The 57,671-nt window shown below is 58.6% G+C and carries 49 protein-coding genes, 1 tRNA gene and 1 pseudogene (1 of these 51 cut by a window edge); 25 read left to right on the top strand and 26 right to left on the bottom strand.

The genetic code is table 11. The features are described from left to right. Positions 1 to 79: 79 nt before the first annotated feature. Complete coding sequence (locus tag OYW20_RS24015; protein WP_268798349.1) at positions 80 to 988, bottom strand: acyltransferase; 909 nt, start codon at positions 986 to 988, stop codon at positions 80 to 82. Positions 989 to 1,181: 193 nt separating this feature from the next. Between OYW20_RS24015 and rloA2 the strand changes: the two genes are divergently transcribed. After that, positions 1,182 to 1,682: a retropepsin-like aspartic peptidase RloA2 gene (rloA2, locus tag OYW20_RS24010; RefSeq protein ID WP_268798348.1), complete on the top strand. Its 501-nt coding sequence runs from the start codon at positions 1,182 to 1,184 to the stop codon at positions 1,680 to 1,682. Between the two features lie 37 nt (positions 1,683 to 1,719). On the opposite strand, the gene OYW20_RS24005 is transcribed toward rloA2, so the two are convergent. The 4 genes from OYW20_RS24005 to OYW20_RS23990 all read right to left on the bottom strand — a co-directional run bounded on the left by OYW20_RS24005 (position 1,720) and on the right by OYW20_RS23990 (position 6,791). Next, positions 1,720 to 2,349, bottom strand: a complete 630-nt coding sequence (locus OYW20_RS24005; RefSeq protein ID WP_268798347.1) for a glutathione S-transferase — start codon at positions 2,347 to 2,349, stop codon at positions 1,720 to 1,722. A 106-nt stretch (positions 2,350 to 2,455) separates the two neighbouring features. Beyond that, the gene (locus tag OYW20_RS24000; protein WP_268798346.1) at positions 2,456 to 3,769 is read right to left on the bottom strand and encodes an MFS transporter; all 1,314 of its coding nucleotides are present in this window, start codon (positions 3,767 to 3,769) and stop codon (positions 2,456 to 2,458) included. Positions 3,770 to 4,124: 355 nt separating this feature from the next. Continuing rightward, the gene (locus tag OYW20_RS23995) at positions 4,125 to 4,844 is read right to left on the bottom strand and encodes a 3'-5' exonuclease (protein WP_268798345.1); all 720 of its coding nucleotides are present in this window, start codon (positions 4,842 to 4,844) and stop codon (positions 4,125 to 4,127) included. A gap of 12 nt (positions 4,845 to 4,856) precedes the next feature. Then, a complete protein-coding gene (locus OYW20_RS23990; RefSeq protein ID WP_268798344.1) occupies positions 4,857 to 6,791 on the bottom strand; it encodes a putative nucleotidyltransferase substrate binding domain-containing protein in 1,935 nt (644 codons plus the stop codon). Positions 6,792 to 7,016: 225 nt separating this feature from the next. Between OYW20_RS23990 and OYW20_RS23985 the strand changes: the two genes are divergently transcribed. Then, positions 7,017 to 7,463 carry a response regulator gene (locus tag OYW20_RS23985; RefSeq protein WP_268798343.1) on the top strand — a complete coding sequence of 149 codons (447 nt, stop codon included), beginning with the start codon at positions 7,017 to 7,019 and terminating at the stop codon, positions 7,461 to 7,463. 199 nt (positions 7,464 to 7,662) lie between these two features. Here the strand turns inward: OYW20_RS23985 and OYW20_RS23980 are convergent, their stop codons facing one another. Next, positions 7,663 to 9,840: a malate synthase G gene (locus tag OYW20_RS23980; protein WP_268798342.1), complete on the bottom strand. Its 2,178-nt coding sequence runs from the start codon at positions 9,838 to 9,840 to the stop codon at positions 7,663 to 7,665. A gap of 445 nt (positions 9,841 to 10,285) precedes the next feature. Between OYW20_RS23980 and OYW20_RS23975 the strand changes: the two genes are divergently transcribed. Further along, positions 10,286 to 10,804 (top strand): glycine cleavage system protein R, encoded by a 519-nt coding sequence (locus tag OYW20_RS23975; protein ID WP_268798341.1) that lies wholly within the window; start codon positions 10,286 to 10,288, stop codon positions 10,802 to 10,804. A gap of 113 nt (positions 10,805 to 10,917) precedes the next feature. On the opposite strand, the gene rarD is transcribed toward OYW20_RS23975, so the two are convergent. From rarD to OYW20_RS23950, 5 genes are all read right to left on the bottom strand, one after another. Continuing rightward, complete coding sequence (rarD, locus tag OYW20_RS23970) at positions 10,918 to 11,808, bottom strand: EamA family transporter RarD (RefSeq protein WP_268798340.1); 891 nt, start codon at positions 11,806 to 11,808, stop codon at positions 10,918 to 10,920. 44 nt (positions 11,809 to 11,852) lie between these two features. Continuing rightward, positions 11,853 to 12,827: a serine/threonine protein kinase gene (locus OYW20_RS23965; RefSeq protein WP_268798339.1), complete on the bottom strand. Its 975-nt coding sequence runs from the start codon at positions 12,825 to 12,827 to the stop codon at positions 11,853 to 11,855. 181 nt (positions 12,828 to 13,008) lie between these two features. Next, a complete protein-coding gene (locus tag OYW20_RS23960) occupies positions 13,009 to 14,922 on the bottom strand; it encodes a PhoX family protein (protein WP_268798338.1) in 1,914 nt (637 codons plus the stop codon). A gap of 104 nt (positions 14,923 to 15,026) precedes the next feature. Further along, positions 15,027 to 15,791 carry a TOBE domain-containing protein gene (locus tag OYW20_RS23955; protein ID WP_268798337.1) on the bottom strand — a complete coding sequence of 255 codons (765 nt, stop codon included), beginning with the start codon at positions 15,789 to 15,791 and terminating at the stop codon, positions 15,027 to 15,029. A 111-nt stretch (positions 15,792 to 15,902) separates the two neighbouring features. Then, on the bottom strand, positions 15,903 to 16,637 hold the full coding sequence (locus tag OYW20_RS23950; protein WP_268798336.1) for a ComF family protein: 735 nt from the start codon (positions 16,635 to 16,637) through the stop codon (positions 15,903 to 15,905). A gap of 109 nt (positions 16,638 to 16,746) precedes the next feature. On the opposite strand from OYW20_RS23950, the gene bioB reads away from it, so the two are divergent. The 10 genes from bioB to OYW20_RS23900 all read left to right on the top strand — a co-directional run bounded on the left by bioB (position 16,747) and on the right by OYW20_RS23900 (position 28,309). Further along, positions 16,747 to 17,802, top strand: coding sequence for a biotin synthase BioB (gene bioB / locus OYW20_RS23945; RefSeq protein ID WP_268798335.1), 1,056 nt, complete (start codon positions 16,747 to 16,749; stop codon positions 17,800 to 17,802). A gap of 183 nt (positions 17,803 to 17,985) precedes the next feature. Continuing rightward, the gene (bioF, locus tag OYW20_RS23940; protein WP_268798334.1) at positions 17,986 to 19,176 is read left to right on the top strand and encodes an 8-amino-7-oxononanoate synthase; all 1,191 of its coding nucleotides are present in this window, start codon (positions 17,986 to 17,988) and stop codon (positions 19,174 to 19,176) included. Next, positions 19,169 to 19,900, top strand: a complete 732-nt coding sequence (locus tag OYW20_RS23935; protein ID WP_268798333.1) for an alpha/beta fold hydrolase — start codon at positions 19,169 to 19,171, stop codon at positions 19,898 to 19,900. Before bioF ends, OYW20_RS23935 begins: the two co-directional genes overlap by 8 nt. Beyond that, on the top strand, positions 19,893 to 20,744 hold the full coding sequence (bioC, locus tag OYW20_RS23930; RefSeq protein ID WP_268798332.1) for a malonyl-ACP O-methyltransferase BioC: 852 nt from the start codon (positions 19,893 to 19,895) through the stop codon (positions 20,742 to 20,744). The genes OYW20_RS23935 and bioC overlap by 8 nt, the downstream gene beginning before the upstream one ends. Before the next feature lie 72 nt (positions 20,745 to 20,816). Continuing rightward, positions 20,817 to 21,497, top strand: coding sequence for a dethiobiotin synthase (gene bioD / locus OYW20_RS23925; protein ID WP_268798331.1), 681 nt, complete (start codon positions 20,817 to 20,819; stop codon positions 21,495 to 21,497). A gap of 269 nt (positions 21,498 to 21,766) precedes the next feature. Further along, positions 21,767 to 22,063 (top strand): pyrroloquinoline quinone biosynthesis protein PqqE, encoded by a 297-nt coding sequence (locus tag OYW20_RS23920; RefSeq protein WP_268798330.1) that lies wholly within the window; start codon positions 21,767 to 21,769, stop codon positions 22,061 to 22,063. 352 nt (positions 22,064 to 22,415) lie between these two features. Next, positions 22,416 to 24,221 carry a phenylacyl-CoA dehydrogenase gene (locus OYW20_RS23915; protein ID WP_268798329.1) on the top strand — a complete coding sequence of 602 codons (1,806 nt, stop codon included), beginning with the start codon at positions 22,416 to 22,418 and terminating at the stop codon, positions 24,219 to 24,221. 190 nt (positions 24,222 to 24,411) lie between these two features. Beyond that, entirely contained in the window at positions 24,412 to 25,707 is a 1,296-nt protein-coding gene (locus OYW20_RS23910; RefSeq protein WP_268798328.1) for a GGDEF domain-containing protein, read from the top strand. Between the two features lie 223 nt (positions 25,708 to 25,930). After that, the gene (locus OYW20_RS23905; protein WP_268798327.1) at positions 25,931 to 27,709 is read left to right on the top strand and encodes an acyl-CoA dehydrogenase C-terminal domain-containing protein; all 1,779 of its coding nucleotides are present in this window, start codon (positions 25,931 to 25,933) and stop codon (positions 27,707 to 27,709) included. A 438-nt stretch (positions 27,710 to 28,147) separates the two neighbouring features. Continuing rightward, positions 28,148 to 28,309 (top strand): YqaE/Pmp3 family membrane protein, encoded by a 162-nt coding sequence (locus OYW20_RS23900; protein WP_020290879.1) that lies wholly within the window; start codon positions 28,148 to 28,150, stop codon positions 28,307 to 28,309. An 81-nt stretch (positions 28,310 to 28,390) separates the two neighbouring features. Here the strand turns inward: OYW20_RS23900 and OYW20_RS23895 are convergent, their stop codons facing one another. From OYW20_RS23895 to OYW20_RS23850, 10 genes are all read right to left on the bottom strand, one after another. After that, positions 28,391 to 30,211, bottom strand: a complete 1,821-nt coding sequence (locus tag OYW20_RS23895) for a S9 family peptidase (protein WP_268798326.1) — start codon at positions 30,209 to 30,211, stop codon at positions 28,391 to 28,393. Then, entirely contained in the window at positions 30,177 to 31,379 is a 1,203-nt protein-coding gene (gene pqqE, locus OYW20_RS23890) for a pyrroloquinoline quinone biosynthesis protein PqqE (RefSeq protein ID WP_408005436.1), read from the bottom strand. The genes OYW20_RS23895 and pqqE overlap by 35 nt, the downstream gene beginning before the upstream one ends. Further along, positions 31,351 to 31,626, bottom strand: a complete 276-nt coding sequence (pqqD, locus tag OYW20_RS23885) for a pyrroloquinoline quinone biosynthesis peptide chaperone PqqD (RefSeq protein ID WP_268798325.1) — start codon at positions 31,624 to 31,626, stop codon at positions 31,351 to 31,353. The genes pqqE and pqqD overlap by 29 nt, the downstream gene beginning before the upstream one ends. After that, on the bottom strand, positions 31,623 to 32,378 hold the full coding sequence (gene pqqC, locus OYW20_RS23880) for a pyrroloquinoline-quinone synthase PqqC (RefSeq protein WP_268798324.1): 756 nt from the start codon (positions 32,376 to 32,378) through the stop codon (positions 31,623 to 31,625). The genes pqqD and pqqC overlap by 4 nt, the downstream gene beginning before the upstream one ends. 140 nt (positions 32,379 to 32,518) lie before the next feature. Then, on the bottom strand, positions 32,519 to 33,430 hold the full coding sequence (pqqB, locus tag OYW20_RS23875; RefSeq protein ID WP_268798323.1) for a pyrroloquinoline quinone biosynthesis protein PqqB: 912 nt from the start codon (positions 33,428 to 33,430) through the stop codon (positions 32,519 to 32,521). Positions 33,431 to 33,527: 97 nt separating this feature from the next. Then, positions 33,528 to 33,599: a pyrroloquinoline quinone precursor peptide PqqA gene (gene pqqA / locus OYW20_RS23870; protein ID WP_008365141.1), complete on the bottom strand. Its 72-nt coding sequence runs from the start codon at positions 33,597 to 33,599 to the stop codon at positions 33,528 to 33,530. Positions 33,600 to 33,775: 176 nt separating this feature from the next. Then, positions 33,776 to 36,190: a pyrroloquinoline quinone biosynthesis protein PqqF gene (pqqF, locus tag OYW20_RS23865; protein ID WP_268798322.1), complete on the bottom strand. Its 2,415-nt coding sequence runs from the start codon at positions 36,188 to 36,190 to the stop codon at positions 33,776 to 33,778. A gap of 56 nt (positions 36,191 to 36,246) precedes the next feature. Beyond that, on the bottom strand, positions 36,247 to 37,059 hold the full coding sequence (locus OYW20_RS23860) for a carbon-nitrogen hydrolase family protein (protein WP_268798321.1): 813 nt from the start codon (positions 37,057 to 37,059) through the stop codon (positions 36,247 to 36,249). Positions 37,060 to 37,087: 28 nt separating this feature from the next. Further along, complete coding sequence (locus OYW20_RS23855; RefSeq protein WP_268798320.1) at positions 37,088 to 38,782, bottom strand: flavin monoamine oxidase family protein; 1,695 nt, start codon at positions 38,780 to 38,782, stop codon at positions 37,088 to 37,090. A gap of 120 nt (positions 38,783 to 38,902) precedes the next feature. After that, positions 38,903 to 39,364: an Lrp/AsnC family transcriptional regulator gene (locus OYW20_RS23850; protein ID WP_268798319.1), complete on the bottom strand. Its 462-nt coding sequence runs from the start codon at positions 39,362 to 39,364 to the stop codon at positions 38,903 to 38,905. Between the two features lie 219 nt (positions 39,365 to 39,583). Here OYW20_RS23850 and OYW20_RS23845 point away from each other — a divergent pair, with 219 nt between their 5' ends. From OYW20_RS23845 to ppk2, 5 genes are all read left to right on the top strand, one after another. Then, positions 39,584 to 40,588, top strand: coding sequence for a 2-keto-3-deoxygluconate permease (locus OYW20_RS23845; protein ID WP_328284798.1), 1,005 nt, complete (start codon positions 39,584 to 39,586; stop codon positions 40,586 to 40,588). After that, positions 40,585 to 41,880 carry a four-carbon acid sugar kinase family protein gene (locus OYW20_RS23840; protein ID WP_268798318.1) on the top strand — a complete coding sequence of 432 codons (1,296 nt, stop codon included), beginning with the start codon at positions 40,585 to 40,587 and terminating at the stop codon, positions 41,878 to 41,880. Before OYW20_RS23845 ends, OYW20_RS23840 begins: the two co-directional genes overlap by 4 nt. Beyond that, complete coding sequence (gene pdxA / locus OYW20_RS23835) at positions 41,877 to 42,878, top strand: 4-hydroxythreonine-4-phosphate dehydrogenase PdxA (protein ID WP_268798317.1); 1,002 nt, start codon at positions 41,877 to 41,879, stop codon at positions 42,876 to 42,878. Before OYW20_RS23840 ends, pdxA begins: the two co-directional genes overlap by 4 nt. Positions 42,879 to 42,932: 54 nt before the next feature. Beyond that, positions 42,933 to 43,706 (top strand): DeoR/GlpR family DNA-binding transcription regulator, encoded by a 774-nt coding sequence (locus OYW20_RS23830; protein WP_268798315.1) that lies wholly within the window; start codon positions 42,933 to 42,935, stop codon positions 43,704 to 43,706. 236 nt (positions 43,707 to 43,942) lie between these two features. Continuing rightward, a complete protein-coding gene (ppk2, locus tag OYW20_RS23825; protein WP_268798314.1) occupies positions 43,943 to 44,866 on the top strand; it encodes a polyphosphate kinase 2 in 924 nt (307 codons plus the stop codon). Between the two features lie 3 nt (positions 44,867 to 44,869). On the opposite strand, the gene OYW20_RS23820 is transcribed toward ppk2, so the two are convergent. Next, a complete protein-coding gene (locus OYW20_RS23820) occupies positions 44,870 to 45,928 on the bottom strand; it encodes an FUSC family protein (RefSeq protein ID WP_268798313.1) in 1,059 nt (352 codons plus the stop codon). Positions 45,929 to 46,149: 221 nt separating this feature from the next. Between OYW20_RS23820 and OYW20_RS23815 the strand changes: the two genes are divergently transcribed. The 7 genes from OYW20_RS23815 (at position 46,150) to OYW20_RS23785 (ending at position 51,227) form a co-directional block, all read left to right on the top strand. Beyond that, positions 46,150 to 46,770, top strand: coding sequence for a YjfI family protein (locus OYW20_RS23815; RefSeq protein WP_268798312.1), 621 nt, complete (start codon positions 46,150 to 46,152; stop codon positions 46,768 to 46,770). A 15-nt stretch (positions 46,771 to 46,785) separates the two neighbouring features. Continuing rightward, a complete protein-coding gene (locus tag OYW20_RS23810) occupies positions 46,786 to 47,493 on the top strand; it encodes a PspA/IM30 family protein (protein ID WP_268798311.1) in 708 nt (235 codons plus the stop codon). Between the two features lie 68 nt (positions 47,494 to 47,561). Then, complete coding sequence (locus tag OYW20_RS23805) at positions 47,562 to 48,122, top strand: rhomboid family intramembrane serine protease (RefSeq protein WP_268798310.1); 561 nt, start codon at positions 47,562 to 47,564, stop codon at positions 48,120 to 48,122. A gap of 78 nt (positions 48,123 to 48,200) precedes the next feature. After that, on the top strand, positions 48,201 to 48,869 hold the full coding sequence (locus OYW20_RS23800; RefSeq protein ID WP_268798309.1) for a DUF2491 family protein: 669 nt from the start codon (positions 48,201 to 48,203) through the stop codon (positions 48,867 to 48,869). Positions 48,870 to 48,882: 13 nt separating this feature from the next. Next, positions 48,883 to 49,308 (top strand): DUF350 domain-containing protein, encoded by a 426-nt coding sequence (locus OYW20_RS23795; RefSeq protein WP_268798308.1) that lies wholly within the window; start codon positions 48,883 to 48,885, stop codon positions 49,306 to 49,308. A gap of 27 nt (positions 49,309 to 49,335) precedes the next feature. Further along, positions 49,336 to 50,055: a DUF1190 domain-containing protein gene (locus tag OYW20_RS23790; RefSeq protein ID WP_268798307.1), complete on the top strand. Its 720-nt coding sequence runs from the start codon at positions 49,336 to 49,338 to the stop codon at positions 50,053 to 50,055. Between the two features lie 14 nt (positions 50,056 to 50,069). Further along, positions 50,070 to 51,227: a glutathionylspermidine synthase family protein gene (locus OYW20_RS23785; protein ID WP_268798306.1), complete on the top strand. Its 1,158-nt coding sequence runs from the start codon at positions 50,070 to 50,072 to the stop codon at positions 51,225 to 51,227. Positions 51,228 to 51,304: 77 nt separating this feature from the next. Here OYW20_RS23785 and OYW20_RS23780 read toward each other — a convergent pair. The 4 genes and pseudogenes from OYW20_RS23780 to dnaG form a co-directional block, all read right to left on the bottom strand. After that, positions 51,305 to 51,381, bottom strand: a tRNA-Ile gene (locus tag OYW20_RS23780). Between the two features lie 15 nt (positions 51,382 to 51,396). Continuing rightward, a pseudogene (locus tag OYW20_RS23775) lies at positions 51,397 to 54,342 on the bottom strand (EAL domain-containing protein); the annotation flags it as partial. A gap of 432 nt (positions 54,343 to 54,774) precedes the next feature. Then, positions 54,775 to 56,616, bottom strand: a complete 1,842-nt coding sequence (gene rpoD / locus OYW20_RS23770) for an RNA polymerase sigma factor RpoD (protein WP_268798303.1) — start codon at positions 56,614 to 56,616, stop codon at positions 54,775 to 54,777. A gap of 67 nt (positions 56,617 to 56,683) precedes the next feature. Beyond that, on the bottom strand, positions 56,684 to 57,671 hold the 3' portion of the coding sequence (gene dnaG / locus OYW20_RS23765) for a DNA primase (protein ID WP_268798302.1). It continues 980 nt past the right edge of the window; the window shows 988 of its 1,968 coding nt (coding positions 981–1,968); the start codon falls outside the window, past its right edge; its stop codon occupies positions 56,684 to 56,686.

The following is a 57,671-nucleotide window of genomic DNA, read 5'->3' as shown; positions in this document are numbered from 1 at the left end:
GAGCTTTAGCGAGGCCGCGATGCGATAGGTCAGATGTACCGCGTCTACCGCATCGCAGCCTTCATCAGCTCGTCAGCGCCTACAGGGGATCGCGCTGTATTCCCTGAATTTCGCTGCGTAACTCAACGATTTTGGCGTTCTTTTCCAGCCACAGCTGATTGACCCAGGCCTGCACCTTCTCGCGAAACACCGGATCGTTTTCGTAGTCCCCCTGCCACAAGGCGGGGTCGAGGTCGCGGGTCTGGATGTCGATGATCACGCGCGGTACGCGCCCGCAAATCAAGTCCCAAAATCCTGGAATCCTTGAACCCGGATACACCACGGTCACGTCCAGAATCGCGTCGAGCTGCTCGCCCATTGCCGCCAGTACAAACGCCACGCCGCCGGCCTTGGGCTTGAGCAAATGTGTGTAGGGCGGAACCTGCGCGGCGCTTTTTGCCTCGGTAAACCGTGTGCCTTCCAGGTAATTGACCACCGTCACCGGCTGGCGCTTGAACAGCTCGCACGCCGATTTGGTGATCTCCAGGTCCTGGCCTTTAAGCTCGGGATGGCGGGCGAGAAACGCCTTGGTGTAGCGCTTCATGAACGGATAATCCAGCGCCCACCAGGCAAGGCCCAGAAACGGCACCCAGATCAGTTCTTTCTTGAGGAAGAATTTGAAAAACGGCGTGCGCCGGTTGAGCGTCTGCACCAGCGCTGGAATATCGACCCACGATTGATGATTGCTGATCACCAGATAAGAGGTGTCGTCGCGCAGGCCGTCGTTACCACGAATGTCCCATTGCGTCGGGATGCACAGCCGAAAAATCAGCTTGTCGATCTCGGCCCAGGTTTCAGCGATCCACATGACGGCCCACGAACAGCGATCACGCATCTCGCCCTGGAACACCAGTTTAAGCAGCGCAAAGACCATCAACGGCCCGAACAGCACCAAGGTGTTGAGCAGCAACAACAGCGTGACGAGAAGACCGGTTAGCAGGTGACGCATAGAACGACTCGTGGTGGATAAAGTGCAGGCAATGATAAGCAGCAATGGGCGCGCCGCCAAATCCGGCGGTCGATCACGAATGTTTCACCCCCGCACACCTACACTGCGGATCTATCTGGTGATCGAACGATGAACGACATCGCGGTCTAAAACCGGGCGCACTCCCGGTCCACCCCTTCGAGGAACCTGTTACGTGAAATCACTTCTGGCGCTTTTGTCACTGTTGGCGTTGCCGGTCATGGCAGCTAAACCCACGTTGTATGGCCGTTATGAATACATTCAGGTCTCCGAGTTTGGCGAGACCTTCAAAGCCAAGATGGACACCGGCGCCCTGACCGCATCCCTGTCGGCCAAGGACATCGAACTGTTCAAGCGCGATGGCGAAGACTGGGTACGTTTTCGCCTGGCGACCAAGGACGCCGATAACAAGGTTTACGAGCATAAGGTTTCGCGTATCAGCCGCATCAAGGGTCGCTCCGAAGGCGACGAGGACGATGAGCCGGCCGACGCGACGAAACGTCCGGTGGTGGACCTGGAACTCTGCCTGGGCGACGTCAAGCGCACGGTCGAGGTCAACCTCGTCGACCGCAGCCACTTCAACTATCCACTCCTGATCGGCGCCAAGGCGTTGCGCGAGTTCGGCGCGGCGGTCAATCCGGCGCGGCGCTACACCGCGGATAAACCCGACTGCTGATTGACGCCGGGCCTGCATCCCGGATATCCGGGATCGCTCAAGCCGGCGGTTGGGTCTCGATCATCGACGGACGCTGGCTGACTTCGTAATACCAGGCGGCCAGTCGCGGGTAGCTGCTGCGCCAGTTGAGGTCTGGCTGACGAAAGTCCAGATAACCCAGCGCGGCGGCCACGCTGATGGACGCGATGTCAAAGTTTGAGCTCAGTTCCGTGACCGCTTCCTGTTCAAAATAGAGCAGGGAGCGCGTGATTTTTTCCTGTTGATTGTCGAGCCACTCCCGCCATTGCTTTTCCGCGGGGCGCAGAAAGGTCTCATAACGGATTAACAACGCCGCATCCAGTAGCGCATCGGCCAGCGACGCCAGCGTCAGACGCCTCCAGCGGGCAGAGCCCTCGCGGGGAATGAGGGCGTTACCGACATGCTGGTGATCGAGGTAGTCGAGGATCACACGGCTGTCGTGCAACACGTTGCCATCGGCCAGGCGAAGTGCCGGGAGCTTGCCCGCTGGGTTTTCCTGAATCAGCTCGTTGTCGGGGCTGACGGGCGTGGGGCTGACAGCCTTGAGGCTCACGCGGCTGGTCTGTTCGGTCTCGTGAAGCAGCACCAGCACTTTGCGCGCGAAAGGTGAAGCCGAGTTGTAGTACAGCGTCATGCTCGTGGCGGACATGGACATTCCTCTAGGCAGGCAGCTCAGTAGACTATTCAGCGCAGGAACAGACCGCAATAGGACGTTCAGCGTGTTCGGGCCGACATCGCCGGCCCGAACCTGCGGATCAAGTGGTTGGCAAACCCTCGGCGGTTGCAGGGGCCGAGCCGCTTGCGGAGGCCACATCCAACGGTGTCACCAGCGGCCTGGGAACGAACCAGATGATCAGGGCCGCGACGATATCGAACGCCGCAAGCGCCACGAACAGAGGGCTGTAGCCGACTTTTGTGACCATGATCCCGAGCACGAGGGTGAAGATGGCCGCGCCAAGGAAACCGCACATGCCGCCGAGCCCGGTTGCGGTGCCGACTTCGTTCTTGCCGAAAGAGTCCGAGGTGATCGAGTACAGCGCGCCCGACAGTGTCTGGTGCGCGAAACCGCCCACGCACAGCAGCGCAATAGCCATATAAGGGCTGTCCACCAGGCCAATGCAGCCCGGCCCGATCATGCACAAGGAACCCAGCACCATGACCATTTTGCGTGAGGTCAGCAGGGAGACTTTGAAGTGCTTGTGAAACAGCGGGCTGAGATAGCCGCCCAGCACGCAGCCGATGTCTGCCGCCAGAAACGGCAGCCAGGCGAACATCGCGATTTCCTTGATGTTCATGTGCCGTTCGGTCATCAGGTACAGCGGAATCCAGGCATTGAAGGTCTGCCAGGCAGGCTCCGACAACATGCGCGCCGAAGCGATGGCGTAAAAGTTGCGGGTGCCGACGATTTTCTTCCAGCTGGCGCGCTCGGTGGGTGCGTCCTTGAGGTGGTTTTCCTGGCCGGCAAGGATGTAATCACGTTCGTCATCGCCCAGCAGGCGTTGATTGAGAGGGTGTTTGTACAACAGCAGCCACGAGGCGCTCCACAGCAAGCCCAACACGCCGACGATGATGAACGCTACTTGCCAGCCGTTGTGCAGGATCGCCCATACCACCAGCGGTGGCGCGAGCAGCGCACCAATGGACGATCCGATGTTGAACCAGCCAATGGCAACCGAGCGCTCTTTAGCCGGGAACCACTCGGTGGTGGCCTTGATGGCAGCGGGAAAGCCAGCGGCCTCGGTGATACCCAGCAAACTGCGCAGAAACGCCAGGCTCTGCCAGCCGGTTGCCATCGCCGCAGAGGCACAGGCCACAGACCAGGCCACGGCAAAAATCGCGAAGCCGATCTTGGTGCCAATGGCGTCAATCACATAGCCAGCCACCGGCTGCATGAAGGCGTAGCCCATCTGCCAGGCGATGACGACGTGCGAGTACTGCTCTGTGGATATGTTGAGCTCGGCCATCATGGTCGGGGCTGCAACGGAGAGAGTATTGCGAGCGAGGTAGTTGACGATCAGGCCGCCCGTAATCAGCGCGACCATCCACCAACGGATGCCTTTGATTTTCATCGAATCCACTCATTTGTATTGTTGTTATAGGCGGCGATCGTTATACGTCGTCGTACGACTAGATTTAGGCAAACTCACGTTTTATTGTCAATTGAAATAGGTGTGTTGGTTGATTGTATTTCTGTATGTAACTGGCGTGTGACCCGATTGGTTCGGTCACGAACGGAATTTGTTAATCGAAGTGAATGCGTAGGAGTCGTCCTGTCGCCAAGGCGCCGGGTTGTCGCGCAGCAAACTGGGGCTGCGCAGCAGTCCTCAAATCAGAGCCCCAGGTTTACCTGACACACCGCAGTCCCAGGAATCGCTGCCGGGCAGCAGCCGTGATATTTACTGACGGACTTAAGAGTCAACCCGCTCAAAACGAATGCGATTTCTGGCGTCTGCGCCACTGGCTCAGGCTTTGCTCCAAGTGGGCGGGGCTGTCGATACCCTGGCGGCGGGCATGGCTGAACAGGATCAGTCCCAGCTCGGCAGTGACCAGTGCATCGGCGCTGGCGTGATGACGTTCCTCGGCGTGCAGCCCGAAAAATCCTGTCCAGTCATCCAGCCCGGCCTGGCGAAAACTTGCCTGTGGACACAGCATCGGCGCCATTTCAGCCGCGTCGAAAAAATGATGCTGCAAGCGATACCCCAGGCTCTCTTTGAGCGCGCGGCCAATCATGTGCTGATCGAACGGCGCATGAAACGCTAGCACCGGGCTGTCCCCCAAAAACTCCATGAAGTCGAGCAGCGCCTCCACCGGCTCGGCACCGGCCGCAATCGCGCTGGGCCCCAACCCATGAATCAGTACGCTGGGACTGAGCTTGTGATCGGTACGCAACAACGTTCGCTCGAACTGCTGACCCAGATCAATCGCGCCGTCTTCAATTATCACCGCGCCGATGGACAGCACTTCATCGCGGTTCATGTTCAGGCCACTGGTCTCAAGGTCCAGCACCACCCAGCGCTGAGCACGCAGCGGATGTTCGTCAAGCGACGTACTGTGCGGCAATTGGCCCAGGCGTTCTGCCTGTATCGATGTCAGCGCCGTGGGTTGCGTACGTTTGGGTGGCTTTAGCCATTCGAACAAATTCATCGGGTCTGGAATTCACAGTTGATAACGCAAGGTCAGGCTGGTTTGCAGGCGCTGTGCCTGGCGAAATGATTCGCGCAGAATTCGCCGATCCAGATGGTTGAGCACATCCGGATCGATGCGGTTGGAGTACGGCAAATGTTGTCGGCTCTGCTGCTGGTGTTGCTGCATGCGCGTCTGCTGAATGAAATGGTAGGCCTCTTCATACGCTGCCCCGTCCAGAGGCTCGATAACTTCTCGGGCGACCAGTTGGCGCAGGCGCTCCAGCGTATTGTTGGCGCTGATCCCGTTGGCTAGCGCGAGCAGTCGCGCACCATCGACAAACGGCGTCAGGCCCTGTGTCTTCAAGTCCAGCGTGTCCTTTTCGCTGCCCTTGCGGGCGACCACGAAATCCTTGAAGCGGCCCACCGGCGGGCGCTGGCGCAATGCGTTGTCGGCCATCATCCGCTGGAAGAGTTTGTTGTCGGCCACCTGATCCAGAATGCTGGAGCGCAGTTGCTCGCCGCCGCTTTCATCGCCCCAGACCACGCGCAAGTCGAAATAGATGCTGGAGGACAGCAGGTTCTCGGGCGTGGCCTCCCGGATGAATGAGCTGAACCGCCGCGCCCATTCAATGCGCGATAAACACAACTCGGGATTGCTCGCCATGATCCCGCCCTTGCACAGCGCAAAACCGCACAGTGCCAGCCCTTGATTGATGCGTTCGGCAATGGGCAAGAGACGGCCGCGTATCTGCGCGGCCTCGGCCCCATCCTTGGCTTCGAACAGAATCCCGTTGTCCTGATCGGTATACAGCGTTTGCTCCCGCCGCCCCTCGCTGCCAAAGCACAGCCACGTAAACGGGATGCCAGGATCGCCTTTTTCCTCCAGCGTCAGCTCGATGACCCGGCAGACCATATGGTCGTTGAGCAGGGTGATGATCTGTGTGATCTGGGTCGACGACGCCCCGTGGGCAAGCATGCGATCCACCAGTTGCACGATGTCGCCACGCATATTGCCCAGCGCATCGATGCGTGGCGCAGTGCGAATGGTCCGCGCCAGATGCACCAGATCCACGCGCTGTAGCGAAAACAGATCTCGCTCCGAGACCACGCCGCACAGGCGCTGATCCTTGACCAGGCAAACGTGGGCGATATGCCGCTCGGTCATGGCGATGGCTGCGTCAAAGGCGCTGGCGTCGGGGCTCAGGTAGAACGGCGCCTGAATCATGCTGCGCTCGATGGGTTGACCGAAATCGGCATCGACGTCCGCCACCACCTGACGCAGGTCGCGCAGGGTAAATATCCCCAGCGGCGCCTTGTCCTGGTCGACGATGACGATGCTGCCCACTTGCTGCTCATCCATCAGCCTGACCGCTTCTCGCAACGGCATTTCAGGGCCGCAGGTGACCGGATGACGCATCGCCAATTCGCCCAGACGCGTGTTCAATGAATACTGTGTGCCGAGAGTTTCGACAGCCTTCTGCTTTACTTCTCTATTGACCTGATCGAGCAGGCTGCTTACCCCGCGCAGGGAGAAATCCCTGAACGGGCTGGAGAGTGCAAACAGCTTGATGAACGCCTGCTTGTTGAGTTGCAGGCAGAAGGTGTCTTCCGCAGCCAGGTGCTCGGTGCGCGTTGCCCGCTCACCCAGCAAAGCGGCCAGCGGAAAGCATTCGCCAGTGGTGATTTCGAACGTGGTCTCGGTTCCACCTTTGGCAGAATGTGGTCGCTCGCCGACCACCCGGCCTTGCTTGACGATATAAAAATGTTCTACTGGCCCATCGCCAGTCTTGATGATGCTCTCGTCGGTAGCGTAGAAACGCAGCTGGCACTGTTCTACCAGATACGCCAGATGGGCATTTTCCATTTGATTAAAGGGGGGGAATTTCTGCAGGAACTGCATCGTGCCGTGGATGTTTTGCAACACGGCCGTCTTTCCTGCCTGGGTGAACGCGTCCGCTTTGCTCATGACTCACACCGCTTGTTTTTATGAGGTCCATGGTCGGCCGCTTAGCGGGCAGTGCCCATTGGACGTAAGTATTAGGTGCTGAAAGAGCGGTTTTAGGGTGTAGTTTGGTAAGAAAGTGGGAGGCGGGTGGCATGAGGCAATATCATGCAAGGCATGAAGCCATGAAGTGTGCAGCAGGTTCATTCCTATCCGCTGTCAGAATTAAGTCGACGGGAAGAGACGGGTATGTTCGATCACGACATTTTGAGTGATGAAGAGCGCGAAGCCCTCAACGAGGTGATGCTGGCGCCATCCTCACAATCGCCGCAACGGGTGTTGATTGTTGACGACGACAAAGATGCAAGGGAGCTGCTCGCGGAGATCCTCAGTCTCAATGACATCTTTTGCATCACCGCTGCTGGCGGCAACAGTGCGATGCATTTACTGGAAACCCTTCCATCCATTGCATTGGTGATTACCGATCTGCGGATGGCGCCGTGCGACGGCCTGGACCTGATCCGGCAGGTGCGCGATTCAGACCGTGCAGCGCTGCCGATCATCATCGTTTCGGGCGATGCAAACGTGCGTGATGCGATTGATGCGATGCATTTGAGCGTCGTGGATTTCCTCCTCAAGCCGATCAACACCAAGCAGTTGTTGCGGCTGGTGAAGCGTGAGTTGGGCGTGGAGTGAACGACCTGGGTTGAATCTTGTTGAGTCTTGTAGGAGCGCGCTTGCCCGCGATATGGGTGTGCCAGACGTCATCGATATCAAATGACACACCGCAATCGCGGGCAAGCGCGCTCCAGCAGTTGAACCCCAAATAAAAAGGCGGCGTGTCCTGAGACACGCCGCCTTTTTCATTTCGCGCAGATTTGCCGTTCGGCGCGGCTTACAGCCCGTTTTTCGCCTTGTACTCACGGCGGCGACGATGCAGCACTGGCTCGGTGTAGCCGTTTGGCTGTCGGGTGCCTTCGATCACCAGCTCCACCGCCGCCTGAAAGGCGATGTTGCTGTCGAAGTCCGGTGCCAGAGGGCGGTACAGCGCGTCGCCTTCGTTTTGACGATCCACCACTGGCGCCATGCGCTTGAGGCTTTCCATCACTTGCTGCTCGCTGACCACTCCATGACGCAGCCAGTTGGCGATGTGCTGACTGGAAATGCGCAGCGTTGCGCGGTCTTCCATCAGGCCGATATCGTTGATGTCAGGCACCTTCGAGCAACCGACGCCCTGATCGATCCAGCGCACTACATAACCCAGAATGCCCTGGGCGTTGTTGTCGAGTTCGTTCTGGATTTCTTCCGGCGTCCAGTCAGTGTTCGGCGCCAACGGAATGGTGAGGATGTCATCGACCGACGCTGCCGTGCGCTGAGCCAGTTCGGCCTGGCGGGCAAACACATCGACCTTGTGATAGTGCAACGCGTGCAAGGCAGCCGCTGTCGGCGAAGGAACCCATGCGGTGTTCGCCCCGGCCAGCGGGTGCGCGATTTTCTGTTCCAGCATTGCTGCCATCAGATCGGGCATGGCCCACATGCCCTTGCCGATCTGCGCACGACCTTGCAGACCGCATTTGAGGCCGATGTCGACGTTGGAGTTCTCGTACGCGCCGATCCATTTCTCGGCCTTCATCTGCGCTTTGCGCACCACCGGGCCGGCTTCCATGGACGTATGGATTTCGTCGCCCGTGCGATCCAGGAAACCCGTGTTGATGAACACCACGCGCTCGCTCGCTGCCTGGATGCATGCCTTGAGGTTGACCGTGGTGCGACGCTCCTCGTCCATGATTCCGACTTTCAGCGTGTTGCGCGGCAAACGCAGGACGTCTTCGATGCGCCCGAACAACTCGTTGGTGAACGCTGCTTCTTCGGGGCCGTGCATTTTGGGTTTGACGATGTATACCGAACCGGTCCGGCTGTTGGTGCGCGTGCTGCTGCCGTTGAGGTTGTGGATAGCGCCCAGGCTGGTCATCAGGCCGTCGAGAATGCCTTCGGGTATTTCGTTGCCTTGGTTGTCGAGGATCGCGTCGATGGTCATCAGGTGGCCGACGTTGCGTACGAACAATAACGAGCGACCGTGCAGCGTCACTGCTTCACCGGTGGGCGAGGTGTATACGCGGTCGGCGTTCATGATGCGGGTGAACGTGGTGCCGCCCTTGGCGACTTCTTCCGACAGATCGCCCTTCATCAGGCCCAGCCAGTTGCGGTACACCAAGACTTTGTCGTCAGCATCGACGGCAGCGATGGAGTCCTCGCAGTCCATGATGGTGGTCAGGGCCGCTTCCATCAGCACGTCTTTCACGCCTGCTGCATCGGTCTGGCCGACCGGGCTTGTGGCGTCTATCTGGATTTCGAAATGCAGGCCGTTGTGCTTGAGCAGAATCGACGTCGGTGCTGCGGCGTCGCCCTGGAAGCCGATCAGTTGAGCGTCGTCTTTCAAGCCCGAGTTGCTGCCGCCCTTGAGCGTGACGACCAGTTTGCCGTCCACCAGTTTGTAGGCCGTGGAGTCAACGTGGGAGCCGACGAACAGGGGCGCGGCTTCGTTGAGGAAGGCGCGGGCGAAGGCGATCACTTTGTCGCCGCGAACCTTGTTATAGCCTTTGCCTTTCTCGGCGCCGTCGGCTTCGCTGATCGCATCGGTGCCGTACAGCGCGTCATACAGCGAACCCCAGCGCGCGTTCGAGGCGTTGAGTGCGAATCTGGCGTTCATCACCGGCACAACGAGTTGCGGGCCTGCCATGCGGGCGATTTCTTCATCGACGTTTTGCGTCGTGATGTGGAAGTCTGCCGCTTCTGGCAGCAGATAGCCGATGTCTTGCAGGAAGGATTTGTAGGCGCTGGCGTCATGGGCTTTGCCTGCGTTGGACTGATGCCAGGCGTCGATTTTTGCCTGGAAGTCATCACGTTTGGCGAGCAGGGCTTTGTTCTTGGGCGCCAGTTCGTGAATGAGTGCATCGGCACCCGCCCAGAACGCAGTGGCATCAAGGCCGGTTCCCGGGAGGGCTTCATTATTCACGAAATCCAGCAGGGCTCTGGCGACCTGAAGGCCACCGACTTGAACGTGTTCAGTCATTGCTTGCCTCACTCTACTCAGCTATCTGCGCTTCAATGGTTGAGCGCTCTTTTATTAAAGCCATCGACGCATCGCTGATCACCTCGCCAGGACATGCCACTGCTGGCGACTGGGCTTCGGGGTTCGCAGCGAGGCCCGGTCAGGCATCGTTTTTAACGTCAGGTTCGAGCTATGTAGTGAACGCGGCGCAATACTACATGATCACTTGTATCGTGAAAATCGAACTGAATATGCCACCGAACGAGCGGAAATTCTCCGGTCGGCCACACTGAAGGTCCGGATGTTCTCAAAGAAAATGCAGATTGTTCCAGAGAATTATTAAAACGGTACACGATCTACGATTTCAGGGCGCGAGAGTGCAGTCGGCTTACTTGCCTATACTTGCCCGACTGCCCCCTACCCCGTGTCAGCCAGACTGCTGAAAAGCAAAGAAGAGGAATGAACTGTGGATCATCTCGTCGTTACCGTTTTTGCCCCGGACAAGCCGGGCCAGGTTGAACAGATCGCTGAGTGCATTGCCCGTCATGGCGGCAACTGGCTTGAGAGCCGCATGACTCACATGGCCGGTCAGTTCGCGGGGATCCTTCGTTTGAGCGTGCCTGCCGAGGCGCACGATGAACTGGTCAACGCGCTGCAGGCATTGTCCAGGGACGGCATCCACACGCAGTTTGCTGAAAGCGGCGTCGAGAGCGCCGCGACATCAACGCCTATCAACATGAAACTGGTGGGCAATGACCGGCCCGGCATCGTGCGTGACATCACCCGTCTGCTGACCCAGCAAGGGGTGAACGTAGAGCGATTGGTCACCGACGTTTCGCCCGCGCCAATGAGCAGCGAAACACTGTTCCATGCCAACGCTTTATTGGGCGTGCCGCTGACGTTGACGCTGGATGTGCTGCAAAAGCACCTTGAGACACTGGCGGATGAACTGATGGTTGAGCTGGTGCTCAAGTCGGAGGAATGAATTCTTGCCCCAACATCTGTAGGCGCGAATTCATTCGCGAGGCGTCATTCCTTTTCAGCGCAAGACGCCTCGCCAACACGTTGGCTCCTACAGGGTGAGTCGGCGCTTTCTGCTCATGGGCGGCGGCGCAGGCTGCGCCAGGCATCGGCGCTGTAGATCACCAGGCCGGCCCAGATAAAACCAAAAGTCACCATCGTGCTTGAGGCCATGTGCTCGCCATACACCAGCACCGCAAGGGTCAGCACCAGGGTGGGTGCGATGTACTGCAAAAAGCCCAATGTGGCGTAGGGCAAATGCCTTGCCGCTGAGTTGAAACACACCAGGGGCACCAGCGTTACAGGCCCGGCCGCTGCCAGCCAGATCGCCTCTTTGGTGGTCCAGAACTCAGTTTGTGCGCTGTGCGCCATCGGGTTGAACAGCAACCATCCCACCGCCAGCGGCACCAGAATCCAAGTCTCAACCACCAGCCCGGGAAGCGCCGCAACCGGTGCCTGCTTGCGGATCAGCCCGTAGAAACCAAAGGTCAACGCCAGCGCCAGCGAAATCCACGGCAGGCTGCCCACTTGCCAGATCTGCTGCCCTACACCGATCAGCGCCAGAATCACCGCCACCCATTGCAGCGGGCGCAAGCGTTCACGCAGCAGCACCATGCCCAGCATCACGTTGATCAGCGGGTTTATGAAATAACCCAGGCTGGCCTCAACCATGTGGTTGCTGTTCACCGCCCACACGTAAATCAGCCAGTTGGCCGCGATCAGCGAGCCACTCAGTGCAAGAATCGCAAAGCGCCGAGGGTGATCGTACAGCTCCTGCCACCAGCCAGGGTGTTTCCACACCAGCAGCAACAGCGCCAGGCCGAAAATTGCCGACCAGATGGCCCGGTTGACGATGATTTCAAGCGCCGGAACGCTGGCAAGGACTTTGAAATAGAGGGGAAACAGGCCCCAGATGATGTAGGCACTGAGGCCAAGAATGTACCCGCGACGCGGGTTGGCAGCTTGCATGCAAAGTCCTGTGGCAAGTTTTTGTTATAGCGACTCAACGAAAATCAGAACAACTTCAACGGCTCTTCATTGAGCGCTGAAAGCTGCTCGCGCAACGCCAGCACTTGATCGCCCCAGTAACGTTCAGTGCCAAACCAGGAAAAGCTGTGAGGGAACGCAGGGTCGTCCCAGCGTCGCGCAAGCCAGGCGCTGTAATGCATCAAACGCAACGCGCGCAACGGCTCGATCAGCGCCAGCTCCCGCGGATTGAAATCGTGGAACTCGTTGTAACCGTCCATCAGTTCCGACAGTTGGCTCAGGCACTCGTGACGATCGCCCGCCAGCATCATCCAGATGTCCTGCACCGCCGGACCCATCCGGCAGTCGTCCAGATCGACAATATGGAAGATGTCGTCGCGGGTCATCATGTTGCCGGGGTGGCAGTCCCCATGGACACGGATGTTCTGGTGGGACGTGGCGGCATAGACATCTTCCACCCGTTTGAGCAGATCGCGGGCGACGGACTCGTAGGCGGGCAGCAGGCTGCGGGGGATACAGTTGTTTTCCAGCAGATACGCCAGTGAGTCGTGACCGAAGTTCTTCACGCCCAGTGCTTCGCGGTGCTCGAACGGTTTAGTGGCGCCAACGGCGTGAATGCGCCCCAGCAACTGGCCCAGGCGATAGAGCTGATCAAGGTTGCCCGGCTCCGGCGCCCGTCCGCCACGACGAGGGAAGAGCGTAAAGCGAAAACCGGCGTGCTCGAAGAGTGTCGAGCCGTTATGCGTCATGGGCGCGACCACAGGAATGTCGACGCCTGCGAGTTCGGCGGTGAAGCTGTGTTCTTCAAGAATGGCTTCGGTGGTCCAGCGCTGCGGCCGGTAAAACTTGGCGATCAGCGGCTGATCGTCTTCGATCCCCACCTGATAGACGCGATTCTCATAGCTGTTGAGCGCAAGGATGCGGGCGTCACTGACAAAGCCGATGCTCTCGACAGCATCCAGCACGAGGTCAGGGGTGAGTGTTGCAAACGGGTGGGCCATGCTTACTCCTGCGCGCAGCAGGCTGCCGCGTCGGGCCTGTCATGTTAACTCAGGCGTGTAAACCTGACACAGCGCGTTACACCCATCGCGAGCAAGCTCCCTCCCACCGAGACGGCGTTATCCCGAAAGGATGCACGACCGCATCCAAAGTGGGAGGGAGCTTGCTCGCGATGAGGACCGGTCAGGCGCCGACGATTCCGCCGTCGTTGCGGGTTATCACCATCACCGATGAACGCGGCTTGCCATCAGGCAGGTGCTCAGGGAACGTCGAGCCGCCGTTTTCACCGGGATGCTGAATCCCGACGAACAGCGCTTTCTGGTCCGGCGCGAAGCTGATGCCCGTCACCTCGCACCCCACAGGGCCCACCATAAAACGACGTATTTCTCCGCTAGCGGGATCGGCACAGAGCATCTGATTGTTGCCCATGCCGGCGAAGTCTCCGCTGTTGGTCGAGTCGCCGTCGGTCAGGATCCACAGTCGACCGCTCTTGTCGAAGCCCAGTCCGTCCGGGCTGTTGAACATGTTCTGCGGGTTGATATTGCTCGAACCACCCTGAGGCTTGCCGCTGTGAACGGCGGGATTACCGGCCACCACAAACAGATCCCAGGTGAAGGTCATGGCCGAGGCATTATCCTCATGCTCGCGCCAGCGCAGAATCTGTCCGTACTGATTCTTCGCCCTCGGATTGGGGCCGCCCACCGGTTGCCCGTCTTCGCCGCGCTTGGCGTTGTTGGTCAAAGTGCAATACACCTGGCCATCCTTGGGGCTGACAACAATCCACTCTGGCCGGTCCATGCGCGTGGCCTTGACCACGCTGGCCGCCATGCGCGCGTGAATCAATACTTCAGCCTGGCTGGCGAAGCCGCTGCTGGCGTCAATCCCGTTTTTGCCGTGGGTCAGTTCGACCCATGTGCCCTGACCTTTAGGGTGATCGGGGTTGCTGTCGCCATTGTCGAACTGCGCGACGTACAGCGTGCCGTGGTCGAGGATATTGCGGTTGGCCTTCGGATTCTGATGATCGATTTTGTCGCGGCTGATGAATTTGTAAATGAATTCCCCGCGCTCGTCGTCGCCCATGTAAACCACCACGCGTCCGCCCTTGGTCTCGGCCAATGCTGCGTTTTCATGCTTGAAACGGCCCAGGGCCGTGCGCTTGACCGGCGTTGACTTAGGATCGAACGGGTCGATCTCCACCACCCAGCCGTGTCGGTTGAACTCGTTGGGGTTTTTGGCGATGTCGAAGCGCGGGTCATGCAGGTGCCAGTTGATTTCTTTACTGGCGGGGACGACGCCATAGCGTTTGGTCGCGGCGTCTATTTTTTGTGCAGGATCGGTGCTGCCGAAGCAGTCAGTGAAGTTCTCTTCGCACGTCAGATAAGTGCCCCAGGGCGTCTTGCCATTGGCGCAGTTCTGGAAGGTGCCGAGCACGTTCTTGCCTGTGGCATCGGCAGCGGTCTTCAGCAAGTCGTCGCCGGCAGCCGGGCCGCTCAGGTGGATCGGTGTGTTGCCATGTACGCGGCGGTTGTATTTGGAGCCCTGCACGAACTTCCACTGGCTACCTTCGCGCTTGACCTCAATCACCGACACGCCTTCGCTGGCCAGCGCCTTGCGCACTTCCTCTGCCGATTGCGGGTCTTTGCCGTGATCGAACAGGTAGCGATAGTTTGTGTATTCGTTGTTGATTGCCATCAGCGCGCGGCTGGCACGGTTAGCGTCGTCACCGGGAAAGGTGAACAGGCTCATGCCATCGTTGTTATCGCCAAACTGCACCTCTTGAGCATCGGCGCTGCCTTTGCCGCTGGGGTCGAACGCCGGACCATCGCTTTGCAGCGGTTGGCCCCAGCTGATCAGCACCGAGGCGCTGTAACCCGGCGGCAGGCTGATGCTGTCTGCGGTGGCGGCGGGGATGCTCGCAAAGCCCAGCAGCTTGCTGTTGGCCGCCTGAACGCTGGCTGCCAGAACGCTGCGGCTGAGCAGGTCGCCCCCCAGAAACATCGCCGCGCCACACAAAGCGCCTGCGCTGATGAAGCTTCGGCGTGTCAGGCCGACCATGTTTTCAAGGTCTGTGGGTTGGTCGTCTTTTAGGAGTTTCATCACGGGCTTCCTGCGGTTTTGGCAGGCACCTTATTCAACGCTGATGACGATTGTGTGTCGGCACGATGACGGCAGTGGTTATCAGCGCGTGTGCTGCGCAGCCATCAAAGTGGCGTACCGATCAGCACATTCGCTGGCGAGAACTGAACCTTCACTGCGCCATGAGCGCTTAAATCCAATGCTTTCAACTGCTCCGGCTCTGCCAGCGCGCACAAGGTCTGACCGCTGGGCAGGACGATTCTGACCTCGCTAGGCCCATCCGGCGCATCAAGCACCTCCTCGATTTGACCCATCAGGCAATTGTTTCCATTTGTTACTTCGTCATCAGGGGCCAGTAATTCCAGCCATCCGGCCTTGATCAGCGCGAACACGTCGGTGCCTACGTCCAGCTCCAGGCGCTCGCTGCTGTCGTGGGTGATTTGCGCCTGGACCGACAGGTCGCCTGCCAGCCGCAAATCGATGAGGTCGTTGCGGCCATGACGGGTCATGCGCTCGACCCGCCCGTGCAGTTGGTTGCGCGCACTGGTGCGCAACATCAGACGGCCGAGCAGCGCCAGATCACTGGACTCCTCGGCGCTGTCGAGCAGTTGAGCCTGCAACGCTTGCAAACGCTGGTAGAGACGCAGCACCCGCTCGCCCTCTGCCGATAGTTTCGCGCCGCCTCCGCCCCGCCCGCCGACGCTGCGCTCCACCAGCGGTTTTTCCGCCAGATTGTTCAGCTCATCTATGGCGTCCCATGCGGCCTTGTAACTCAGGCCTGCACTCTTGGCTGCACGGGTGATCGAGCCCTGTTCGGCGATGTGAGCCAGCAGCGCGATACGTTGCGGACGGCGCACCATGTGCTGGGTGAGGGAGGGCGGTAAAGACATGGAAAGCACCAGTTGAGGATGGGAGCGCACTTGCCTGCGAGCGAGTGCATCAATTTACATCACTCTCGCTGAGTGGGTGCCATCGCGGCTGATTCATGCACACGGGCGGGATCAGTCGCCAGGCTTGGGTGTACGCGCCAGGCAGTACACATCCACGTGTCTTGCGCCGGCCTTGCGCAGCATCCCGGCGAGGACATCGGCGGTGGAGCCCGTGGTCAGCACGTCGTCGACCAGTGCGATGTGTTTGCCCGCCACATTTTGAGGGGTGGGCAACTCGAATGCTCCGAGCAGATTTCGCCTGCGCGCACGCGCATCCAGCCCCTGTTGCGGGGGTGTTTCCTTCACCCGCTTTAGCAGTCGTTCGTCCACGGGCAGTTGCAACCTGGCGCCGAGCCACGCTGCCAGCATGGCCGCCTGGTTATAGCCGCGCTGGCGAAGGCGCTTGCTGGCCATGGGAACTGGCAGCAGGACGTCGGGCCGGGCCAGTCCTTCGTTAAAACGGTATTGCAGAAACTGGGCGAACAGTTCAGCCAGTAATCGGCCCAGCGGCCACTTGCCTTGATGCTTGAAGCGTGTGACCAGCGCGTCGATGGGGAAGTCGTAAAGCCAGACTGCGACAACTTCATCGAAGGCCGCCGGGTTGATCGAGCATTGTGTGCAGGTCTGGTCGGAGGAGGGCATGGGCAGCGCGCATCGCAGGCACTGCGCTCCCAGCCAAGGCAGATCAGCTTCACAGTCTTCGCAGATGGAGCGGCTTGAACCTGTGGACTCGTCACATAACAAACAGGTTTGGTTGTTATTTAACCAGATGTAAACCTGATGCGTGTTGCGTGGTTGACAGCGCATGCCTCTTCCTTAAATATGCCGAACATCCGTGTGGCGCCTGTGGACTTTCAGTTTCAGCCAATCTGCTGAGCCGTCCCGGCACTCGCCAAAAAACACTAAGGAGCCGCCCATGAGCGCCAGCATCAATGCCAATTTGCGTCACGACTGGACTTTATCCGAGGTCAAGGCGCTGTTCACACAGCCCTTCAATGACCTGCTGTTTCAGGCGCAAACCGTGCACCGCGCTCATTTCGACGCCAACCGCGTACAAGTCTCGACCCTGCTGTCTATCAAAACCGGCGCATGCCCGGAAGACTGCAAGTACTGCCCGCAATCGGGTCACTACAACACCGGTCTTGAAAAAGAAAAGCTGATGCAGGTCCAGCAAGTGCTGGAAGAAGCTGCGCGCGCTAAATCCATCGGCTCGACCCGCTTCTGCATGGGCGCGGCCTGGAAACACCCTTCGGCCAAAGACATGCCCTATGTGCTGGAAATGGTCAAAGGCGTGAAAGCCATGGGCCTGGAAACCTGCATGACTCTCGGTCGTCTGGACATGGACCAGACTCAAGCGCTGGCCGATGCCGGGCTCGATTACTACAACCACAACCTCGACACCTCGCCGGATTTCTACACCAGCATCATCACCACGCGCACCTACAGCGAGCGCCTGCAGACACTGGCCTATGTGCGTGATTCGGGCATGAAGATCTGCTCCGGCGGCATTCTGGGCATGGGCGAGTCGCTGGATGACCGCGCCAATCTGTTGATCCAACTGGCCAACCTGCCAGAGCATCCAGAATCGGTGCCAATCAACATGCTGGTGAAAGTGGCCGGAACGCCACTGGAAAACGCTGAAGACATCGACCCGTTCGACTTCATTCGCATGCTGGCCGTTGCGCGCATTTTGATGCCGCAATCCCACGTACGTTTGTCAGCTGGCCGCGAAGCCATGAATGATCAAATGCAGGCGTTGGCGTTCTTCGCTGGCGCTAACTCGATCTTCTATGGCGACAAGCTGCTGACCACCGCCAATCCGCAGTCCGACAAGGACATGCAGCTGTTCTCGCGCTTGGGTATTCAGCCGGAAGCGCGTGAAGAGCATTCGGATGAGGTGCATCAGGCGGCCATCGAGCAGGCGCTGGTCGAGCAGAAAAGCAGCGCGCTGTTTTACGACGCAACGGTCTGAATCTGCGCATTAACTCCGGACCCGGTACACCGCGTTCAGGTGCGCAGAGCAGGGTCGGTGTAGGAGCGCGCTTGCCCGCGATCGCGGTGGGTCATTCGGTGAAGATGTCGTTTGATACGCCCCGTCGTGGGCAAGCGCGCTCCTACAGGGGTTGGATGACTCTCAACAAATATCGAGGCTTGCATGTCCTTTGATCTGAGCGCACGTCTCGCTGCCCGTCACGCCGAACATCTCTACCGCCATCGTCCACTACTGCAAAGCCCTCAAGGGCCTGAGGTGGTGGTGGACGGTCAGCCGTTGTTGGCGTTCTGCAACAACGACTATATGGGTCTGGCCAACCACCCCGACGTAGTTGCCGCCTGGAAAGCCGGCGCCGAGCGCTGGGGCGTGGGCGGCGGCGCGTCGCACCTGGTCATCGGCCACAGCACGCCGCATCACGCACTCGAAGAAGCCTTGGCCGACCTCACGGGCCGCCCGCGCGCACTGCTCTTCTCTAACGGCTACATGGCCAATCTTGGCGCGGTGACAGCGCTGGTAGGGCAGGGCCACACTGTGCTCGAAGACCGGCTGAACCACGCCTCATTGCTTGATGCCGGCTTGCTCAGCGGCGCACGCTTTTCGCGTTATCTGCACAACGATCCCGTCAGCCTCGGTGCCCGGCTGGAGAAAGCGGTCGGCGACACGTTGGTCGTCACCGATGGCGTGTTCAGCATGGACGGCGACATCGCCGACTTGCCCGCGCTGGCTCAGGTTGCGAAAGCAAAAGGTGCCTGGCTGATGGTCGATGACGCCCACGGCTTTGGCCCGCTGGGTGCCAATGGCGCGGGCATCGTCGAGCATTTTGGTTTGAGCCTGGAGGATGTGCCGGTGCTGGTCGGTACGCTGGGCAAATCTTTCGGCACGGCTGGCGCGTTCGTAGCGGGCAGCGAAGAGTTGATCGAAACGCTGATCCAGTTCGCCCGTCCCTACATCTACACCACCAGCCAGCCACCGGCCCTGGCCTGCGCCACGCTCAAGAGCCTTGAGTTGTTGCGTACCGAACATTGGCGCCGCGAGCATCTGACTGCGCTGATCAAGCAGTTCCGAAAAGGCGCGCAGGACCTTGGCCTGCAGTTGATGGACAGCTTCACGCCCATCCAGCCAATCCTCATCGGTGACAGCGGCCGCGCGTTGCGCCTGTCGCAGCTGCTTCGCGAGCGCGGTTTGATGGTCACGGCTATCCGTCCGCCGACGGTGCCTGCTGGCGGCGCCCGATTGCGTGTGACGTTGTCTGCTGCGCACACCCCCGCGCAGGTCCAGCTATTGTTGGATGCATTGGAGCAGTGTTATCCGCTGCTCGGGGCGAGTGAGATGACGGGGCCTGGCCATGCGTGATCGTTTGATTCTGTTGCCGGGCTGGGGCTTGGGGGTTTCGCCGCTTGAGCCTTTGGCCGCAGCGTTGCGCGGGCTGGACGAGCATCTTCATGTCGAAATCGAGCCGCTGCCAGAGCTTGAAACAGACGACCTCAACGAGTGGCTGGACGAACTGGATGCGACGCTCCCCGACAATGTCTGGCTGGGCGGTTGGTCGTTGGGCGGCATGCTCGCGGCAGAACTTGCCGCACGTCGCGGTGATCGCTGCTGTGGCCTTGCGACGTTCGCCAGTAACGTGTGTTTCGTCGCGCGCAGCGAGTGGCCCTCGGCGATGGAGCAAACTGATTTCGATGCCTTCATCGCCGGATGCGCCGCCGATCCAGACGGCACGCTCAAACGCTTCACTCTGTTGTGCGCGCAGGGCTCGGATGATGCGCGTGCACTCGCCCGACAGCTAAAAGCAGGCGCGCCGCACGGGCCTTCAGCCGGCTTGATCGAAAGCCTGAAGCTGCTTGAAACCATGGACACGCGTGCGGCGTTGCAGGCTTATCGCGGGCCGCAACTGCACCTGTTCGGCGGACGCGACGCGCTGGTGCCCGCCGAGGCATCGACCGAGCTGCTGAAACTTTTACCCGATATCGAGGTGGGGCTGATCGAACAGGCTAGCCACGCGTTCATTCTGGAAAACCCCCATGGTGTGGCGGCGGCGATCCAGGCTTTTTTGCATGAGTCCGGTGATGACTGATCTTTCTTACTGCGCAGCCTTGAAGGCCGTGCAGCAGCAAACAGCGCAGCAGGACAATCTTCCTGACAAGCGCCGGGTGGCCGCTTCTTTTTCCAAAGCCGCCACCACTTACGACAGTGTTGCCGCTTTGCAGCGCGCGGTGGGTCATGAACTGCTGGCGCGTGTGCCGATGGCAGCTTCTCGCCCGCTGTGTTGGCTCGATCTGGGCAGTGGAACCGGGTACTTCAGCCGTGAGCTGGCCCAGCTTTTACCTGACAGCGAGGGCGTTGCACTGGACATCGCCGAAGGCATGCTGCGCCACGCCCGACCTTCTGGAGGTGCCGCGCATTTTGTGGCCGCAGATGCCGAGCGCTTGCCGTTACGGGCTGACTGCGTCGACCTGGTGTTTTCCAGCCTGGCGGTGCAATGGTGTTCGGATTTTGGCGCGGTGTTGAGCGAGGCCCGACGTGTGTTGCAGCCGGGTGGCGTGTTCGCTTTCGCCAGCCTTTGTATGGGCACGCTGGTCGAGCTGCGCGACAGTTGGCAGGCGGTCGACGGTCGCGTTCACGTCAATCGTTTTCGTGAGCTGGCTGACTACCAGCGGCTGTGCGATGCGAGTGGTCTGATGGTTCGTGGTTTCGACGTGTTGCCTCATGTGTTGCACTACCCCGATGTGCGCAGCCTGACCCATGAGTTGAAAGCGCTGGGCGCACACAACATTAATCCGGGGCGCCCCGACGGCTTGACCGGACGTGCGCGAATTCAGGCGCTGATTGCAGCGTACGAACAATTTCGCCAGCCCGCCGGCCTGCCAGCGACGTATCAGGTGGTGTATGCGGTGCTGGAAAAGCCTTTGGCAGACTGATAAACGGCGGGTGTTTTGAACGCTATAGTTAACGAGCAACACCCTGCGCCACTTGAACGGACGCGCGTACAGATGAGCCATGCGTATTTCATCGCCGGAACCGATACTGACGTGGGTAAAACCACGATTGCCACGGGCTTGCTCTATGCGGCTCGGCAGTCAGGGCTTAGCACGGCGGCAGGCAAACCTGTGGCGTCGGGCTGTGATGTGAAACCCAAAGGGCTGCGTAATGCCGATGCGGTTGCACTGCGCGCGGAGTGCTCCATTGCGCTGACGTACAGCGAGGTCAATCCTGTTGCCTTCGAACCGGCTATTGCCCCGCACCTGGCTGCGCGCGAGGCGGGCGTGGCGCTGACCGTGCAATCGTTGTTGGCGCCAATGCGTCATATCCTCGACAAAGGCGCTGACTTCACCCTTATCGAAGGGGCGGGTGGCTGGCGCGTGCCTCTGGCCGATCAAGCCAATCTTTCTGATCTGGCGATGGCTTTGGGGCTGGGAGTGATTCTGGTAGTGGGGGTGCGGCTGGGTTGTATCAGTCATGCGCTGTTGAGTGCCGAGGCCATCGCTGCCGACGGTCTGCAATTGGCGGGCTGGGTCGCGAATATCATTGATCCCAAGACGTCGCGGCTGGAGGAAAACCTCGCCACGCTGGCTGAACGTTTGCCAGCGCCTTGCCTGGGTCGAGTGCCCTTCATGAAGAAACCCTCACCTGAGCAGGTGGCCGAGCATCTGCACCTGGAATTGCTCGACTGACGCACTTTTCATCCTTAGGGTCTTTTGCTTGTGTGGCTATCGGCGACAAACGGGGCGGCTTGTAGTGAGGCGTGTGAGCTGACTCACATTCCGGTGTTTTGCAGCTGGAATGTGTCGCGACAGCGCGTATGGTGACTAAGTGCACATTGCGCACCGCTAATGGTTCACTCTATTAGCAGGCCATGTGCCATTATTGTTTTTGACGGGTGTTTGGTGCTGCGGTCTGTTCCAATGGCCGCTGTTCGTTTTATGAACAGAGGATGCTTTCCATGCAGATTTCCATGAATAACACGCTTTATCCGGGTCTGAGCGCCATTCAGGTCGGGCTGGACCGCGTCGATCAGGCAGCCACACAGTTGGCGAGCCCTGCTACGGAAGTGGCGGGTCGTAGCCAGTCTTCGGATTTTCAGCTCGAAAATCTGCGCTCTGTGGACCGCGCCCAGCGGTCGGACATGGCGACCAATGTGGTCGAACTGACGCAAGGCCGTATTCAAGTGCAAGCGGGCGTCAAAGTCGAAAAAGCCAGCGACGAAATGCTCGGCACATTGATTGACACTTACGCCTGACCGCCTCCTTTCGTGCGCTATTGCGCACGGTCACCTCTCGTGCCGTCTTCTGAATTACGCCCCATAAGCTGCCCGAATCGCCGCCTTCATCATGCCGCGGCTGCGGCCACTCCCAACTAAACTAACGTGCGCTGGCTAATGGCATTCTGCGCCGTTGGCCTTTGCTGCGTGCCATTTGCTTGGCCGACGATGAACGGTGCGTTGGGCACGCTTGACAAGGTATAGGCGTAAACGTATGTTTCAAACACCTGTTTGACCCCCGGCGCATCCGGGATTGTCCAATGGCTGACACAGTTCCATCGAGACCGGTCGGTCATCCATCTCCAGGATTCATCAGCAGAGGTTTATCGCTATGCCTGACTACAAGGCCCCCTTGCGTGATATTCGCTTCGTACGTGACGAACTGCTTGGCTACGAAGCGCATTATCAAAGCTTGCCAGCGTGCCACGACGCTACGCCTGACATGGTCGACGCCATTCTTGAGGAAGGCGCCAAGTTTTGTGAGCAGGTATTGGCTCCGCTGAACCGCGTAGGCGATACCGAAGGCTGTACCTGGAGCGAATCCGGCGTCAAAACACCTACCGGCTTCAAAGAAGCCTACAAGCAGTTCGTCGAAGGCGGCTGGCCGAGCCTGGCCCATGACGTCGCCCATGGCGGTCAGGGTCTGCCCGAGTCGCTGGGCCTGGCGGTCAGCGAGATGGTTGGCGAGGCAAACTGGTCGTGGGGCATGTACCCGGGCCTGTCGCATGGCGCTATGAACACCATTTCCGAACACGGTACTCCCGAGCAACAGGATGCCTACCTGACCAAACTGGTTTCCGGCGAATGGACCGGCACCATGTGCCTGACCGAACCTCACTGCGGGACCGACCTGGGCATGTTGCGCACCAAGGCTGAACCTCAGGCTGATGGCTCGTACAAAGTCTCGGGCACCAAGATCTTCATTTCCGCTGGCGAACACGACATGGCCGATAACATCGTCCACATCGTGCTGGCCCGCCTGCCGGATGCACCGGCTGGCACCAAAGGTATTTCGCTGTTCATCGTGCCAAAGTTCGTACCGGACGCATCGGGCAACGTGGGTGACCGCAACGCAGTCAACTGCGGTTCGCTCGAACACAAAATGGGCATCCACGGCAACGCAACGTGCGTGATGAACTTCGACGGTGCCACTGGCTACCTGATCGGCCCGGCGAACAAAGGCCTGAACTGCATGTTCACCTTCATGAACACCGCACGTCTGGGCACTGCGCTGCAAGGTCTGGCCCATGCCGAGATCGGCTTCCAGGGCGGGCTGAAATACGCCCGTGAGCGTCTCCAAATGCGTTCATTGACCGGGCCGAAAGCCCCGGAGAAAGCCGCTGATCCGATCATTGTCCATCCGGACGTACGTCGGATGCTGTTGACCATGAAAGCCTTCGCTGAAGGCACCCGCGCGATGGTTTACTTCACCGCCAAGCAGGTCGACATCGCCAAATACAGCGACGACGCTGAAGCCAAAAAGCAAGCTGACGCTCTGTTGGCGTTCATGACGCCTATCGCTAAAGCGTTTATGACCGAAGTGGGTTTTGAGGCTGCCAACCACGGTGTTCAAATCTACGGTGGCCACGGTTTCATTGCCGAGTGGGGCATGGAGCAGAACGTACGCGACGCCCGTATTGCCATGCTGTACGAAGGCACCACTGGCATTCAGGCACTCGACCTGCTGGGCCGTAAAGTGCTGATGACACAAGGCGAAGCGCTAAAGGGCTTCACCAAGATCGTGCACAAGTTCTGCCAGTCGCAGGAAGGCATCGAAGCGGTCAGCGAATTCGTGACGCCGCTGGCTGCGCTGAACAAAGAGTGGGGCGAGCTGACGATGAAGATCGGCATGGCCGCCATGAAGGATCGCGAGGAAGTCGGCGCCGCTTCGGTGGATTACCTGATGTATTCCGGCTACGTTTGCCTGGCGTATTTCTGGGCTGACATGGCCCGTGTGGCAGCTGAGAAGCTGGCGGCAGGTACCCTCGAAGATGCCTTCTACACGGCCAAATTGCAGACTGCGCGCTTCTACTTCCAGCGCATCCTGCCGCGTACCCGCACCCACGTGGCAACCATGCTGTCAGGGGCTAACAACCTGATGGACATGAACGAGGAGCATTTCGGCCTGGCTTACTAAGCGATCCGACCGGCTCTACAAAAAGCCGCTTCTCCTTGGGGGAAGCGGTTTTTTTGTGCTCCGAAGAAGCATCCAGCTTGGACTGCAGACGCTTGTGTGTTTCTGTCTCTCATCAAATGCGTAATGGCGCCGATACAGGCACAATGCTATGCGCCTCGCCCGGTTTACGTCGGTTAGGAGAAAAACCGTTTTGCGCCGTCCATCCGCCGCACGTGTCAGCCATTTCATGCCGTCTCTGGCGCTGTTGACTGCCGGGCTTGCTGTCGCGTATATGAAAGACCTGAACGTGTTCTTCACCTCCCTGTTCAATGTACTGCCTACGCTGGTTCTACTGCTGGGCGGCGCCTATTGCGGCGTCTACAAACGTCAGCGTGAACTGTTCTTGATGATCACGGTGTACATCGCCTATTTTCTGCTGGACACGCAGACTGATTACTTCCGCGATAATGGAACGGTCCGAGAAGACGCGGCGGTGGTGTTTCATCTCTGCTGCCTGCTATTGCCGATGCTTTTCGGGCTGTTCGCTGTGTGGGAAGAACGCACGCACTTGTTTCAGGACCTGATTGCGCGACTCGCGGTGCTTGCCGCGGTGGGGAGTGTTGCGCTGGGCCTTGAACAGAGCTTCCCTCAAGCGCTGCTGGCCTGGCTGGCCGACATCCGCTGGCCGGCGCTGCACGGCGAGTGGATGAGTCTGATCCAGCTGTCCTATGTTGCTTTCATCATCGTTTTTGCCATCCTCATTACCCAGTACGTGCGTAAGCCACGACCGTTGCATGCGGCGCAGTTGGTCGGTTTGATGGGTGTTTTCTGGGCGCTGCCGAAAACGTTCATCCTGCCTTTCACGCTGAATATCATGTGCAGCCAGGTCATGCTGATGATCGCTGCCGCTGTTGCGCATGAGGCTTATCAAATGGCCTTTCGTGATGAATTGACCGGGCTGCCAGGACGCCGGGCGCTGAACGAGAGGATGCAACGCCTGGGGCGCAATTACGTATTAGCGATGGGCGATGTCGACCATTTCAAGAAATTCAACGACACCTATGGTCATGACGTTGGTGATCAGGTCCTCCGGTTGGTGGCCAGCAAACTCTCGAAAATCACCAGCGGCGGCGGTCGGGCTTATCGGTACGGTGGGGAAGAATTTGCCATCGTCTTTGCAGGGAAAACCCTCGAAGAGTGCATGCCGCATCTGGACGCCGTCCGCGAAGTCATCGCCAACTATCAGATTCACCTGCGTGATCAACAGGCACGCCCGCAAGACGACCTTCAAGGGCGGCAACGGCGCGCTGCTAGCCAGGCATGCGCAGTATCGGTGACAGTGAGCATTGGCGTAGCCGAGCGTCTGCCTGAACACCGTAATCCAGAAGAAGTACTTAAATCTGCGGACCAGGCGCTGTACGCCGCAAAAGGTGCGGGACGTAACTGCGTCATATCTTCGAGCCAGACCAGCAAACGCGGCGCTGTTAGAACGTCCGCCGCCAGCTGAAATCCTCCCGAGTCTGTTTGTCGGCTCACCGCATATCACTGCGTGGGAAGGCGGGTTTATACCCGTCAGTTATATGTGACCATAAACAGATAAACGGTCACTAGCTGACCCTATGTGTCGCAAATGGTGTTCGGGTACACTCGGGTTCATCGACTCATGGACGCTGCGAAGTACAAGCCGCGTCTCTTTTTCCGGGTTACTGCTGCTGTCTGCGAGGTTTGCCATGGCTGACTACAAAGCGCCGTTGCGCGATATGCGCTTCGTTCTGAATGAAGTGTTCGATGTCTCCAAGCTGTGGGCGCAATTGCCCGAGTTGGCTGAGGCTGTCGATGCCGAGACCGTCGAGGCCATTCTCGAAGAGGCGGGCAAGGTCATTGGCAGGGCGGTTGCGCCATTGAGTCGCGCCGCAGACGAAGAAGGGTGTCATTGGCATGACACCGTCGTAACCACCCCCGCAGGGTTTGTTCAGGCCTACAAGACTTACGCAGAAGGTGGCTGGGTTGGCGTCGGTGGCAACCCTGAGTTCGGTGGCATGGGTATGCCCAAGGCCGTGTCGGCTCAGGTTGAGGAGATGGTCAATTCTGCCAGCCTGGCATTTGGGCTCTATCCGATGCTGACATCCGGCGCATGCGTCTCTATTGACGCCCACGCCAGCGAAACCCTCAAGTCGACCTATCTGCCCAATATGTACGCTGGCATCTGGAGCGGCTCGATGTGCCTGACGGAGGCCCATGCAGGTACCGATCTGGGCATGATTCGGACCAAGGCCGAGCCGCAAACAGATGGTTCCTACGCCATCAGCGGCACCAAGATCTTCATTACCGGCGGCGAGCATGACCTGACCGAAAACATCATTCACCTGGTGCTTGCCAAGTTGCCGGACGCGCCCGCAGGGCCTAGAGGCATTTCGCTGTTCCTCGTGCCCAAGTTCATGGTGAAGGACGATGGCAGCCTGGGTGAGCGCAACACGGTGTTCTGTGGCTCTATCGAACACAAGATGGGTATTCAGGCGTCTGCCACCTGTGTGATCAATTTCGACGCGGCAAAAGCGTTTCTGGTGGGCGAGCCCAACAAAGGCTTGGCGGCGATGTTTACGATGATGAACTACGAGCGTCTTGGCGTAGGCATCCAGGGCCTTGCATCGGGTGAGCGTTCTTATCAGAACGCAATCGAATATGCCCGTGACCGCCTGCAAAGTCGTGCCCCGACTGGCGCTCAGTCCAAAGACACCGCTGCTGACCCGATCATCGTCCATCCTGACGTGCGTCGCATGTTGCTGACCATGAAAGCGCTCAATGAAGGCGGCCGTGCGTTTTCCAGCTACGTCGCTATCCAGCTCGATACCGCCAAGTACAGCGAAGATGCAGATGTCAGGCAGCGCGCCGATGCAATGGTCGCGCTGCTGACGCCCATCGCTAAAGCGTTTCTCACCGACATGGGCCTGGACACTACGGTGCATGGGCAGCAGGTTTTCGGTGGCCACGGCTATATCCGTGAATGGGGTCAGGAACAACTGGTGCGCGATGTGCGCATTACGCAAATATACGAGGGCACCAACGGCATTCAGGCGCTGGACCTGATGGGCCGCAAAGTCGTTGCCAACGGCGGCGCGTACTACAAGATTTTCTCCGATGAAGTTCGCCAGTTCATCGCAACCTCCGACAGCGCTCTCGCCGAATTCACCAAGCCATTGAGCGCTGCGCTGACCGAACTCGACGAATTGACTGAGTGGGTGCTGGATCGTTCGCTCGGTAACCCGAATGAAATCGGCGCTGCCTCCGTCGAGTATCTGCAGGTATTCGGATACACAGCCTACGCATACATGTGGGCTATGATGGCGAAAACAGCGTGGGGCAAGGCCGATCAGGACGATTTCTATGCCAGCAAAATTGGCACCGCACGCTTCTATTTCGCGCGTCTACTCCCGCGTATTCAGTCCTTGGGCGCCTCGGTCAAGGCGGGCAGCGAGTCGTTGTACTTATTGCAGGCGTCGCAATTCTGACAGCGCTGACAGGGTGTAAGCATTTGCTTACACGGCGTGCTGCTGTTTGGCCATATCGCTGAAATGGATCCAACGCTAATCTACTTACATGGACGTAGCGCAGGACGCGCAATAGATAACAGGGACACGTAGGGATGCCTGCCAGGATGGTGGGGCGAAAGGGAAGTCAAAGGGAAACAGTCTGTAAAACCCCGCTCCGGCGGGGTTTTCTTTGTGCACGTTTTTTAGCATTTTCGCCAGCAACGCGTGGCGAATGCCGCCCCTTACCTTACTGGGCAGGGACCGGTCCTCCTCGCACCCCAATCTCCTTATCTGTTCAGCTGACTCTGCTCACAGAGCGTAGTGGCGCGTTGCTGCAGGCGTTGAACCCCTGTAAACAGCGACGGTCGATTAGCTGTGTGGCCCAGAAGGGCCGTCTTATGATCAGGAGCGTTACGCATGGACATCATTCGCATCATTTTCGCCATTCTGCTGCCACCGGTGGGTGTCTTCATGCAGGTCGGTTTCGCGGGCGCATTCTGGCTCAACATCCTCCTGACCTTGCTGGGTTACTTCCCCGGGATCATCCACGCGGTCTACATCATCGCGAGCCGCAAGTAATAGTTCCTGCCGCCCATACGCCGCCGAACCGGTGGCGTATGTTGCATCGCGGCCGCGCATTCAGCGTGCGGCCGGCTAACCTCAGCTATCAATCACCTTCCTGTAAAACGCACATTCCGTTTCCAGCGCGTGGATCTGGTTGGCGGCTTTTCGGAAGCCATGACGTTCGTCAGCGTAGAAATATCCTTCAGCCGGTATGCCCTTGTCCTGCAATGCTTTAAGCATGGCGCGCGTCTGTTCGGGCACGACAACGGCGTCGAGTTCGCCCTGAAAGAAAATCACCGGCACGCTGACCTGGTCCGCATGCAGCAATGGCGTGCGAGCCAGATAGCGCTCCATGTCGATGTCCGGATCTCCGATCAGCCAGTCCAGATAATCGGCCTCGAATTTGTGCGTCGCCTTGCCCAGGGCAATGGGGTCGCTCACGCCATAGAGACTCGCGCCCGCACGAAAAACCTTTTGGAAAGCCAGCGCGCAGAGCGTTGTGTAGCCCCCTGCGCTGCCGCCCCGGATGAACGTCTGATCCGGATTGATCAGCCCGCGCTTGCTCAGGTGATCAACTACGGCGCAGGCGTCCTCGACATCCACCACGCCCCAGTTCAGGAACAGTGCTTCCCGATACGCGCGACCGTAGCCGGTACTGCCGCGATAGTTGAGATCAGCGACCGCAAACCCGCGTTGCGTCCAGTACTGAATGCGCGGGTCCAGCACCGGATAGCAGGCCGAGGTCGGACCGCCATGGATGAACACCACCAGCGGCGGCACATCGCTGCCGTCCATCGCCGGGTAAAAGTAGCCGTGCGCTTCGCCGGAGCCGCTTGGATAGCGCAAGGTTTGCGGACGGCTGATGCGTTCGGGCGGCAGCGGCGCAACACCTCCCGCGAGCACTTGAACACGTTTGTCTGCACGACGAATGGCGACTACGGCAGAAGGGCTGATGGCTGACGCTGCGATGCAGTAGATGAATTGATCGTCGATGGCCAGGTTGCGAAAACGGCTGTAATCGCCGCTGAAGTCTTCCACAGCGCCGTCCGCCGAGCGCAGCCCCAACACCCCAAATCCGTCTTCGGACCAACTGGCGAGATACCCCCCTTCGTTCAGCGGCAACCAGCTGCAACCGCCCAATTGCCAAGGCGCCGGAGCATGGTCGGCTTGCGCCGCTGGCAGTGGTTGGAGTCCGTCGGCGGTTTCGATCCACGGCTGCCAGTAACCGCCGCGATCAGTCAGGCAATGCAGTCGGCCCTGTTGGTCAAAGCGCGGCTGCTGGAGCGATTCCGGTTGATCGCCGGCAAGGCAGGTCGCCGCAGACCAGGCACCATCGGTCTGGCGCGTCGCGTGCATCAAGCGCGTCATCGTCCATGGCTGATGTGGGCGCCACCACTCGATCCACGCCAGACGCTGACCGTCAGGGCTAAAAGTGGGCGCAGCATAAAAGTCAGCGCCTTGCGCAAGCAGATGCCGTTTGCCGTCGACGATATCGAGGGCGACCAGCCGATGCGTGTCGTGGTCCTCCTCGACAGCCAGAATCTGCCCACGCGCATAACGGACGTCGCCATAGCGTTTGTCGCCCTTGGTCAGCGCGACAGGTTCACCGTCGAAAGGCTGGAGATAGATGTTTTGGTCGCTGGCATTGACGAACGCCACCGCCTCATCGGTCAGACAAAAAGAGCCACCGCCGTATTCGTACACGCGGCTTTGAACGCTGAAACCAGGCGGCGTCAGGCATTGCACGGCACCGTTTTGCCAGCGCCAGATACGTGATGCTGCGTCCGCGGGGCGGTATTCGTTCCAGAAAAGCCCGGCAGGGCTGAGGTTCAGTTCGGCGAAATCGATCCCTGCCGCCACAGCCTGGGCGGCAGAGAACAGATCAGGATTTGGCGATGAGGCGAGAGTTTCGTTCATTGCGGAAGGCCAGCTGCTCAATAGTCTGGCTAGCATACTCGGCTTCATCGCGGGCTTGGGTGATCAGGCCATGGTGCGGGGATTTGCTGCACACGGGGTCGGCATTGCTCGCATCGCCCGTCAGCATGAACGCCTGGCAACGACACCCGCCGAAGTCCTTTTCCTTTTCATCGCATGAGCGACACGGTTCTGGCATCCAGTCGTAGCCGCGGAAGCGGTTGAAACCGAATGAGTCATACCAGATGTGTTGCATGGTGTGATCGCGCACGTTGGGGAACTGGATAGGCATCTGCCGTGCGCCATGGCAAGGCAGCGCGGTGCCGTCCGGTGTTACGGTCAGGAAGATATTGCCCCAGCCGTTCATGCAGGCTTTCGGGCGCTCTTCGTAATAATCCGGAGTGACGAAAATCAGCTTCACCGGATTGTCATCGATGGCCAGTCGGGCGCGGTATTCGTTGGTAATGCGCTCAGCCCGTACCAGTTGGTCCTTGGTTGGCAACAAGCCTACGCGGTTCAGGTGCGCCCAGCCGTAAAACTGGCACGTGGCAAGCTCCACGAAGTCGGCCTCCAGCGCGAGGCAAAGGTCGATGATGCGGTCTATCTTGTCGATGTTGTGCCTGTGCGTCACGAAATTCAGCACCATGGGATAGCCGTGCTTTTTCACCGCTCGGGCCATTTCCAGCTTCTGTGCAAACGCTTTTTTAGAGCCGGCAAGCATGTTGTTCACTTGCTCGTCGCTGGCCTGAAAACTGATCTGGATGTGGTCCAGGCCGGCCTTCTTGAAATCGATGATTTTCTGTTCAGTCAGGCCGATGCCCGAGGTGATCAGGTTGGTGTAATAGCCCAGTCGGCGTGCCTCGGCGATCAGTTCTGCCAAGTCCTGACGGACCAGCGGCTCGCCGCCGGAAAAACCAATTTGCGCAGCGCCCATTTGCCGCGCTTCGGCCATGACCTTGAACCACTGCTCGGTGGTCAGCTCTTCACCTTGCTTGGCAAAATCCAGCGGGTTGGAGCAATACGGGCACTGCAGCGGGCAGCGGTAGGTCAGCTCGGCGAGTAACCACAGCGGCAGGCCAACTTCTGGCGTGGGCGGAATGCGCAGGCCGGGATCTGTCGCGACATCGCTTTTGACTGACGTATCAGCCGAGTTCGATCCAGTGCTCTGCACGAGCGACCTCCATAAATTGCTCGATATCGGTGCCGAGCTCCGGAACCCCGGGGAATGTCTCATCCAGCGCTGTAATAATTGCTTGAACCGTGCGCTGGCCGTCGATCAGACCTCCGATAGCACTGGCACTCTCGTTGAGCTTGATCATCCCTTCCGGGTACAGCAGGACGTGGCCATTCTGCGCGGGCTCGAACTGAAAGCGATAGCCCTGGCGCCAGCGCGGAACGAGTTGTCGATCAAAGCTCATAGGTCGATACCTTTATGCCAGACGCGCTGGTCAGTAACGCTGTGATAGGGCGGACGATTCAGCTCGTAGGCCATGCTCATGGCGTCGAGCATGCTCCACAGGATGTCCAGCTTGAATTGCAGGATTTCCAGCATGCGCTGCTGGCCATCGTGAGTCGTGTAGTGCTGCAAGGTGATCGCAAGCCCATGCTCGACGTCGCGACGGGCCTGGCCCAGGCGGGTGCGGAAGTATTCGTATCCGGTCGGGTCGATCCACGGATAGTGCGCCGGCCAGCTGTCCAGTCGGGACTGATGGATTTGCGGCGCGAACAACTCGGTCAGCGAACTGCTGGCTGCTTCCTGCCAATTGGCGCGACGGGCGAAGTTCACGTAGGCATCCACCGCAAATCGTACGCCAGGCAGTACCAATTCCTGCGAACGCAGTTGCTCTGGGTCCAGGCCAACGGCTTCCCCCAAACGCAGCCAGGCCTCGATACCACCGTCTTCGCCGGGTGCTCCGTCGTGATCCAGCAGGCGCTGAATCCACTCACGACGGATGTCCCGGTCAGGGCAATTGGCAAGGATCGCCGCGTCTTTCAGCGGGATGTTCACCTGATAATAAAAGCGGTTGGCCACCCAGCCCTGAATCTGTTCGCGGGTCGCCCGGCCCTCGTACATCGCCACATGAAAGGGGTGATAAATGTGGTAATACGCGCCTTTAGCGCGCAAAGCAGCCTCGAATTCAGCCGGGGACAACGCAGCGTGTTCGCTCATTGGACAATCTTCCTTCTGCATGACGCGACAGTGTTGAAGCGAGGCTTGCCGGCGAAGTCCGACACGCGGAGTGTCAGGCAAATCGCAGCGTTGGCTTCGCGGGCAAGCCCCGCTCCAGCAAAGACGTTTTCGGCAACCATTTAAAGCTCAATACTCATGCCGTCATACGCCACTTCGACGTTGCGACGTACCAACTCGGCGCGCTCGACAGAATCTTCGTCAAGGATCGGGTTGGTGTTGTTGATGTGGATGAGCACCTTGCGCTGGGTTGGCAAGCGCTCAAGCACTTCGAGCATGCCGCCGGGACCGCTCTGCGCCAGATGGCCCATTTCAGTGCCAGTGCGAGTGCCGACGCCGCGACGCTTCATTTCATCGTCGTCCCACATCGTCCCGTCCACCAGCAGGCAGTCGGCCGCGCTCATTTTTTCCATCAGCGCGTCATCGACTTTGCCCAGCCCCGGCGCATAAAAGAGCTTCCCGCCGGTTTTCAGGTCTTCGACCATCAAGCCGATGTTGTCGCCGGGGTGTGGGTCGAATCTGTGAGGCGAGTAGGGCGGTGCAGCGCTGCGCAGTGGAAACGGCGTAAAGCGCAGGTTCGGGCAGGCCGGAATCACGAAGCTGCCTTGCAGCTCGATACGGTTCCAGACCAGGCCGCCGTTCCAGTGTTTGAGCATTTCGAACAGCGGAAAGCCCGTGCTGAGGTCCTCATGGACCATGTCGGTGCACCACACTTGATGCGGGCACCCTTCGCGCAGGCTCAGCAGGCCGGTGGTGTGATCGATTTGACTGTCCATCAACACGATGGCGCTGATGCCGGTATCACGCAGCGCACGGTTGGGCTGCATCGGCGCAAAGCTCTGCAATTGGGCACGAATGTCGGGGGATGCGTTGCACAAAACCCAGTTCACACCGTCGTCGGACAAGGCTATGGACGATTGGGTGCGCGCTTTGGCATTCAGGCTGCCGTCGCGAAAACCTGCGCAGTTGACGCAGTTGCAGTTCCACTGCGGGAACCCGCCGCCAGCGGCGGATCCGAGGATCTGGATGTGCATTGTCACTCCGTACCGATTGGCCCGATGGGGCGGGCCTGAAAACATTTTTTCTCACAAAAAAAGCCCCGGCGAACCGAGGCTTTTCCATGCGCAACAATCAACGGCTTGCGAAGTACATGGTGACTTCAAAGCCGATACGCAGATCAGTGTAAGCAGGTTTAGTCCACATAATTGACTCCTTCTTGGTTAATGCAGCGGTGGGTGATACATCCTTAGTACACCCCGAATGGGAGACGTTCAAATGCTTAGGGAGCTATGTTACTAAATTCGACGGGGCATTAATGCCAGATTCCCGGAGAAAGCCCGTTACAGCTTCAGCAATGATCATCCCTCCAAGAGCCCGAATTACTCGGAGTTACAGCGATTTGAGAGGTATAGCCAGCGACTGCCGACACCCGAAAGCTGCTCGAAGGCGGCGGCTAAATCGGTTTCGGAAAAATTTGCAAAATAGTGTTTCATTGTCTCGAAGGCCGTCGCGTCACCACCTGCCAGGTGCGCCTGCCACAGCAGCTCGGCAGCTTGCGGCGTCTCCATGGCACTGAAGTCCAGCTGGTCGATCAACAGTCGTCGCTCGGCAGTGATGTCGGTTGATGCAAGCAGATGGGGCAAGCCTTCGATGAATTGCTTGATGTGGCCGACCAGCATTTGTGCGCTCACTGAAGGGGATTGAACGCCAAACACGATGCCTGACTGGCCCGCAATCTGTCGGAAACCGCTGAATACCGCGTAGCCCAGTTGCAGCTCGACGCGTAGGCGTTGGTAGAACGGGGTTTGTAACCAGTGTGCGATGAATCGCCACGCGGCCTGGTCTGCCGGGGAGTCGCTCGGGGCTGCGCAGAACAAGAGCACAGCATCTTCGGATGACTCTGACGGCTCGATTTGCCAGCGGGTCTCTGCCAGTGGACGCGGCGGTTGCAGCGGTGACTGGTCAGGTAAACCGGGTGCGGCGCGCAGGACGTTGAGCAGATCATTCCGGCTCTCGCTGGATAAACCCATCGCCAGGCCATTCCATGAGGCGTTCTCCCAGACAGCCTGGAGATGGCTTCTGACATCCGGTCCGTCGGCCTTGAAAACCGGCCCGCTGGCACTTGATTGCCGGGGCCCTGATAGATGATCCGGCAGGGTTTTGAGCAATTGGCGAATCGGGATGAGTCGGGGGGCATTTGGCAGCTCTCCGTACCGGGCCAATGCCCCGTCGCCTGGGTGTGAAAGCCGCTCCAACGCCTGATCGACGACTGCAGGCATTACATCGGTGAGCCCGCTAACTCTCAGTTGCCAATGAGGGCCGTACGCCGTGAATGCCAGATTGACGCCTGCTTGTTGCGCATCGTCAGTCAGGCTTTCGAGGCTGTCGTTGAGCATTTGCCAAAGCGCCGGCTGCGCTTCAACCAGCGTCCAGCGCAGATAAACCGCGCCTTCACCTGTCGTGTCAGGCAGGGCACTGCTGAACGTCAGCGATGGCAGCGCTTCACCGATGTCCGTTGAGTGCTGCGCAGGTTGCAGGAAGGGATTGGGTTGCGGCAGGCGCCACTCTGCGTTGCAAGTGCTGGCGGGCGTGGGTGCCAGGTCATCGATCAAGGCTTCCAGCGCCAAGGCGCCGTTATCCGAAAGCCCCACATCGCACGATGCGTGCTCGCTGTAATGGCGAGCGAGCATCAGCGCCGGGGCGGCATCCAGCTGCTTGCGTTTGAACAGCGCATATTCGTTGCGCAGGCTGGGGCAGTGAGCGTTGAAGAAATGAGTCTTGAAGAAATGAAGCCAGTCCAAAAGCAGCGCGAGGATCTGCTCCTGCTCCTGCTCCGGCGTTACGCCGGCCACTGGCACGATCTCGATATTGATCAACGCCTGCTCCCGGAACTGATACAGGACTTCTGCTTTCAGGGACTCAGCCAGCCCACGCGTTTTCAGTTCGCTGATCAGTCCTCCTGGCTGCAAATTACCCAGCCAGAAACAGAAAAACCCTACGGCTTCTTCCGCGCCATCCGGTAAGTCGTCGCACAAGAACAGCAGATGCATCCGACTTGAGTCCGAGACCACAATCGGGTTGGACGCCTCGCTGATCAATGCGGCGGGTGCAATTTGCTCAACCGGCTCACCCGCCGGGAAAAGGCCGCCGAGTCGCTCCGCCAAGGCCTTCAGTTCATACAGTGGCTGCGGCCCCACGAGACTCAACTTCATTTGGCCGGCTTGATAGAAGCGTTGATAAAAATCCCTCAAGCCCTTCTGAAACCTCGTATGAGGCACCAAGAGGCTGTAGCGATTTCCGGCATGAAACCAGCTCAAGGGGTGTGCGGCCGAAACGTATCCAAGCAGCTTGCGTTGATCGCGGGAGGCGGCATCTCGTGACCACGCGATGAATTCTGCGTGCAGCACCTCGCGCTCACGCAGTTGATCCTCCATCGCCATGCGCGGATGGACGAGCATTTCGCACAGGCGTTCCAGGCCGTGGGCAAACACGGGCTCAGGCAGTTCGAAGAAAAAGTCAGTGGTGCGTTCGCGTGTGCTGGCGTTGAGTTGACCACCGTGGCGCTGCACGAACGCCATCAGGTTTTGCCCTGCTGGGAAGCGCTCTGTACCGAGGAAAAACAGGTGTTCCAGGAAGTGGGCGAGCCCCGGCCATTCGCGCGGTGCATCGTGGCTGCCCGCGGCGACTCGCAGCGCAGCAGCGCAACGCTTCAAACGCGGCGCATGGCACAGCGAAACGTGCAGGCCGTTAGGCAGAATCAGGCGTTGAGTGGTCAGTGATGCGGGCGCAGGCATGACGGTTTTCCGGCCAGGGAAAGAGCGTCATGGTATCGGAAAACGTTCACAGCGCATTATCGGACAGGTCTGTCCTTGCTCAGTCCCGAGTAAAGCGTCGGCCTGCGATCCTCGAAATACGTGTTGATGGTGCGTGAGTCGTGCATCACTTGCCGGTCCAGTGTCGCCACAATCAGGGCTTCTTCATCGCCCGCCAGGCCGATCTGTTTGCCGTCAGGCGCGCACACACTGCTCAGACCGCAGTAGTGAATATCGCCCTCACTGCCGCAGTAGTTGGCGTAGATCAGGTAGCACTGGTTTTCGAATGCGCGCGCACGCACGGTGACTTCGGCGACAAACTCGTAGGGCGCCATGTTGGCGGTCGGCACCAGCATCAGGTCCACGCCGGCCAGGGCCAGGCGTCGGGTGTTTTCGGGGAACTCGACGTCGTAGCAAATCAGAAAGCCCAGCTTCCAGCCCTTGAAGTCGATAACGGGAAAGTGGTCTTCGGCAACCGCGAACATGGATTTATCCAGCTCGCCATACAGATGCGTCTTACGGTAATTGCAGAGATGTCTGCCCTCGGCGTCGATCAGTTGCACGGCGTTGTAGATGTGATCGTCGGCGCTGCGCTCCGGGTAGCCATAAAGGATGGCAATCCCTGACGCCCGCGCAATCGCTGCGATCTCCAGCGCTGCCGGTCCGTCGCACGATTGGGCAAGGGACCGTGCAGCCTCGGCGCCGATGTTGTAACCGGTCAGGAACATCTCCGGGCATACCAGTAATTCTGCACCTTGCGCGGCCGCGTTTGCCGCCTGCACCTTGAGGCGCTGAATGTTGCCGCTGACGTCCAGCGGCAACGGTGGGCATTGGTACAAAGCGACGCGCATCGTGGGATTCCTCGTGATTACCCGTTGATTATTCCGGCAGCACTATCGGACCGAGTTCATCGAACACGTCCCCAGGCCCCGGGTTCTCTTCGTGGGTCTTGCCGCCGAAGTGAGTCATGATTCCCCACACCGCGTTCAGCGAAGTCTGCACAGCGCCTTCGACCCAGGCGGGAGTCCACGAGACGTCGTCGCCTGCGATGAAAATGCCGCGCTGGTCGTCAGGCATGTCCTTTTGCATGAAGTGCGCGTACATGCGCTGGTTGTAGCGGTAATGGCCTGGTAACGCGCCTTTGAATGCACCGAGAAAATGCGGATCGGCCTCCCACGAAACGGTGATCGGGTCGCCAATGATGCGCGCAGCAATATCGACTTTCGGGTAGATTTTTTTCAGCGCATCAAGTGCCAGCTTTACCCGTTTTTCGATGGGTTGCGGCAGCATTTTCAGTGCATCGCTCATCCACGAGTACGACAGGCAAATCACGCCCGGCTTCTCTTCGCCATTGGCGTAGGTGCCGTTATCGAACAGATAAGTGCCGCGTGTCAGACGATCTGTCAGGGTCATGCTCATCAGGTCGCGACCGGTCTCCGGGTCTTTGTCTTTCCAGAAAGGACGGTCGACCATCACGAAGGTTTTCGACGACTGCATGTAGCGAGTACGGTCCAGCGCCATCCACATTTTTTGCGAAAACAGCGTTTCTTCGCACTCGATCTGGGTGGTCAACAGCCAGCTCTGACAGGTGGTCAGGACTGCCGCGTAGTGCCGGGTGTCGCCCCAGTTGTCGGTCACCGCAAAACTGCCATCGGGTGCGCGCGCGATACGTTTTACGCCGGTGCGTGGCGCGCCGTGGTGCAGCGAGGACAGGGTCGTGCCCTCGGGCCAGTGAGCGCAGCGTTCCGGCGCATGACGCCAGATGCCAAGTGGTACTTGCTCGACGCCGCCTACGATCAGGTGTTGGTGATCGTCGCAGTTGGTCATTACGACCCGGAAAATTTCCAGCATCGAATTGGGGAAATCAGAGTCCCAGCCGCCGGTGCCGAACCCGACCTGACCAAACACTTCACGGTGATAGAACGACAGCTTGGCGAATGCCTTGGAGGTGGCGACGAAATCGTAGAACGTGCGGTCGTCCCACAACGGCACAAGCGTATTCCACAGTGACTTGAGGCGTGGGACGTCACGGTCGCGAATCGCCTGCTGGATGTCGGCGAATTGTGAGCCGGCTTCCAGCGCGTCGGCCCAGGCGTCAGCCACTTCCTGAAACAGCGCAGGCAAGTCCGACAGCTTCTGTGCGTAATGCGTGGTGCCTTCCAGATCGATGACCGTACTGCCGGACGCAGCAGTCAGCGGGTTGGGGAACGGCTTTGACTCAAGGCCAAGCTTGTCGACGTAGTGATAGAACGCGGTGGACGACACCGGAAAGCGCATGCCGCCCAGCTCGGCGATGATGCCTTCGGCGCCCTCGAACTGTTGCGAGCGTAGGCGACCGCCCATTTTCGAGGCTTCGTACACCACAGGTTTGAGGCCCAGTTTCATCAGTTCGTAGGCGGCGACCAGCCCGGCGATGCCTGCACCCACGATAGCGACTTCGGCGCCATGGTTTTCAGCCGGGATGCTGCCCAGTCCCGCAGGGTGTTCGATCCAGTCATCGAAGGCGAACGGGAAGTCCGGGCCAAAGATGGTGATCGGTTTTTTTCCGTCGGCGGGATGGCGATTGTTCTTCATGGCTGACCTTGTTCGACTGGTGCGCGAAAGAGGACAAGTCTAAATAACAGTTGAGACGTTAATAAGACGCAGAATGTCGTCATTTTGTAGAGAATCTGTGCGAACTGACGAAGCTTGCCGTCAAACTGGCTGACCACGATCAATTTTGCTGCTGAGAATGATGGATGTCGTGGTTTTCTCGACGCCGTCCACACTGCCGATCAAGTCGAGCAACTGGTCCAGTTGCTCGGGCGAATCGGTGCGCAGCCAAGCCACGTAATCGAACTCGCCACTGACCGCGCACAACTGCTGCACCTGCGTCAGCACGCTGAGCCGTCGCAGCACTTCCTTGCCCGAGCGCGGTTGAACGGTGATCCCGACGTAAGCCTGCAAACCGCCATCGACCACACGTTGGCTCAGGCGCACGCCATACCCTGTGATGATCCTGGCCTTTTCCAGTCGTGCGAGCCGGGAGGTCACAGTAGTTCGGGCGACGCCCAACTGCCGGGCCAGCATAGCCACCGGTTCGCGCGCGTTGATTTGCAGCGCGGCGATCAGTTGGCGGTCGATGTCATCCAGGGCGGGCGGACGGGTATTGGGCAAGAGTGAATCTCCTCGGGCAGGTGGGAATCTTATCTCAGGGGGAGGGATTACAGACCTGCGCGTTTGAGTATGCTCAAATCAAGCAAAAAAATGATCGGTTTGCGCGTTTTGAGGAGATGGCATAAGCTATTTTGACCAAGTTGATCATGTTCATGATCGTTTCGCTCATGGCTGAACGCTTGTTGCTGCAATCAACCTATAAAAATAAGGAGAACTCGCGTGGCCCAAATCCCAATAAAACGCAGTATCGAACGCGTACCTGGCGGCATGATGATCGTGCCTCTGCTCATCGGTTCGCTGGTCGCAACCTTCCTGCCTGACATGCCGAAATTCTTCGGCTCGTTCACTAATGCCCTCTTTACCGGTTCCCTGCCGATTCTGGCTGTGTTCTATGTCTGCATGGGCGCGAGCATCGACGTCAAGGCCACCCCGTATTTGCTGAAAAAGGGCGGCGTGCTGTTTGCCACCAAGGTCGGCACGGCGGTACTGATTGGCGTGATCATGGGTCATTTTCTCGGGGAACAGCCGATTAGCTCGGGCATCTTCGCGGGGATCTCAACCCTGGCGGTCGTCGCGGCCATGAACGATACCAACGGCGGTCTGTACATGGCGCTTATGGGCCAATATGGTCGTTCGGAAGACGTGGGCGCTTACTCGGTGATGTCTCTGGAATCGGGGCCGTTCCTGACCATGGTCACTTTGGGTGTGGCAGGGCTGGCTGCCTTTCCGTGGCCAACACTGGTAGGTGCGATCTTGCCGCTGCTATTGGGCATGCTGCTGGGTAATCTGGATCGCGAGATGCGCGACTTTCTCGCCAAAGCGGTGCCGGTGATGATCCCGTTCTTTGCCTTGGCGCTGGGTGCGAGTCTGGACCTGCACAAGGTTTGGCAGGCCGGTTTGCTGGGCATCGGCCTTGGCGTTGCGGTGGTGCTGGTCACCGGTATTCCGCTGTACTTCGCGGACCGTCTTTCGGGAGGCACAGGCGTGGCAGGTGTCGCGGCAGCCAACACTGCGGGCAATGCGGCGGCGGTCCCGGCGCTGGTCGCTGCGGCGAATCCGGTCTACGCCGATGCGGCAAGTACCGCGACCTTGCTGGTGGCCGCCTGCGTAGTGGTCACGGCGGTGCTTTCGCCAATTCTTACCTCCATGGTCGCCAAGCGCTACAAAGCGCGTCACGGTGAGAGTGAGCCGAGTGTTGTCGCCGAGCGGGAGGTCGTTCGATGACATTGCTGATCATCGCCGACGATCTGTCGGGTGCTGCGGACTGCGCGATCGCTTTCGCCACTGCCGGATTGCGCACTGTCGTTACGCTCGATACGGCCCTCGATGCCGGTGACGCACAAGTGATTGCCATCGACACCGACACTCGTCGTCTTTCCCCCGACGCCGCCGCTGAACGCACCGTGGTTGCCTGCCAGACACTGTTGAAAACAGGCCAGAAGCTGTACAAAAAGATTGATTCGACGCTGCGCGGCAATTGGGCCGCGGAAGTTGCCGGGCTGCAGGCCGTGGCAGGTTTGGCGATTGTTGCACCGGCTTTTCCGGCGACCGGCAGGACCACGCTTGAAGGCCGCGTGTGGGTTAACGGCCAACCGCTAGAGACCACTGACACCTGGAAACTGGAACATACCGACCAAAGCGCCGACCTCGACGCAATGCTTGAAACGGCTGGTCTTCGCACCTCCAAACTGCCCTTGGCCATTCTGCGTGGCGAGCTCTCCGAGCTGGCCGAACACATTGACGAGGTCGCCAAAAACGGGGTTCAGGCGCTGATCGTTGACGCCCAGACCGCCGATGATTTGCGCAGGCTGGCGCTTGTCACCACACAGCTCACTACGCCCTTGTTCTGGGTCGGTTCTGGCGGCCTCGCCCGTGAGATCGCGGCTTTGCCGGATGTCTTCGAAGTCGCAGTGCGCAGCGTTGCTTTCAGGCGCGAGAAGCATGCGCCGATTCTGGTGCTGGTCGGCAGCCTGTCGAGTGTTTCCGAGCGTCAATGCACGATGCTCAAAGAGCGCGCGGGCATCGACGAGATGATCGTTGCACCTGCCGTACTCCGCGAAGGCCCTCGCCATCTGGCATGGGCGAGTTGGGAAAAACGCATCGGCGAGCACCTTGGGCGCGGCGACGATTTGCTGCTGCGTATCGGTCGTGACGATGCATTCGATCCGGCCGAGGGCGGGCAGCTGTCGACCTCATTGGCAAACATGATCCGTCCATACTTCGACAAGGTCGGCGGGCTGGTCGCAACGGGTGGCGAAACCGCGCGGGCCATGCTCGGCGCTGTGGGCATTGGCAGCCTGAAATTACTCTGTGAAATCGAAGCCGGTGTTGCTTTCGGGCACCCGGTTGCTAGTCGCGACGGTCATCAGCCAGGTGTCATCACCAAGGCCGGTGCGTTCGGCACTGATCACGCGCTTTATGCGTCATGGCTCCATCTGAGCGATGCCGCCGAGCCTGCGGCTTATGCCAACGGCTCAACACCCCCTTTTCCTGCGCAACAAGGTAAAAAGTCATGAGCAATTATCTCCCGATTATCGGCATCACCATGGGTGACGCCGCTGGCGTTGGTCCGGAAGTCATCGTCAAGAGCCTGACCCACGACATCGTTTATCAACAGTGTCGTCCGCTGGTGGTGGGCGACGCCCGGCGCTTGGAGCAAGCAAACGTCATCGTAAAAGGCCACGCAAAAATCCGTCGCATCAAGGAGGCGTCCGAGGCGTTGTATGAGCCAGGCACGATTGATTGCATCGACTTGGACCTGATCCCGGATGACCTCCCGTTTGGTCAGCTTTCTCCGATTGCAGGAAATGCTGCCTATCAATACATCGCACGCGCCGTGCAACTGGCCGAAGCCAGGCAGATCGACGCCATCTGCACCGCGCCGTTGAATAAGGAAGCGTTGCACGCCGGTGGTCATAAGTATCCGGGTCACACCGAAATGCTCGCGCACCTGACCAACGTCGAAGAGGTGTCGATGATGCTGGTGGCGCCGCAACTGCGGGTGATACACGTCACTACGCACATGGGCCTCATCGATGCGATTCGCAAAATTGAGCCGGGCCTTGTGCAACGCACCATCGAGCGCGGCAATGCGACGCTGATCAAGGCCGGCATCGCGAAACCGCGTATTGGCGTTTGCGGCATCAATCCGCACGCGGGCGAAAACGGTCTGTTCGGCTACGGCGAAGAAGAAGAGAAGATCATTCCGGCGGTGAAGATTCTTCAAGCTCAAGGCCTGGACATCACGGGTCCGCTGCCTGCCGATACGCTGTTTTTCCGTGCCGGGCGCGGCGATTTCGATCTGGTTGTGGCGATGTACCATGACCAGGGTCACGGTCCAGTGAAGGTTCTTGGGCTGGAAGCGGGTGTCAATGTCACGGTCGGGCTGGAAGTGATTCGTACGTCGGTCGACCACGGCACTGCTTTCGACATCGCTGGCAAAGGCATCGCCGATGAGCGCAGCTTGTTGGAAGCTTTGCGTCAAGGGGCTGAGTTGGCCACCCGCCGGGGATGAGGTAGGGGCATGCGGTCGTGTAAGATCGCAGGCCTTCTTGCAATGAGGCCCCCCATGAAAGCGACCGACCGCCACCGCGCGATTCTCGAACTGGTTCGCGCCCGCGACACCAATGTCGAACAGCTGAGTGCCGCCCTGGGGGTGTCGGAAGCCACGGTTCGCCGCGACCTGACCATGCTCGCCAAGCAGCGCCATCTGGTGCGCACCCACGGCGGTGCAACCGCGTTGGTCGGGATGCACGAGCCGGAAGCGTCACTGGAAGAGCGCAAGTCAGCGCAGCGCGATCAGAAAGACGCCATCGCGAAAGCCGCCGCCGTGCACGTTCAGGATGGCGACACGGTCCTGCTCGATGGTGGCACGACCTGTGCTGCGTTGGCGCTGCACCTTTGTTCGCGGCAGGACGTCCACGTCGTCACTAATAACCTGTTGGCGGTGATGACATTGGCCAACGCGCCGGGGATTCGTCTGACGATGATCGGTGGCGATTTGCGCGGTTCGAGCATGAGCACGCTGGGCCCGTTGGCGGAACTGACGCTGAGCCGTTTGAGCGTAGACAAGGCATTTCTCGGTGCCGATGGCGTGGTGGCCGAGTTCGGGCTGTGCGAGGCCAGCGATCAGCAGGCGTATCTGAAGGAATGCATCATCAAGCGCGCGGCGCAGATTTTCGTGCTCGCCGATTCCGACAAGCTGGGACGCGCGCGCCAGCAGCACTGGACTCCGATAGAGCGCGAGTGGACGCTGATCACGTCATCGCAGTCGGATGAAGCATTGCTGGCACCGTTTCGGGCGAATCAGCAGATTACGGTTGAGATGGCCATTATCGCTTGAGCCTCAGGTGTTGAATGCCTGCTGGCGCGAGGCTTGTCCGCGAAGCTCGCAGTGCGATGTACCTGACCTGCCGCGTTGTTAGCGTCGTTGGCAAGTCGGATCGTCGCCTGCTCGTTCCAGCGATCGTCGATATATGCAGGACTTTTCCGCGCCGTCATCCCTTCGTCACATAGCTGTCACTCATACCTGTCTAAATCTGCTCCCTGACCCTTTGAATACTCGCCGGGAGCCCAGCCATGACCGATAGCCAGCATCTGGATTTATCCGAAACCGCACGCTATATGCACGACGATATCCTTGACAGCTTCGATGAAGAACTGGAGATGGAATACGACGATGCGCGCCTGGATGCGCTGTTGTCCGACCTGGGTGAAGAGGTCCCGAAAGGCATTGACCGCCGCGTTTACTTCCGTGAATTGCTGCGATTGCAGGGCGAGCTGGTCAAGTTGCAGGACTGGGTCGTCAGCCAGAAGCTCAAAGTTGTCGTGCTGTTCGAGGGCCGCGATGCGGCAGGGAAGGGCGGGGCTATCAAACGCATCACCCAGCGGCTCAATCCGCGCGTGGTGCGGGTGGCGGCGCTGACCGCACCCAGCGAGCGCGAGCGCACGCAGTGGTACTTTCAGCGCTATGTTTCGCATCTGCCAGCGGCGGGCGAAATGGTGCTGTTTGACCGCAGCTGGTACAACCGTGCGGGCGTCGAAAGCGTGATGGGTTTCTGCAGCAACGAGGAGTACGAAGAGTTTTTCCGCACTGTGCCCGAGTTCGAAAAGATGCTGGTGCGCTCCGGCATCATCCTCATCAAATACTGGTTTTCCATCACCGACGATGAGCAGTATCGGCGGTTTCTGATGCGCATTCATGACCCACTGAAACAGTGGAAGCTGTCGCCAATGGATCTCGAGTCCCGCCGTCGCTGGGAAGATTACACACGCGCGAAAGAGGAAATGCTGACGCGCTCCCACACCGATGTCGCACCGTGGTGGATTGTCGAAGCCGACGACAAAAAGCGCGCCCGTCTGAACTGCATTCATCACTTGCTTGAGCAGATCCCGCGCGGTGAAATCGAGTCGCAGCAGATCGAGCTACCCGCCCGGGAATACAACGCTAATTACCTGCGTGCGCCAGTCCCGCGAGAGATGGTCGTGCCTTCGATCTACTGACGTTCAGATCTTCCAGCGCTTGGCTGTTTTCGCCAGACGCTGCTGCAATGTGTCGAGGTTTTTGCCTAGTTGCAGTGTAAGCAGGCGATAGCCGATCAGTTCGCCAGGGATGGCTAGCTCGGTGTCCTGGGGGTTTTCCAGAGGCTCTGCCTTGCGCTCAAGCCGATCAGTAGCGCCGTTTTGCAACGCCCTCGCCATGCCGATCAATTGACGACGAATCCGCCGCTGTTCAGCGCTCAATAACACTTGGCTCATGTCCGCTGGCCGTATGCTCGAGAGGATCTCCAGCGTGCTCAGGCACATGCGAAAGTGCCCCTGAATGGCTTCAAGTTCGACGATGGGGATTTTCACTTCCTTTGAAACCGACGGCAGCAGCGAACGCAGTTGCAGCATCGTCGCATTGAGCTTTGCCGTCAGTTTAACGTGTTCATCCGCCGTGATGGATTGCCCGCTGCTGATGCGGTCATACGCTTTCGCGCAGTTGCGCAGGCCGCTCGCCAGGTTGTAACGCCACGAGTAAACCGCATACAGCGGCAGCGCGAACGAGAATGCCAGCGCCAGCGCAATGCCGATCAGAATATCCACCGTGCGCCACAGGCCGTCAGTCACCGGGTTATCCCCGTGGCCCGCGACGATGAACAGCGTGATCGCTGAAAGCAGTGCCGTGTAGCCGCCCTTGCCAATGGCGTGGTACGCAAAAAAGCCGCAAATCAGTGACATCAGCAAGTAAGTCAGGAGCGGCTGACCGAGGTAATCCTGCTGCGTGACCACCGCAAGCCCCAGCGCAGCGCCGATCAATGTGCCATACGCACGCTCCACCGACTTTTTGCCGATATTGCCGTGATGCTGCAAGCCGCCAATCACGATCAGCATCGTCACCGACGCCCATTCACCATGGGGCAGATCAATGCCCGTCGTCAGCAGAATCGACACCAGCAACCCCACGACAATGCGCCCGGCGTGGATGTAACGCGCGTGCTGATAGCGGCGATAAGGATCAAGCAACGGACGCAGAAGGCGACGCAGCCAAAGGAGGACAGCAAATGAGCGGGTGGTTTTCATGGGTTAAGAGACCATCAGAACGACAAATGTTTCCAGCGCGGGTACCAACGATGTGGACTATGCCTTTGGTCAACGCGTAGATGCCAGCAGTGCCTGTATCGCTCGGTCACTGGATGAGTGTGAAGCTTTTGGAAACATTCGTGTCACATGTGAGCTGTTGCGTGTGCTGATGCTTGAGCGTAGCTTGGCCGACCATCACATGTGATGTTCGGGGGGCCGGAATGGCTCGGAAAACTTCTACGGACTACATGCGTGAAATGCGTGCCCGGTTGACCGCTGCCGGGTACGTGAAAAGGGAGCTTTACGTGCTTCCTGAAAACGCTGATGTCTTGAGGAATGTGGAAAAAGTGTTGCGCCAACCCTACTTGGGTAACCGGATCAAACTGGAGGAATTCATGACTGAAAATACCAACTGGACCATCGATACGCTTCATTGGGCGCTCATCGAGCTGGACATGGTCAAGAGCAATGAAGTCGAGTTGACGCTGGTTCAGGGCGCCGAGCCAAGCTTGAGTCTGGCAATGAGCAGTTTTGGCGGTTTACCGATCATCATCGCCATTGCCGGTGACCAGATACTTGTTGATTCCGTGCTCGTCTACGCGTCGCAGGTCAAAGACATCGCGGCTTTCAACGATACGGTGTTGCGCAGCCGGGATATTTTCCCACTGTCGTCGATCGGCATTGAAACCATGCCCAATGGCGAAACCGTCTACAACATGTTCGGGGCCTTGAGCGCTGCGTCTTCGTTGACCGTCATCGTCCACGAAGTGTTGACGCTGGCTGATAACGTGATTCGGGCAGCCGACGCCTACGAAGATTTTCTAACAGTTGATTCACAGTAATCGGGAGATACACCCATGAGCCTTTGGAAGAAAATGGTGACCGCGCTACGTGGTGGAGCCTCCGAAGTCGGCGAGTCTATCGTTGACGCGCAGGCACTGCGAATTCTCGATCAGGAGATCCGTGACGCTGATGCCTCCATGCTCGCGGCACGCAACCAACTGATCCAGATCAAAGCCAAACACAAGCTCTCGGTTCAGCGTGTCGAAGAGCACGACAAGAACATTGCCAACTGGGAGCAGAAAGCGCTCGGCGCGATGAACAAGGGTGAAGACGGACTTGCGCTAGAGTGCGCCGAGAAAGTGTCGGAACTGACCGCCCTGCGCGATCAAGAGAAGGCGGCTGCTGATCAGTTTGGCGTTCAGTTCACCAGGTTGACGGCTCAAGTCACCAAGGCTGAAAGCCAGATCAAAGCGTTGCGTCAGCAGGCGGACATGGCCAAGGCGCGCGACAGCGTGCAGAAAGCACAAATCAACGCTGCTGCCGCAACAGGTGGCGCCAATGGTCGACTGGAAACCGCCGTGGGCTCGCTGGCACGTATCAAGCAGCGTCAGGACGAGCAGGATGCCAAGCTCGAAGCGGCCGAAGAGCTGGCGGATACCGCCAATGGCGGCGATCTTGAACGTCGTCTTCAGGACGCCGGGATCGGTTCGAAAACCGGGGGCGCTGCTGATGTGCTCGCCAGGCTGAAAGCGCAAAGCCAAAACGGTAACGCAGGACAGTAAACACCTTTGAGAAGGGGCAGGCGGTATTTCCGGTTGCCCCTTTTTTTTGTGGGTTTCGGTAGACAGATATGATTATCGGAAGGGGTGTACGAACAATATTGTGCCTTGCCGCTTTGATGGTCATGGCGCAAGTGATTAACTCGGTGACTGCTAACAGCCTGCTGAGTCACGGTCTGATACCCAGGACGTTTTCCGGGCTGCAGGGCATTGTATTTTCGCCGTTCCTGCATGGCTCGGTCCGCCACTTATTGAGCAACCTGCTGCCCTTTGTCGTGCTGAGCTGGCTCGTAGCGACCGAGGGGCTGCAGCGTTACGTAAGGGTGTCTCTGCTGATTGGTTTGCTTGCAGGGTTGATGGTTTGGGTGGTTGGCAGGCCGGTGATTCATGTCGGGGCCAGCGGACTGATTTTCGGACTCTGGGCGTATCTGCTGGCGCGCGCCTGGTATCAGCGCAGCCTTGTAAGTCTGGGTGTCGCGTTGGTCACCTTGATCGGCTACAGCGGTTTGGTTTGGGGTTTTGTCCCTTCGCCAGGTGTTTCGATTGAGTCACATCTGTGTGGTGCCCTGGCGGGTATTGTCGTGGCCTGGCTGATGCACTCCAGACGGCTGTCTGAAAAAAATGCTGCTTGAGCAGGTGCCGCCGCCACAGCTGATACAGGGCGGCGAGATTTTTTATATCGCTTCAGCGCGACTTGAAGGAAACGCATTATGAGTTGGATCAAACGGGCTTTAGGTCTGGAACCGCCCAACCCGGCGAAGGGCTCCAAGCCGCTCGCGGGCACACCTTTACTCGCGCCGTTCGGGCTGGGGTCCGGGCGCATGCTGGATCTGGATGATTCGCTCAAGCTTATGCTGGACGGCCATTCAGAGCTTGTTGTCCCCAATGAAGAGGTGGTTTGGTCGGTGGGCCAGGTGGACCTCGGGCAATCCATACGATTGGTACGCTTCTACTTCGAGGATGAAGACTACTGGATGCAGGTCATGATGAATGGTCCTGCGGCTGAAGATGTTCAGGACATCATTTTGTTCGGTTACAGCAGTGTCGTGACGATCAACAGCGAGTCTGAATTGAAGCGCTTGGTGGGCCCTCAATCGAACATCGGTTTGCCAGTGTTCGAGCACGACGGCTGGGAGTATGAGCGTCAGTGGGGTACCGAGGAGAGACAAACCGAATTGACGCCAATGACCGAGCAGGTAGCTAATCCAGACGGGGCATACCGCATCGAGCATCTGAGCATGTTGTATGCGCGTGACACGGGTCTGGTTGATCGTCGCGAGTTTCTGCTTTTGTCGGTCGAGGAAGATGAAGAGGGTGTTGTTTCCCTCACCACCTCGGTGGGAGTCACCCTGCAGTCCACTGATTTCACTGTCATTTAAAAGGAAGTAAAAAATGCTTGATGCGCTTCGTATGTCTCTCAGTTTCCAGTCGGTCCTGAGCTTTTTGGTCTACATCATTGTGGCTGCCGTTCTGTTCGGGCTGTTTCAGATGGCTTACACCCGTCTGACGCCCCACAAGGAATTCGTCCAGATTCGTGAAGGTAATGTCGCCGCTGCAATTGCTCTGGGTGGTGCACTGATTGGCTTTGCTCTGCCAGCCAGTAACGTCATCACCTACAGCGTCAGCGTACTGGATGTCGTTATCTGGGCGGTGATTGCTGCATTTGTGCAGCTCCTGGCATTTACTGCGACCAGCATGGTCCTGAAAGATCTGTCCGCACGCATCACCCGAGGCGAACTCGCCGCCGCCATTTACGCCGCCAGCGTCTCGATCAGTGTCGGTTTCCTCAACTCGGCCTGCATGACGCCGTCGACCTGATCGCCCCGGTATCGAAAGGAGTATTCGATGAGACGTAGTTCCCTGAAGCTGGTTCTGGCCAGCACCCTTCCTTTGGCGATCAGTGCGTGCAGCAAACCCGACACCGTCGAGGTCTCCGCGCAACAAACTTATCCTTCGGTTCAAGCCTGTGTGGATCAAAAAATCCCGGTCGATGTCTGTTCGGATGCGTACATGAGTGCGTGGACGGAACACCGTCGCATCGCCCCCACCTACGATGATGTGGCTTCCTGCGAAGCGGATTTCATCCCCGACTACTGTCAGCAGAATACCGATGGCAAATTTACGCCTAAGCTCGGCGGCTTTCAGCTGGAGATGTCTGGTGAGCTTCCCGCGTCTCAAGTGGAGGCGGCCAAAGCGCAGGCCGGCCAGTCGGGCTCGACAGGTATAGGTTCTGGCGTGAATGGATTTCTGATGGGCATGCTGGTCAGCAACATGGTCAGCGGGTTCACCGGCGGTGGCGGTCGCTACAATTCGCAGCCTATTTATCAAGCGCGTGATTCGCGCGGTGGCTATCAAACGTCCACCTTGTCGCGGCAGATTGAGCAGGGCAAAACGTTCGGCAACTCTACTCAGGCCCGGACCAGTTCCACCGGCACGTACAGCAAAAGCACGCTTGGCCGTAACTCTTCGGTCTCATCTTCCGTTTCCCGTGGCGGTTTTGGCAGCCAGGCTACCGCTCGCAGTGGTTGGGGCGGTAAGAGCAGTGGCTCCAGTTTCGGCGGCTGACAGGGACGTTATCCATGAAAAAGATCAGCATCGAAGAGCGTCCTGACTGGCGCGAAACCGCAGAGCGTGAGGGCTTCAACTTCCACACTATCGACGGTGAGCGTTACTGGGATGAGCGTGCTTACTACCAGTTCACCGAAAAGCAGATCACACGCGATATTGAAGCACCGACTCAGGAGCTTCATGCCATGTGCCTGGATGTGGTGGACAGGGTCGTGGACAGCGAAGAGTTGCTCACCCGACTCGCTATCCCCCCCGCGTTCTTCGATCTGGTCCGTACCTCCTGGAAGGAGGGGCACCCGCATTTGTACGGGCGTTTTGACTTCAGCTATGACGGCGTCAATCCCGCCCAGTTGCTCGAAGCCAATATGGACACGCCAACTTCGGCTTACGAAGCGGGTGCGTTTCAGCTTATCTGGCTTGAGGAGCAAATCGCGCGTGGGGTATTACCTCCGCATGCTTCGCAGTTCAACTCGTTGGCCGAGGATTTGGTTCGGGCCTTTGCGGCGATCAAGGAAGGTGGGCCGTTCTATTTTTCCGCGATGTCGGGTTCCATTGAAGACCGGGGCACCACGGACTTTCTGCGCAAAATGGCCGAACACGTGGGCATCGAAACCCGCCATATCGACATCGAGGATATCGGCCTCAATGCGCAGGGTAGGTTTGTCGACCTGGATGGACGCTGGATAGAGCGTATTTTCAAGCTGCACGCTTGGGAGCACGTCTTCCATGAGCCTCACGGCCAGGCGATCCCGCAGTGCGATACTCAGTTCATCGAGCCTGCCTGGAAATCAGTCATCTCCAACAAAGGCATCTTGCCGCTGCTGTGGGAGTTTAACGAGGGGCATCCCAACCTGCTGCCGTCTTTCGTCGATAAAGACCCGCAAGCGCAGGTTCCCAAGGGCTGGGTACGCAAGCCGTACTTCTCCCGCGAGGGTGCCAATATCGAAATTCGTACGCCGGGCGATCAGGTTATTTTCGAGGATGGGCCCTACAACGATGCGCCATACATCCTGCAAGCGTTTGCTCCGCTGCCACGCTTTGGCGACAGCTACACACTGATCGGCTCATGGGTTGTGGGTGATACAGCGTCAGGTGTAGGTCTTCGCGAAGACGACAGCCTGATTACAAAAGACAGCAGCCGGTTTGTGCCGCATGTGGTGGTTGACTGATTGCTACCCAATACACAGCAAAAGCGCATGCGTTCAGATAAAAACCAAAAAAGCCGCGCAATGCGCGGCTTTCTATTTGGTGGGCCCACACGGACTCGAACCGTGGACCAAGGGATTATGAGTCCCCTGCTCTAACCAACTGAGCTATAGGCCCTCAGTAGGTCGCGGATTATAACGATGGTTTACGTGCTGTGCTATCCGAAAAGTCCGAAACTGTCATACGAAGAAACGTCGAGCAAAACTCTTCCGGGCGCAGGGGGAGGCTGACGATGTAGCCCTGAATCTGTTCGCAACCTTCGTCGGCCAGAAACTGCTGCTGTTCAAGCGTCTCAACACCCTCCGCGATGACAGTAAGTTGCATGCTGCGGCCCAAGGCAATGATCGCTTTGACGATGGCTGCGTCGTGCGGATCGTCCGGCAACCCGTGCACAAACGACTGGTCGATCTTGAGAATGTCCAGCGGCAGCTTTTTCAGGTAACTCAGCGAGGAATACCCCGTCCCGAAGTCATCGATTGCCAGCTGCACACCCAGCTTCTTGAGCTTGTGAAGCACCGTCAGCGCCTCTTCGGTCTGGCTCATGATGAAGTTTTCAGTGATTTCGAGTTGCAGACAACCCGGTTGCAGCTGGTATTGGTTCAGTAACTGCTCGATGCGGCTGACCAGATTGGGTTGACGCAACTGTGCGCCGGCGAGGTTGACCGACAGCGTGCCAAATACGTCGTAGTGGTGGTTCCACTCGTGCAACTGTTGGCAGGCAGTCTCCAGTACCCATTCGCCTATTTGCAGAATCATGCCGTTTTCTTCAGCCAGCGAGATGAACCGCTCTGGCGGCACGTCGCCGAAGGTCGGGTGATTCCAGCGGATCAAGGCTTCGGCGCCGACAAGGCTTTGGGTCAGCAGGCTGAGCTTTGGCTGATAGCAGAGGGAAAACTCGTTGCGCTCAATGGCCCGCCGCAGCTCGTGTTCGAGGGCGATACGCTCGCTGGCCTGAGCGGTAAGGTCCTGTGTGTAGCTCTCAACGCGGTTACGGCCCTTGGCCTTTGATCGGTACATGGCGGCGTCTGCGTTTTTGATCACTGTCGCGACATCAAGCCCGTCGGTGGGGAACAGCGCGGTGCCGATACTGGAACTGATGAAGAACTCGTGCTCGCCGGCTTGAAATGGCGCGCCGAAGCTGTGCAGCAGCTTGGTCGCAATGCCCTCTGCATCGCTGGCATTTTGCAGCCCCGGTAACAAGATAATGAACTCGTCGCCTCCAAGCCGCGCGACGGTGTCGATGTCCCGCAGGTTTTCCTTCAGCCGCTGAGCAATGCCCTTGAGCAACAGATCGCCGACCGGATGCCCAAGGCTGTCATTGATGTGTTTGAACCGGTCCAGGTCCAGAAACAGTACCGCGCCGAGGCTCTCGGCATGCTGGCTGTGCAAAAGAGCTGCTTGCAGACGGCTCTCAAACAGCGTGCGGTTGGGCAAGCCGGTCAGCGGATCGTGGTGTGCTTGATAATCCAGCCGCGCCTGGGCTTGTTTGAGGCTGGAAATATCGGCGAACACCGCCACAAAGTGGGTAATGAATTTGTCACCGTTACGTACAGCGCTGATCGTCAGCCAGCTCGGGTAAATTTCGCCATTCTTGCGACGGTTGCTGATCTCCCCTTGCCAGTGTCCTTCGGTGGTGAGCTGGTACCACATGGCTGCGTAGAAGGCGCTGTCGTGCAGTCCTGATGCCAGCAGTCTCGGCGTTTCACCTATAGCCTCCTGTTCGCTGTAGCCAGTTATCTCGCTGAATGCGCGGTTGACCGCGTTTATCCGTTGGCGCGTGTCGGTGATTAGCACACCTTCCGCCGTGCTCTCGAATACCGTCGCGGCCAGTTGCAGCTTTTCCTGCATCTGGTGGCGCTCAGTAATGTCGCGCGCGATGGTCAACATGCAATCCTCACCGCCGATGGGCAGGGGGCGCGAAGAAATTTCGCACAATCGAATCTGACCGTCTTTACGACGAATGTGGCTGGCGAAGTCACGTACAAAGCCATCACGGTTCAATTGTTCAATCAGTTGCTGACGCTCGTTGAGGTCAACCCAGATGCCGAGGTCGAGCGTTGTATGGTCCAGCGACATCGCGCTTTGGTAGCCCGTGATACGGCTGAACCCATCATTGACCTCGACCAGCATCCCATCGCTCTGCCGTGAGATAAGCAGTCCATCGAGGGATGAGTGGAACGCTTTGGCGAATTTCTCTTCCGAAAGCTGTAACTGTTGCTGGGCCTCTTTAAGGGGCGTGATGTCTCGCACAACCACGACGACGGCTTTTGTAGAGTCCAGATCAAACGGTTCTGCGGACAACAAGCCAGTAAACAGGCGTCCATCACGGCGACGGAAGGGCATCTCAAGGTTTCGAATACTGCCTTTTTGCAGGCGTTGCAGCATGCTTGGCCCAATGCCCGGAATGCCCCAGATGTCGAGGTCCGACGGTTTTTTACCAATCACTTCATCGGCACTCAGGCCGATCTGCTCAACGAATGCCCGGTTAGCCTCTAGAAAGTAGCCATCTGACAACCTGGCGATCACGAGAATGTCCGGACATTGCGCGAACACCGAGGCAAATTTGCCCTCCGATAGACGCAGCGCTTCTTCAGTGAGCTTGGCTTCGCTGATGTCGATCATCAGGCCACGCATTACGGGCTCTCGGCCGTAGCCGATCAGGCTGACGATATTGCGCACCCACAGCGTTCGGCCGTCGGCCCTGATTACCCGGTAATCAAGGCTATGGTCATGCCCGAGAGCAGACTCTTGATCGCAATAGGCCTGCGCTCTTTCAACATCTTCGGGGTGGACGATGCTTCGCCAGAAGCCAATGCGGCGCCATGCTTCGAGTGGATACCCGAGCAAATTCTCGGCATGTGGAGATACGTAGTTGTAGGAATGATCGTGGATGTTCGCTTCCCAGGCGATAGCGGACAGACTCTCGATCATGCCGCGGTAGTGATATTCACTGCTGCGCAGTTCTTGCTCAAGCGCGACCCTGCGCGAGATTTCCGAGCTCAGTCGGCGATTGATACGCACCACGACGGCCAGAACCGTACACAGCAGCAACAGGCCCGGCAGTCCGTAAAGCAGAAACACGCGCCAGAGTTTCACGACGTCCAGTGCTTCAGACGCTTCTCGTCGTTCCTGCTCTGTCGTCGCGGTAGAGTCTGCGGCGGAGCCCGCCGTCTCTGCTGAGCTGCTGGAGGCGATCAAAAGGTCCTGATACAGGAAAGCTCTTTGCTCCTGAAGTGAGGAGGCCGCTTGGGTACGATTAACACCTTCTTCATGAAGGTTAGGCTCGGGTTTTTCCGTTTCGGAGAGAATCCGAGCGTCGACAGCCGTCGACCCCATTAAGCATAAGAACACTACTGCCGGCATCCAAGACATGGCAGCCTCAAAGTTAAGCGCTAGGATTCAGATGAGTGTAGTCAAGCTGGAGGGAGGCGGCACTGACTGTGGGGGAAACTTATTCTTTAAAACGCAAAACCCCCAGCAGGGCCGGGGGTTTTGTGATCAGCGGGTCGCTTACTCGTCGAGGAACGAACGCAGGTGTTCGCTTCTTGTCGGGTGGCGCAGCTTACGCAGCGCCTTGGCTTCTATCTGACGAATCCGCTCACGCGTCACGTCAAACTGTTTGCCGACTTCTTCTAGCGTATGGTCGGTATTCATGTCGATACCGAAGCGCATGCGCAAGACCTTAGCTTCGCGAGCGGTAAGGCCCGAGAGCACCTCACGCGTTGCTTCTTTCAGACTTTCTACCGTAGCGACATCGATTGGCGACTGCATGGTCGAGTCTTCGATGAAGTCACCCAAGTGCGAGTCTTCGTCGTCACCGATCGGGGTTTCCATGGAGATCGGCTCTTTAGCGATCTTCAATACCTTACGGATTTTATCCTCAGGCATTTCCATGCGTTCGCCCAGCTCTTCCGGTGTCGGTTCGCGACCCATTTCCTGCAGCATCTGGCGGGAAATACGGTTGAGCTTGTTGATCGTCTCGATCATGTGTACGGGGATACGAATGGTACGAGCCTGGTCGGCGATCGAGCGAGTGATCGCCTGACGGATCCACCAGGTGGCATAGGTCGAGAACTTGTAGCCGCGACGATATTCGAACTTATCCACCGCTTTCATCAAACCGATGTTGCCTTCCTGAATCAGATCGAGGAACTGCAAACCACGGTTTGTGTACTTCTTGGCGATGGAGATCACCAGACGCAAGTTGGCTTCAACCATCTCCTTCTTCGCGCGGCGGGCTTTGGCCTCGCCGATCGACATGCGACGGTTGATGTCCTTGATCTCGGCGATTGTCAGACCTGTTTCGTCCTGCAGTGCAGTCAGCTTCTGCTGGCAGCGCTGGATGTCCACTTGCAGACGGCCAATGGCTTCGGCGTACTTGCCTTTGCCTTTAGCCAGTGCGTCAGTCCAGCTCTGATCAACTTCATTGCCCGGGAACTGGCGCAGGAAATCAGCACGAGGCATGCGAGCATCACGAACACACAGCTGCATGATCGCGCGTTCTTGAGCACGGAGACGTTCCAGTGCGCCACGAACGCGTTCGACCAGACCCTCAAACTGCTTTGGTACCAGTTTGATCGGCATGAACAACTCGGCCAGAGCCAGCAATTCGGCAGTTGCCTGCTTGCTGCCGCGACCGTGTTTTTTCAGCGCCTTGACGGCAATAGCCATCTGATCTGCAACCGCGCCGAAGCGCTGCGCAGCGATGACTGGATCGGGACCGCTTTCGACCTCATCCTCTTCATCATCAGAGTCGTCTTCGTCATCGTCGGCACCTTCAACCTTCTCGGCTTTAGGGTCGACTGGCGGTGGCACCTCGGCAGGCGGCGCAATGCCGTCGTCCGGGTCGATGTAACCGCTGAAAACGTCTGACAGGCGGCCACCTTCGGTGGTGACGCGAGTGTACTCGGAGAGAATGTGCTCAACCGTGCCTGGGAAGTGCGCGATGGCGCCCATCACTTCACGGATGCCTTCTTCGATACGTTTGGCGATTTCAATTTCGCCTTCACGTGTCAGAAGCTCGACCGTACCCATTTCACGCATGTACATGCGCACTGGGTCAGTCGTGCGCCCGATGTCGGTCTCAACCGCAGCCAACGCAGCAGCGGCTTCTTCAGCGGCTGCCTCGTCGGTATCGGCGTCAGCCAACATGAGGGCGTCCGCATCCGGAGCACTCTCGTGCACGGGAATCCCCATGTCGTTGATCATGCGGATGATGTCTTCCACCTGCTCTGGATCTGAAATATCCTCAGGCAGGTGGTCGTTGACCTCTGCGTAAGTCAGATACTTCTGCTCACGACCCAGGGTGATCAACTCTTTGATACGAGACTGCTGTTGCGCTTTTCCGGACATAACACCCTATCCACTGAAGGTCTTGGCGGGCAAAAAACAAGCCGGGGATTATACCCGAGCTAGGACCTCACGCGCCAGTTGAGGTCGGGGTTTGTGCAGGAACTTTGCGATTTAACAGATTGAGCAGCTGAACTTTTTCCTCAGCGGACAACCCGGTCTGCCGTTCCTTCCTGATCAATTGATCAAGGCTTCGCTCGCGTTGGCGGGCGGACAAGCTAGTTATAGTGTCGAAAAACTGTTGTTCAAGGTTATCGGCCGATATCAGCCATTCCTTTTCCGCCAGCTGTCGTAATAATCGTCCTTGATCTGTCCCGTGCCACCTCGCGATCAGTTGCAGCGAACGTAGCTTGGGATTCTTTTGCAGTGCTTCGAGCAAAGCCACCAGCAACTGCGAATAAACGTTGTCTTCTGCGGCGAAATGACTGGCATCCTCAACCTTTCCGGACAGCTCAGGATGATGCAGCAAGGTCCTGAGCGCGGTAAGGGTGGGTGGTTCAACCGTCGCCGGTGTCCGTGGACCGCGCGGTTCAAAGTCAGGCCGTTTGCCGTTCCTGTCCCACTTTTTACCGTCCCACGGTTTCTTTTCCCATTTCTTCTGCTGACCACCGGTTTTGTTCGGTGTCCATTCTGTCTGTGCTTCGTACGCGTCTTGCGGTTGATAGTCGCTGTAGTCGGGGATGGCATCGTAATCGATCCCCTGGTCATAACTGGGTGGTGCGTCCTGAGGAGCGTTCTGCGCCAGTTGGTTCATGGCCGCAGTATTAAGCCCTGTGATTTCGGTCAACCGCTGGCGCATCAATGCACGCAGGTTCGCCCCAGGGACCCTCTCAATCAACGGCGCCGCGAGGGTGGCCATATGGGCTTTACCCTCAAGCGAGCGCGGGTCGGCCTCTTTGGTCAACTGCTCAAAAAAATAATCTGCCAGCGGTTGAGCGTGCTGCGCGATTCTCGCCTTGAAAGCGTCTGTGCCTTCCGAGCGAACCAATGTGTCCGGGTCTTCACCTTCCGGCAGAAACAGAAACCTTGCGCGACGGCCATCCTGCAGGCTTGTCAGT

Source organism: Pseudomonas sp. BSw22131 (genome assembly GCF_026810445.1).
GTDB classification, from domain to species: domain Bacteria; phylum Pseudomonadota; class Gammaproteobacteria; order Pseudomonadales; family Pseudomonadaceae; genus Aquipseudomonas; species Aquipseudomonas huanghezhanensis.
The sequence above is the reverse complement of the archived record's forward strand: the minus strand, read 5'-3'. Positions and strand labels throughout refer to the sequence as shown.

What these genes read in the sequence shown, in the direction of transcription:
- OYW20_RS24015 (WP_268798349.1), bottom strand. Translation starts at nt 988, where the DNA reads ATGCGTCACCTGCTAACCGGTCTTCTCGTCACGCTGTTGTTGCTGCTC.
- OYW20_RS24005 (WP_268798347.1), bottom strand. Translation starts at nt 2,349, where the DNA reads ATGTCCGCCACGAGCATGACGCTGTACTACAACTCGGCTTCACCTTTC.
- OYW20_RS24000 (WP_268798346.1), bottom strand. Translation starts at nt 3,769, where the DNA reads ATGAAAATCAAAGGCATCCGTTGGTGGATGGTCGCGCTGATTACGGGC.
- OYW20_RS23995 (WP_268798345.1), bottom strand. Translation starts at nt 4,844, where the DNA reads ATGAATTTGTTCGAATGGCTAAAGCCACCCAAACGTACGCAACCCACG.
- OYW20_RS23990 (WP_268798344.1), bottom strand. Translation starts at nt 6,791, where the DNA reads ATGAGCAAAGCGGACGCGTTCACCCAGGCAGGAAAGACGGCCGTGTTG.
- OYW20_RS23985 (WP_268798343.1), top strand. Translation starts at nt 7,017, where the DNA reads ATGTTCGATCACGACATTTTGAGTGATGAAGAGCGCGAAGCCCTCAAC.
- OYW20_RS23980 (WP_268798342.1), bottom strand. Translation starts at nt 9,840, where the DNA reads ATGACTGAACACGTTCAAGTCGGTGGCCTTCAGGTCGCCAGAGCCCTG.
- rarD (WP_268798340.1), bottom strand. Translation starts at nt 11,808, where the DNA reads ATGCAAGCTGCCAACCCGCGTCGCGGGTACATTCTTGGCCTCAGTGCC.
- OYW20_RS23965 (WP_268798339.1), bottom strand. Translation starts at nt 12,827, where the DNA reads ATGGCCCACCCGTTTGCAACACTCACCCCTGACCTCGTGCTGGATGCT.
- OYW20_RS23960 (WP_268798338.1), bottom strand. Translation starts at nt 14,922, where the DNA reads ATGAAACTCCTAAAAGACGACCAACCCACAGACCTTGAAAACATGGTC.
- OYW20_RS23955 (WP_268798337.1), bottom strand. Translation starts at nt 15,791, where the DNA reads ATGTCTTTACCGCCCTCCCTCACCCAGCACATGGTGCGCCGTCCGCAA.
- OYW20_RS23950 (WP_268798336.1), bottom strand. Translation starts at nt 16,637, where the DNA reads ATGCGCTGTCAACCACGCAACACGCATCAGGTTTACATCTGGTTAAAT.
- bioB (WP_268798335.1), top strand. Translation starts at nt 16,747, where the DNA reads ATGAGCGCCAGCATCAATGCCAATTTGCGTCACGACTGGACTTTATCC.
- bioF (WP_268798334.1), top strand. Translation starts at nt 17,986, where the DNA reads ATGTCCTTTGATCTGAGCGCACGTCTCGCTGCCCGTCACGCCGAACAT.
- OYW20_RS23935 (WP_268798333.1), top strand. Translation starts at nt 19,169, where the DNA reads ATGCGTGATCGTTTGATTCTGTTGCCGGGCTGGGGCTTGGGGGTTTCG.
- bioC (WP_268798332.1), top strand. Translation starts at nt 19,893, where the DNA reads ATGACTGATCTTTCTTACTGCGCAGCCTTGAAGGCCGTGCAGCAGCAA.
- bioD (WP_268798331.1), top strand. Translation starts at nt 20,817, where the DNA reads ATGAGCCATGCGTATTTCATCGCCGGAACCGATACTGACGTGGGTAAA.
- OYW20_RS23920 (WP_268798330.1), top strand. Translation starts at nt 21,767, where the DNA reads ATGCAGATTTCCATGAATAACACGCTTTATCCGGGTCTGAGCGCCATT.
- OYW20_RS23915 (WP_268798329.1), top strand. Translation starts at nt 22,416, where the DNA reads ATGCCTGACTACAAGGCCCCCTTGCGTGATATTCGCTTCGTACGTGAC.
- OYW20_RS23905 (WP_268798327.1), top strand. Translation starts at nt 25,931, where the DNA reads ATGGCTGACTACAAAGCGCCGTTGCGCGATATGCGCTTCGTTCTGAAT.
- OYW20_RS23900 (WP_020290879.1), top strand. Translation starts at nt 28,148, where the DNA reads ATGGACATCATTCGCATCATTTTCGCCATTCTGCTGCCACCGGTGGGT.
- OYW20_RS23895 (WP_268798326.1), bottom strand. Translation starts at nt 30,211, where the DNA reads ATGAACGAAACTCTCGCCTCATCGCCAAATCCTGATCTGTTCTCTGCC.
- pqqD (WP_268798325.1), bottom strand. Translation starts at nt 31,626, where the DNA reads ATGAGCTTTGATCGACAACTCGTTCCGCGCTGGCGCCAGGGCTATCGC.
- pqqC (WP_268798324.1), bottom strand. Translation starts at nt 32,378, where the DNA reads ATGAGCGAACACGCTGCGTTGTCCCCGGCTGAATTCGAGGCTGCTTTG.
- pqqB (WP_268798323.1), bottom strand. Translation starts at nt 33,430, where the DNA reads ATGCACATCCAGATCCTCGGATCCGCCGCTGGCGGCGGGTTCCCGCAG.
- pqqF (WP_268798322.1), bottom strand. Translation starts at nt 36,190, where the DNA reads ATGCCTGCGCCCGCATCACTGACCACTCAACGCCTGATTCTGCCTAAC.
- OYW20_RS23860 (WP_268798321.1), bottom strand. Translation starts at nt 37,059, where the DNA reads ATGCGCGTCGCTTTGTACCAATGCCCACCGTTGCCGCTGGACGTCAGC.
- OYW20_RS23855 (WP_268798320.1), bottom strand. Translation starts at nt 38,782, where the DNA reads ATGAAGAACAATCGCCATCCCGCCGACGGAAAAAAACCGATCACCATC.
- OYW20_RS23840 (WP_268798318.1), top strand. Translation starts at nt 40,585, where the DNA reads ATGACATTGCTGATCATCGCCGACGATCTGTCGGGTGCTGCGGACTGC.
- pdxA (WP_268798317.1), top strand. Translation starts at nt 41,877, where the DNA reads ATGAGCAATTATCTCCCGATTATCGGCATCACCATGGGTGACGCCGCT.
- OYW20_RS23830 (WP_268798315.1), top strand. Translation starts at nt 42,933, where the DNA reads ATGAAAGCGACCGACCGCCACCGCGCGATTCTCGAACTGGTTCGCGCC.
- ppk2 (WP_268798314.1), top strand. Translation starts at nt 43,943, where the DNA reads ATGACCGATAGCCAGCATCTGGATTTATCCGAAACCGCACGCTATATG.
- OYW20_RS23820 (WP_268798313.1), bottom strand. Translation starts at nt 45,928, where the DNA reads ATGAAAACCACCCGCTCATTTGCTGTCCTCCTTTGGCTGCGTCGCCTT.
- OYW20_RS23815 (WP_268798312.1), top strand. Translation starts at nt 46,150, where the DNA reads ATGGCTCGGAAAACTTCTACGGACTACATGCGTGAAATGCGTGCCCGG.
- OYW20_RS23810 (WP_268798311.1), top strand. Translation starts at nt 46,786, where the DNA reads ATGAGCCTTTGGAAGAAAATGGTGACCGCGCTACGTGGTGGAGCCTCC.
- OYW20_RS23805 (WP_268798310.1), top strand. Translation starts at nt 47,562, where the DNA reads ATGATTATCGGAAGGGGTGTACGAACAATATTGTGCCTTGCCGCTTTG.
- OYW20_RS23800 (WP_268798309.1), top strand. Translation starts at nt 48,201, where the DNA reads ATGAGTTGGATCAAACGGGCTTTAGGTCTGGAACCGCCCAACCCGGCG.
- OYW20_RS23795 (WP_268798308.1), top strand. Translation starts at nt 48,883, where the DNA reads ATGCTTGATGCGCTTCGTATGTCTCTCAGTTTCCAGTCGGTCCTGAGC.
- OYW20_RS23790 (WP_268798307.1), top strand. Translation starts at nt 49,336, where the DNA reads ATGAGACGTAGTTCCCTGAAGCTGGTTCTGGCCAGCACCCTTCCTTTG.
- OYW20_RS23785 (WP_268798306.1), top strand. Translation starts at nt 50,070, where the DNA reads ATGAAAAAGATCAGCATCGAAGAGCGTCCTGACTGGCGCGAAACCGCA.
- rpoD (WP_268798303.1), bottom strand. Translation starts at nt 56,616, where the DNA reads ATGTCCGGAAAAGCGCAACAGCAGTCTCGTATCAAAGAGTTGATCACC.